43 protein-coding genes and 3 pseudogenes (1 of these 46 running past the window's edge) are annotated in these 57,671 nt (G+C 73.6%); 21 read left to right on the forward strand and 25 right to left on the reverse strand.

Annotation, left to right across the window (positions count from 1 at the left end):
- Window positions 1-91: 91 nt before the first annotated feature.
- From ACIQ87_RS29580 to ACIQ87_RS29610, 7 genes are all read right to left on the reverse strand, one after another.
- Window positions 92-1,291, reverse strand: coding sequence for an alpha/beta hydrolase family protein (locus ACIQ87_RS29580; RefSeq protein ID WP_402412373.1), 1,200 nt, complete (start codon window positions 1,289-1,291; stop codon window positions 92-94).
- Between the two features lie 131 nt (window positions 1,292-1,422).
- Window positions 1,423-1,587, reverse strand: a complete 165-nt coding sequence (locus ACIQ87_RS29585) for a hypothetical protein (protein WP_402412376.1) — start codon at window positions 1,585-1,587, stop codon at window positions 1,423-1,425.
- Window positions 1,588-1,891: 304 nt separating this feature from the next.
- Window positions 1,892-2,179, reverse strand: coding sequence for a hypothetical protein (locus tag ACIQ87_RS29590; protein ID WP_402412379.1), 288 nt, complete (start codon window positions 2,177-2,179; stop codon window positions 1,892-1,894).
- Between the two features lie 149 nt (window positions 2,180-2,328).
- Window positions 2,329-3,024, reverse strand: coding sequence for a hypothetical protein (locus ACIQ87_RS29595; protein ID WP_402412382.1), 696 nt, complete (start codon window positions 3,022-3,024; stop codon window positions 2,329-2,331).
- Entirely contained in the window at window positions 3,024-3,671 is a 648-nt protein-coding gene (locus tag ACIQ87_RS29600; protein WP_402412384.1) for a SigE family RNA polymerase sigma factor, read from the reverse strand. The genes ACIQ87_RS29595 and ACIQ87_RS29600 overlap by 1 nt, the downstream gene beginning before the upstream one ends.
- A gap of 166 nt (window positions 3,672-3,837) precedes the next feature.
- Entirely contained in the window at window positions 3,838-5,061 is a 1,224-nt protein-coding gene (locus ACIQ87_RS29605; RefSeq protein ID WP_402412387.1) for a glycosyltransferase, read from the reverse strand.
- A gap of 32 nt (window positions 5,062-5,093) precedes the next feature.
- A complete protein-coding gene (locus tag ACIQ87_RS29610) occupies window positions 5,094-7,547 on the reverse strand; it encodes an ATP-binding protein (RefSeq protein ID WP_402412390.1) in 2,454 nt (817 codons plus the stop codon).
- A gap of 112 nt (window positions 7,548-7,659) precedes the next feature.
- On the opposite strand from ACIQ87_RS29610, the gene ACIQ87_RS29615 reads away from it, so the two are divergent.
- Complete coding sequence (locus ACIQ87_RS29615) at window positions 7,660-8,565, forward strand: hypothetical protein (protein WP_402412393.1); 906 nt, start codon at window positions 7,660-7,662, stop codon at window positions 8,563-8,565.
- A 33-nt stretch (window positions 8,566-8,598) separates the two neighbouring features.
- Here the strand turns inward: ACIQ87_RS29615 and ACIQ87_RS29620 are convergent, their stop codons facing one another.
- The 4 genes from ACIQ87_RS29620 to ACIQ87_RS29635 all read right to left on the reverse strand — a co-directional run bounded on the left by ACIQ87_RS29620 (window position 8,599) and on the right by ACIQ87_RS29635 (window position 15,706).
- Window positions 8,599-9,573 carry a BtrH N-terminal domain-containing protein gene (locus tag ACIQ87_RS29620; RefSeq protein ID WP_402412395.1) on the reverse strand — a complete coding sequence of 325 codons (975 nt, stop codon included), beginning with the start codon at window positions 9,571-9,573 and terminating at the stop codon, window positions 8,599-8,601.
- The gene (locus ACIQ87_RS29625) at window positions 9,570-10,427 is read right to left on the reverse strand and encodes a MerR family transcriptional regulator (RefSeq protein WP_402412397.1); all 858 of its coding nucleotides are present in this window, start codon (window positions 10,425-10,427) and stop codon (window positions 9,570-9,572) included. Before ACIQ87_RS29625 ends, ACIQ87_RS29620 begins: the two co-directional genes overlap by 4 nt.
- Window positions 10,428-10,492: 65 nt before the next feature.
- A complete protein-coding gene (locus ACIQ87_RS29630; protein ID WP_402412400.1) occupies window positions 10,493-11,011 on the reverse strand; it encodes a hypothetical protein in 519 nt (172 codons plus the stop codon).
- Window positions 11,012-11,176: 165 nt separating this feature from the next.
- Complete coding sequence (locus ACIQ87_RS29635; RefSeq protein ID WP_402412402.1) at window positions 11,177-15,706, reverse strand: LamG domain-containing protein; 4,530 nt, start codon at window positions 15,704-15,706, stop codon at window positions 11,177-11,179.
- A gap of 683 nt (window positions 15,707-16,389) precedes the next feature.
- Here ACIQ87_RS29635 and ACIQ87_RS29640 point away from each other — a divergent pair.
- Window positions 16,390-17,673 carry a glycine-rich protein gene (locus ACIQ87_RS29640; protein ID WP_402412405.1) on the forward strand — a complete coding sequence of 428 codons (1,284 nt, stop codon included), beginning with the start codon at window positions 16,390-16,392 and terminating at the stop codon, window positions 17,671-17,673.
- 76 nt (window positions 17,674-17,749) lie between these two features.
- On the opposite strand, the gene ACIQ87_RS29645 is transcribed toward ACIQ87_RS29640, so the two are convergent.
- The gene (locus ACIQ87_RS29645; RefSeq protein WP_402412408.1) at window positions 17,750-18,316 is read right to left on the reverse strand and encodes a GNAT family N-acetyltransferase; all 567 of its coding nucleotides are present in this window, start codon (window positions 18,314-18,316) and stop codon (window positions 17,750-17,752) included.
- A gap of 218 nt (window positions 18,317-18,534) precedes the next feature.
- Between ACIQ87_RS29645 and ACIQ87_RS29650 the strand changes: the two genes are divergently transcribed.
- The 4 genes from ACIQ87_RS29650 to ACIQ87_RS29665 all read left to right on the forward strand — a co-directional run bounded on the left by ACIQ87_RS29650 (window position 18,535) and on the right by ACIQ87_RS29665 (window position 25,084).
- Window positions 18,535-19,479 (forward strand): hypothetical protein, encoded by a 945-nt coding sequence (locus ACIQ87_RS29650; protein WP_402412411.1) that lies wholly within the window; start codon window positions 18,535-18,537, stop codon window positions 19,477-19,479.
- A gap of 97 nt (window positions 19,480-19,576) precedes the next feature.
- On the forward strand, window positions 19,577-23,464 hold the full coding sequence (locus ACIQ87_RS29655; protein WP_402412414.1) for an ATP-binding protein: 3,888 nt from the start codon (window positions 19,577-19,579) through the stop codon (window positions 23,462-23,464).
- A 197-nt stretch (window positions 23,465-23,661) separates the two neighbouring features.
- Window positions 23,662-24,540, forward strand: a complete 879-nt coding sequence (locus ACIQ87_RS29660) for a universal stress protein (RefSeq protein WP_402412417.1) — start codon at window positions 23,662-23,664, stop codon at window positions 24,538-24,540.
- 70 nt (window positions 24,541-24,610) lie between these two features.
- Complete coding sequence (locus tag ACIQ87_RS29665) at window positions 24,611-25,084, forward strand: nucleoside deaminase (protein WP_402412420.1); 474 nt, start codon at window positions 24,611-24,613, stop codon at window positions 25,082-25,084.
- Between the two features lie 48 nt (window positions 25,085-25,132).
- Here ACIQ87_RS29665 and ACIQ87_RS29670 read toward each other — a convergent pair whose 3' ends face one another.
- From ACIQ87_RS29670 to ACIQ87_RS29680, 3 genes are read right to left on the reverse strand one after another with little or no spacing between them, the layout of a single operon-like run.
- Entirely contained in the window at window positions 25,133-25,426 is a 294-nt protein-coding gene (locus ACIQ87_RS29670) for a hypothetical protein (RefSeq protein ID WP_402412423.1), read from the reverse strand.
- Window positions 25,381-26,874, reverse strand: coding sequence for a hypothetical protein (locus ACIQ87_RS29675; RefSeq protein WP_402412426.1), 1,494 nt, complete (start codon window positions 26,872-26,874; stop codon window positions 25,381-25,383). The genes ACIQ87_RS29670 and ACIQ87_RS29675 overlap by 46 nt, the downstream gene beginning before the upstream one ends.
- A 10-nt stretch (window positions 26,875-26,884) precedes the next feature.
- The gene (locus tag ACIQ87_RS29680) at window positions 26,885-28,099 is read right to left on the reverse strand and encodes a ComEC/Rec2 family competence protein (protein WP_402412428.1); all 1,215 of its coding nucleotides are present in this window, start codon (window positions 28,097-28,099) and stop codon (window positions 26,885-26,887) included.
- Between the two features lie 318 nt (window positions 28,100-28,417).
- On the opposite strand from ACIQ87_RS29680, the gene ACIQ87_RS29685 reads away from it, so the two are divergent.
- Window positions 28,418-29,407 (forward strand): YncE family protein, encoded by a 990-nt coding sequence (locus tag ACIQ87_RS29685; protein ID WP_402412431.1) that lies wholly within the window; start codon window positions 28,418-28,420, stop codon window positions 29,405-29,407.
- Between the two features lie 103 nt (window positions 29,408-29,510).
- Complete coding sequence (locus ACIQ87_RS29690) at window positions 29,511-30,716, forward strand: hypothetical protein (protein WP_402412433.1); 1,206 nt, start codon at window positions 29,511-29,513, stop codon at window positions 30,714-30,716.
- A gap of 82 nt (window positions 30,717-30,798) precedes the next feature.
- Here ACIQ87_RS29690 and ACIQ87_RS29695 read toward each other — a convergent pair whose 3' ends face one another.
- The gene (locus ACIQ87_RS29695; RefSeq protein ID WP_402412612.1) at window positions 30,799-32,328 is read right to left on the reverse strand and encodes an FAD-dependent oxidoreductase; all 1,530 of its coding nucleotides are present in this window, start codon (window positions 32,326-32,328) and stop codon (window positions 30,799-30,801) included.
- Window positions 32,329-32,517: 189 nt separating this feature from the next.
- A pseudogene (locus tag ACIQ87_RS29700) lies at window positions 32,518-33,603 on the reverse strand (alpha/beta hydrolase); the annotation flags it as partial.
- Between the two features lie 253 nt (window positions 33,604-33,856).
- On the opposite strand from ACIQ87_RS29700, the gene ACIQ87_RS29705 reads away from it, so the two are divergent.
- From ACIQ87_RS29705 to ACIQ87_RS29720, 4 genes are all read left to right on the forward strand, one after another.
- Window positions 33,857-34,291 carry a hypothetical protein gene (locus ACIQ87_RS29705; protein ID WP_402412436.1) on the forward strand — a complete coding sequence of 145 codons (435 nt, stop codon included), beginning with the start codon at window positions 33,857-33,859 and terminating at the stop codon, window positions 34,289-34,291.
- Window positions 34,288-36,516, forward strand: a complete 2,229-nt coding sequence (locus ACIQ87_RS29710) for an NACHT domain-containing protein (protein ID WP_402412439.1) — start codon at window positions 34,288-34,290, stop codon at window positions 36,514-36,516. The genes ACIQ87_RS29705 and ACIQ87_RS29710 overlap by 4 nt, the downstream gene beginning before the upstream one ends.
- A 173-nt stretch (window positions 36,517-36,689) precedes the next feature.
- The gene (locus ACIQ87_RS29715) at window positions 36,690-37,310 is read left to right on the forward strand and encodes a DoxX family protein (protein ID WP_402412442.1); all 621 of its coding nucleotides are present in this window, start codon (window positions 36,690-36,692) and stop codon (window positions 37,308-37,310) included.
- Between the two features lie 144 nt (window positions 37,311-37,454).
- Window positions 37,455-38,903, forward strand: coding sequence for an alkaline phosphatase family protein (locus ACIQ87_RS29720; RefSeq protein WP_402412444.1), 1,449 nt, complete (start codon window positions 37,455-37,457; stop codon window positions 38,901-38,903).
- A gap of 212 nt (window positions 38,904-39,115) precedes the next feature.
- On the opposite strand, the gene thpR is transcribed toward ACIQ87_RS29720, so the two are convergent.
- Window positions 39,116-39,736: an RNA 2',3'-cyclic phosphodiesterase gene (gene thpR, locus ACIQ87_RS29725; protein ID WP_402412447.1), complete on the reverse strand. Its 621-nt coding sequence runs from the start codon at window positions 39,734-39,736 to the stop codon at window positions 39,116-39,118.
- 206 nt (window positions 39,737-39,942) lie between these two features.
- A complete protein-coding gene (locus ACIQ87_RS29730) occupies window positions 39,943-40,206 on the reverse strand; it encodes a dsRBD fold-containing protein (protein ID WP_402412450.1) in 264 nt (87 codons plus the stop codon).
- A gap of 264 nt (window positions 40,207-40,470) precedes the next feature.
- Between ACIQ87_RS29730 and ACIQ87_RS29735 the strand changes: the two are divergent.
- Together ACIQ87_RS29735 and ACIQ87_RS29740 are read left to right on the forward strand one after the other, a co-directional pair.
- A pseudogene (locus tag ACIQ87_RS29735) lies at window positions 40,471-41,310 on the forward strand (DMT family transporter); the annotation flags it as partial.
- 280 nt (window positions 41,311-41,590) lie between these two features.
- Window positions 41,591-41,752 (forward strand): annotated as a pseudogene (locus ACIQ87_RS29740) (DUF6629 family protein); the annotation flags it as partial.
- Between the two features lie 56 nt (window positions 41,753-41,808).
- Here the strand turns inward: ACIQ87_RS29740 and ACIQ87_RS29745 are convergent.
- Complete coding sequence (locus ACIQ87_RS29745) at window positions 41,809-43,188, reverse strand: MFS transporter (protein WP_402412453.1); 1,380 nt, start codon at window positions 43,186-43,188, stop codon at window positions 41,809-41,811.
- Window positions 43,185-43,805, reverse strand: a complete 621-nt coding sequence (locus tag ACIQ87_RS29750) for a helix-turn-helix domain-containing protein (protein WP_402412456.1) — start codon at window positions 43,803-43,805, stop codon at window positions 43,185-43,187. Before ACIQ87_RS29750 ends, ACIQ87_RS29745 begins: the two co-directional genes overlap by 4 nt.
- Before the next feature lie 293 nt (window positions 43,806-44,098).
- Here ACIQ87_RS29750 and ACIQ87_RS29755 point away from each other — a divergent pair, with 293 nt between their 5' ends.
- Window positions 44,099-44,821, forward strand: coding sequence for a sensor histidine kinase (locus ACIQ87_RS29755; protein ID WP_402412459.1), 723 nt, complete (start codon window positions 44,099-44,101; stop codon window positions 44,819-44,821).
- A 190-nt stretch (window positions 44,822-45,011) separates the two neighbouring features.
- A complete protein-coding gene (gene polX / locus ACIQ87_RS29760) occupies window positions 45,012-46,742 on the forward strand; it encodes a DNA polymerase/3'-5' exonuclease PolX (protein WP_402412462.1) in 1,731 nt (576 codons plus the stop codon).
- A gap of 161 nt (window positions 46,743-46,903) precedes the next feature.
- On the opposite strand, the gene ACIQ87_RS29765 is transcribed toward polX, so the two are convergent.
- Together ACIQ87_RS29765 and ACIQ87_RS29770 are read right to left on the reverse strand one after the other, a co-directional pair.
- Window positions 46,904-47,782: a carbohydrate kinase family protein gene (locus ACIQ87_RS29765; protein WP_402412465.1), complete on the reverse strand. Its 879-nt coding sequence runs from the start codon at window positions 47,780-47,782 to the stop codon at window positions 46,904-46,906.
- Window positions 47,783-47,785: 3 nt separating this feature from the next.
- Entirely contained in the window at window positions 47,786-48,754 is a 969-nt protein-coding gene (locus tag ACIQ87_RS29770; protein ID WP_402412613.1) for a pseudouridine-5'-phosphate glycosidase, read from the reverse strand.
- A 343-nt stretch (window positions 48,755-49,097) separates the two neighbouring features.
- Between ACIQ87_RS29770 and ACIQ87_RS29775 the strand changes: the two genes are divergently transcribed.
- On the forward strand, window positions 49,098-50,762 hold the full coding sequence (locus tag ACIQ87_RS29775) for a peptide-N4-asparagine amidase (RefSeq protein WP_402412468.1): 1,665 nt from the start codon (window positions 49,098-49,100) through the stop codon (window positions 50,760-50,762).
- A 384-nt stretch (window positions 50,763-51,146) separates the two neighbouring features.
- Here the strand turns inward: ACIQ87_RS29775 and ACIQ87_RS29780 are convergent, their stop codons facing one another.
- Window positions 51,147-51,833: a response regulator gene (locus tag ACIQ87_RS29780; RefSeq protein WP_402412471.1), complete on the reverse strand. Its 687-nt coding sequence runs from the start codon at window positions 51,831-51,833 to the stop codon at window positions 51,147-51,149.
- A gap of 88 nt (window positions 51,834-51,921) precedes the next feature.
- On the opposite strand from ACIQ87_RS29780, the gene ACIQ87_RS29785 reads away from it, so the two are divergent.
- A complete protein-coding gene (locus tag ACIQ87_RS29785; protein ID WP_402412473.1) occupies window positions 51,922-53,505 on the forward strand; it encodes a purple acid phosphatase family protein in 1,584 nt (527 codons plus the stop codon).
- Window positions 53,506-53,647: 142 nt separating this feature from the next.
- Entirely contained in the window at window positions 53,648-54,538 is an 891-nt protein-coding gene (locus ACIQ87_RS29790) for a S1 family peptidase (protein ID WP_402412476.1), read from the forward strand.
- Between the two features lie 399 nt (window positions 54,539-54,937).
- Here ACIQ87_RS29790 and ACIQ87_RS29795 read toward each other — a convergent pair whose 3' ends face one another.
- Window positions 54,938-56,230 carry a sensor histidine kinase gene (locus tag ACIQ87_RS29795; protein ID WP_402412479.1) on the reverse strand — a complete coding sequence of 431 codons (1,293 nt, stop codon included), beginning with the start codon at window positions 56,228-56,230 and terminating at the stop codon, window positions 54,938-54,940.
- Between the two features lie 159 nt (window positions 56,231-56,389).
- Between ACIQ87_RS29795 and ACIQ87_RS29800 the strand changes: the two genes are divergently transcribed.
- Entirely contained in the window at window positions 56,390-56,959 is a 570-nt protein-coding gene (locus ACIQ87_RS29800; protein ID WP_402412482.1) for a hypothetical protein, read from the forward strand.
- Window positions 56,960-57,119: 160 nt separating this feature from the next.
- A protein-coding gene (locus ACIQ87_RS29805; RefSeq protein ID WP_402412486.1) for a (2Fe-2S)-binding protein crosses the window boundary here: on the forward strand, window positions 57,120-57,671 show its 5' portion. It continues 219 nt past the right edge of the window; only the first 552 of its 771 coding nucleotides appear in the window; it begins with the start codon at window positions 57,120-57,122; the stop codon falls past the right edge of the window.

Below are 57,671 nucleotides of genomic sequence, written 5' to 3' on the forward strand. Positions count from 1 at the left end.
ATGTCGCAATCCACACCTGGCCAGAAGGCCCTCACTCATTTCAAGATCACAGCGCCGTGACCCCTGTCACCAACCTCCGTGGTCAGTACACCTAGTGCTGGAAGAGTACTTCCGGATTGTTCGGCGAGGGGCCGTCCAGCAGCGGACTGTGGATCCCCTTCAGCGTCCGGCCGAAGAACGCCGTCACGTACTCACGCGTGATCACCACCCCGCGTTCCGGGGAGAGGGGCGGCGTCGGGAGCCCGGCCTCCTCCACCAGCAGGTCCAGGTCGCTGAAGCTGAAGTGGTCGGCGCCGGCGACCGCCAGCCACTTCTTGTAGCCGCCGAGGGCGGCCCAGGCCTGCCCCCAGTTGCCGCCACCACCGGCCGAGAGGTTGTCGGTCGTACCCAGCATGAGGAACGGCCGGTTGATCTGGCCGGGCATCGGGGCCGGGTGGAAGGAGCCGTCCATGTTCACTCCGGCCCGTACTCGCGGGTCGGCGATCATCGTGGCGGCGGCCGCCGCTCCGCCGATGGAGTGTCCGGCCATGCCGATCTCGTGCTTGTCGATGAGGTGTGCCAGGCGCCACGCGGTATTGCCATGCGTCAACTGGTCGATGACGAAGGACACGTCCAGCGCACGGCTGGCGGCGAGGGAGTCGAAGTCGAGCCCCGCCGGGCCATCGCAGATCGCGCACGGCGACGTCTGGCCGTTCGCCAGCGTCTCGCCGCTGTCCTCGTTGGTGTGGCCGACGAGCGCGACGACGTAGCCGTGACTGGCCAGGTCGGTCGCGAGCGAGGTGAGCGTCATGCGCGGGTTCTCGTACGCGGGTGAGAGGACCACCAGCGGATACTTGCCGCTCTGCGGCCGCGCGCCGCCGAAGGCGTGAGTGGTGACGCCGGAAAGGTTCTGCGGGGTGACGCCGGCGCTCGCCGGCAGCTTCCGGCGCTGGAGGACTCCGGCTGCCTCGCCGAGGGTCATGTAAGGGGCCGGGGTCCCGGTTCCGGGGACGGCCGGGTAGACCATCGTGACGGTCAGTTGGCGTGGGCCGGATGACGGCACCCACGGGTCGGGACGGCTCGTGTCGGTGAGGTGGATGACGTCCTCGCCGGCGGCGTAGGGGCCGGTCGGCGCGGGGAGCGCGCCCTGGAAGGACCGCGTGGGCGCGGCGGCAGCCGTGGCGGCGGTCGCGTGCACGGTGGACGGCGGGGTCGTGGCGGCGAGTCCGGTGCCGGTCGCGGCCACTGATGCGGCGAGACCCAGGATGGCGACAACGCCGATACGGCGCTTGCGGTTCGAGGTGGTGTTCACGGGCACGATCCTGCCCGGCCCCGCCCTGACGCTCGATCATGCGGGCTTCCGTCTTGAGGGTGGTACTGGCTACACCCTGAGATCGATGCCGTGTTCGGCCGGCCGCGACGACGACGACACGGGACGCCCCGTCAGCACGACCAGAACGGGTCCTCGTACCGGGGGAACACGTCGAGCCGCCCATCCGGCAGGGTCGGCTCGGGCACGTAGGTGCCGAAGGGGTCGCGGTCACGGATGACCGGGATGGGGCCGACGGTGGCCTGGACGGTGATGTTGCCGGCGGCTCCGAAGATCACGCACACGCCGTACCCGCCCGGTGTGGCGGCGAACATGGCGGGCTGACGGGGGTTGACGCCGGTGATCCGGTATCCCCGGGCCTTCCAGCCGCGTTCGGTGATCCCCAGCAGCGCGCCGTACCGGGAAGGGGCGACCCGGGCAGGGAACCGCCGCCGGGGCCGAGGAGTCCGGTGCCGATCTGGACGCCCGCGGCGTCGTTGGCCGAACTGACGGCCGGCTCGGACGCGTTGGCGGCGCGGACCGACCGCCCGAGTCCCGCCGCGCGGCGGGGCACCGCGCGGCGGGGCGGGCCGACGCTTCGGCCTATCGCGCGGCAAGGCGGCGGCCGAGGTCCTCCAGGTAAGGGGCGCCGTAGGCGTCCGTGAGGTCGTCGAGGTCGATCATCGGCGGGATGTCGATGACGGGCTGACGCTCGACGAGGAAGGCCACCGTCTCGTGGACGATCCTGGTCTCGTCCGCGCCGGTGACCTGCGGCAGGTCGAGGACACCGTCGGTGACCCGGATCCGGGTCTCGGCCTCGACGGCGCCCTCACGGACCCGAACCAGGTGCTCGTGGTCACCCAGGGGCTCGACCTGGATCTCGACTCCCATGGCAGTCTCCGCCTTTCAGTTCCGCTCAGTTCCGCGTGGTCCGGGCCGGGAGGCCGTGAAGCCGGGAGGCCGTGAAGCCGTGGGATCGCGGCTACGTGGATGCTAACCTCCCGTCGGCACGGCGCTGGTGCGGGCTGCTCGTGCCGGGTTCAGAGCGAGACCGTCTTGCTCGCCAGCACGCTCCCCTGGGCGTCGTACGCGGCGATCCTGATGCTCTGGGGCGGGCCCGCCTCCCGGACATGGGGAGTCGCGTCGCCGGGCCCCCAGAGGTAGCCGGTGGCGTAGCCCGGGTCGCCGGGGAGCGAGGCGACGGTGGCCCAGTACGACCGGCCGCCCACCTCGACGGCCATCCGGGCCACCTGACCGGGCCCGTGGTAGACGAGGTTGTACAGGGCCTCCTGGTACTGCGGGGGGTTCCCGTAGTACTGCATGGCGATCTCGGTCGCGCCCCCCGCCCAGGAGTAGCCGCCGCACCCGGGACGGCTTCCGTACGCGGGGGCGTCGTGGATGCAGACCTCCTGGTCCTTCAGCTGCATCCACCAGTCCTGGCGGCCCAACGGCAGCTGTTGGCCGGGCTCCACCACCACGGCCTCGGGAGCCGGCCCCTCCGGCAACCGCGGAGCCTGCGAGGCCGGCCCGACGGCCGGGCCCCCGTGCTGCGCGGACAGCACCGTGGCCGTGCCGGCCACCACGGCGAGCGCGGCCACCACCGCCGACGCACCCATCGCCACCCGGCGCCGCTGGCGGCGCACGTGGACCCGCACGGGCCCGGCGGACCAGTCCGCCACCGCGACCCGGGCCGCCTCTTCCCGCAGGGCGCCGCGCACCATGTCCTCGGTGTCCATCACCTGTTGCCTCCGTTCGTGCCGTCGGTCGTCGAGTCGGTGTCCACCGCGTGCAGGGCCTGTGGGGCGTACGGGGTGAGCGCCGGGTGGTCGCGCAGTTTCGCCAGGCCCCGGCTGGCCTGGCTCTTCACGTTGCCCTGCGAGCAGCCGAGCACGTCGGCGACCTGGCGCTCGCTCATGTCCTCCCAGTAGCGCAGGACGACCACGGCCCGCTGGCGCTGCGGCAGTTCGGCCAGCGCCTGGAGCAGCACCGAGCGCTCCTCGACCTCGCGGTGGCCGCCGCCCGCGGTGGACGCCCGGTCGGGCAGGACGGGCACCAGCAGTTGCCTGACCCGGCGCCGCCGGTGACGGCTCAGGTTGTTGTTCACCAGGGCCCGGTGGACGTAGGCGTCCGGCTCGTCCAGGCGGCTGATCCGGGACCAGTTCCTGAAGACCTTCGCGAACGTCGCCTGCACCACGTCCTCGGCCTCGTGGTGGTCGCCCGTGAGCAGGTAGGCGGTGCGCACCAGCCGCCGCCAGCGCGTGGCGGCGAACGCCTCGAAGTCGGGCTCCCGCGGGCCGGGGCCGTCGGCGGACGCCGGTGCCGTGACGGACAGGGGCCGGTCCTCCGGCGGGATGTGTGGGATGTGCAGTGTGCTCGCGGTCATCCGATTCCTCTTCGCGTCCACGCGACGGCCCGACCGGACCACCGCTCTGCCCTACTCACCCCCGCACCGCGGAAGGGGTTGCACGACTCGGGCGACGAGAACGGCCCACGAGCACGGGCGGCGGGAACGGGCGGCGGGAACGGGCGGCGAGAACGGGCGGCGGGGCTCAGCGGCCGGGGCCGTCGGCGATCCGGGCGACGTGGGAGAGGACGGCACCGGCGCCGTCCTCGGCCGCCATGAGCCCGGCGACGGCGGCCGCGCGGCGGCGGACCGGCTCGGCCAGGGCGGCCGTGATCGCGGCGGCGAGGCGTTCGGCGGTGAGGTCCGCGAACGGCACGGGCTCCGGGGCGACCCCCAGCCGGTGCAGCCGCGCCGCCCAGAACGGCTGGTCGGCCATCACGGGCACCGGGACGGCGGGGACTCCGGCGCGCAGCCCGGCGCCGGTGGTGCCCGCTCCGGCGTGGTGGACGACGGCAGCCGTACGGGGGAACAGCCAGTCATGGGGCACGTCGCCGACGGAGAGGACGCCGTCACCCGCCGCCCTCAGCCCGGCCCAGCCCGCCTGGACCACCGCGCGCACCCCCGCCTGCCGCACCGCCGCCGTCACCAGCTCACCGAGCCGCTCCCCCTCCCCCGGTGCCATGCTGCCGAAGCCGATGAACACCGGCGCCGGACCGGCCCGGAGGAAGTCGACCAGTTCGGCCGGGGGCTGCCAGCCGAGCGGCCGGGCGGGCCACCAGAAGCCCGCGACCTCGACCGGGGCCGGCCAGTCCGCCGGGCGCGGCAGCAGCACGGGGCTGTAGCCGTGGACGACCGGACGGGTGTGCCCGAGCGGTTCCGGCGAGGTGGTGCGGGGCAGGCCGAGGCGCTCGCGCAGCCGGGCAACGGCGCCCGAGAACAGCCGCTCCGCGCTCCGCAGCCGCTCCTGGCCGGCGGCGAGGTTGCCCTCCGGCCCCAGGTCCCCGCCGCCGGCGGGGCCGGGCAGCGGGAACCGACTGGTGGCGAAGGCGGGCGTGAGGTACGTGCCGAGGACGGGCACGCCGTGGGCCTCCCCGGCCGTCAGACTGAACGGCGACGGGGCGAAGGCGGTGAGCAGCAGGTCGGCCCCGCCGGCCACGGCATCCGCCACGCCGTCGGCGAGCCCGTCCACGAACGCGGCCGTCACCGCGCGGACCTCCTCCGGGGACGTCGCCCGGGCCCTGTCACGGATGAGCCCCTCCGGGTCCCCCGGGAGCGGTCGGTGCTCCAGGCCGCAGGACTCGACCAGCGTCGCGAAGGTCGGATGGGCGACCACGGCGACCCGGTGCCCGGCCTCCACCAGGCGTCGGCCCAGGCCCGTGAACGGTGCGACGTCCCCGCGGGAACCGGTCGTGACGATCAGGATGCGCATGGCGTGATTCTCCACGGTGGGCCGGTGCCCGGTCAGGGCTCGGGGCGTCGGTCCGCCGGCGCCCGGTCCGTGGGCCCAGGCCGCCGACTCCCGGCGGGTTCGTCGCGTTGCTCGTACGTCCACACCGCCAGCTGGGTGCGCGAGGCGAACCCCAGCTTGTCCAGGATGCGTTCGACGTGGTTCTCCGCGGTGCGCTGCGCGATCGTCAGGCGCGCCGCGATGTCCTTGTTGGTGAGGCCTTCGGCGACCAGTTCCGCGATCTGGCTCTCGCGCCGCGTCAGTCCCGGCACCCCGGCCGCGTCGTCCAGGACGTAGGCCATCGCCTCGTCCACGGTGGCGCGCGCGCCGCGGCGGAACTCCCGGTCGAAGGCGGCGGCGGGCAGCGCCTCCCGCGCCGCGGCGGCGAAGCGCAGGTGCCGGACGCGCATGAACGGCGCCGCGCCGAGCCGCCCGCCCAGCGACTCCCACAGCAGGTGCAGCACGCCCAGGAGCCTGGCCGTGCGCCGCGGGTCGTCCCGGGTGCTCCACGCGATGACCTCCACGCACATGGCCACGTCCCACCAGTCCTGGAACGGGCGCAGCCGGGCGATGGCCGCCCTGGCGTGCGTGATCGCGTCGGCGGGCGCGTCGGCGCGCAGGGCCAGCAGGGCGCGGGCGAGCAGGGCCATGCCGCGCAGCCATGACTCGTCGTGCGCGCGGGCGGCCTCCTCGACCTCCCGGCACGCCTCGTCGGCCACGGCGGCCTCGCCTCCGTAGGCGTTCGCGATGGCGGACTTGACCCGGCATTCCAGGGCCGCGTCGAGGCTGCCGAGCGCGCGGAACTCGCTGTGCGCCCGCGCGAACAGCTCGGCGGCGTTCGCGAAGTCCTCGCGCCAGACGGCGAGGATCCCGTGGTGGTGCCGCACCCAGGCCGACTCCCGCCGGTGTCCGCCCCGGCCGGCCGCCGCCTCGCAGGCGGCGAGGGCGCGGCGGACCTCGTCCTCCGGGTCGCCCCGCAGGATGCGCAGGTAGGTGTCGGTGACCAGGGCCTGTACGCGGACGGCGGCGTCCGGGCCGGCGGCATCGCCGTCGTCGCCGTGGGCGCGGTCGGCGGCGAGCAGCTGTGACAGCCAGTGGCACCCCTCGGGCAGCAGGCCCGCGGTGATCCAGTAGTGCCGGGGCGACACGGCCAGGGCCAGGCCGGCCCGCGCCTGCCCGGGCCGCTCCAGGCAGAACTCCAGGGCCGCGCGCAGGTTCGGGTGGTCCAGGCGCAGCCGCGTGAACCAGTCGACCTGCCGGGGCCCGAACCACTCCCGCCCGGCTCGTGCGGTCAGCTCGGCGTACCGGTCCCGGTGGCGGCCGCGCAGCGCGTCGAGCGTGCCGGAGGCGGCCAGCCGCTCGTGCCCGTACTCCCGGACCGTCTCCAGCATGTGGTAGCGCGAACGCCCGTTCACCTGACGGCAGTTGACGATCGACCTGGCCACCAGGCCGTCCAGGGCGTCGAGCAGGGCGGCGGGCGGCAGTTCGGCGTCCGTGCAGACCTGTTCGAGGCCTTCCAGGTCGAAGCCGCCGCGGAACACCGAGGCCCGCGCCCAGAGCAGCCGTTCGCGCGCCGTGCACAGGTCGTGGCTCCAGTCGATCAGCGCGCGCAGGGTGCGCTGCCGGTCGGTGGCGACGCTGCTCCCCCCGGTGAGCAGCGCGAACCGGTCCGTGAGCCGCTCCAGGATCTCCTGCGGTGTCAGGCTCCGGATGCGGGCCGCGGCCAGCTCGATCGCGAAGGGCAGCCCGTCCAGGCGGCGTACGAGCTCGGCGACGGCGGCGGCGTCGCGCCTGGTCAGGGTGAACCCGGGCAGCACGGCGGCGGCCCGGTCGGTGAACAGCGCGACGGCCGGGTTGCCGCTCAGGGCGCGCAGGCCGTTGCCCGCGCCCACGTCCGCGCCCGCGCCCCCGTCCGCGCCCGCGCCCCCGTCCGCGCCTGCGCCCATGCCCGGGTCCGGCACCGGCAGCGGCTCGACGGGGAAGACCTGTTCGCCCGCGATGCCGAGCGGCTGCCGGCTGGTCGCCAGGACACGCAGTCCGGGCGCGGCCCGCAGCAGCGTGTCGGTGAGCCGGGCGCACGCGTCGAGCAGGTGCTCGCAGTTGTCCAGGACCAGCAGGGCGCGCCGCTCGCGCAGCCGGGCGGCGAGGACGGCCGCCGCATCGGCGCCGGGGCGGCCCGGGTTCGCCGCGTCGAGGGTGCCGAGGACGCTCGGTGCGAGCAGCTCCGGGTCCCGCAGGTCGGCGAGTTCGGCGACGTACACGCCGTCGGGGAAGGCGGAGCGCGCCGCGCCCGCCGCCACGCGCAGCGCCAGCCGGGTCTTGCCCACGCCACCGGTTCCGCTCAGCGTGACCAGGCGCGCGCCGGAGAGCAGTCGGGCGATCCGGGCGATCTCCGCCCGCCGCCCGATCAGCGGTGTCAGTGCGACGTCGAGGCCGGCGAACGTCCCGGTGGCTGCCCCCGTTTCCATGGGTCGCCATCTTACGGACGCACGGGAATTGAGTAGTTCTCCCGTTGACCCGTCGCGCGAACCCGTCCGAGACTCGACAACCGCGGTATCGGGCGATCGAGTGAGGTGTGCGTTGTCAACAGGCACGGCGGCGGGGTCGGAGCGGACCGGGCGGCTGGGGCAGCGGGTGTGGACCTACCAGGGAGGCTACGCGCGCAGGCCCCTGAGCGCGTTCTTCATGCTCCTCATCGTGTTCATCGTGATGTGCACCCTCGTCGGCAAGTACTACGACGAGGACTCCTCGTTCCGCCTCGCGTTCCGGGCGGTGGTCGTGGCGGACGTGCTGTGCCTCGCCCTGTGCGTGCGGCACGCCAGGATCCGGATCCGGGAGTACGAGCACGGCTTCGAGCTGCGCCGGCCGGGGCGCCGCACGCTGCGGTACGCGTGGCAGGAGATCGCGTCCGTCGAGTCGACCCGGGTGTCCGTCCACATCAACTTCGCGCACTCGCACGACGTGCTCAAGACCGTGATCCGGCCGTACACGGGCGGCCGGATCCGGGTCAGGGGCCTGGACTACATCAAGGTCCGCGAGGAGTGCGGCTTCTGGAGGATGATCTCCAGGCCGAACCCCGAGACCGGCGGACGTTTCGTCTCGGCGGCGGCGCAGGCCGTCGGCCAGGCCCGTGCGCAACGCCTCGTCGACGAGCTCGGCGCGGGCGGCTCGTTCCACTGGGGCGCCCTGACCTTCACCGCCGAGGGGATGACGCTCGCCCCCTTCACCGGGCCGGTGGCCTGGTCCCGGATCGCCGTCGTCTCCGCGAACCCGGGCAGCGGCGTCCGGCTCGACGTTCAGGGGTTGGCCGCGCACGTCGGCAGCCGGGCCCTGTCGGCGCGCGCGACGAAGAAGGGCTACCGCACCGACGGGGACCGGCTGGAGGTGTTCGTGCCCGTCCGCCGCCCCGGCTCGGACTACGCGGCGCTGAGCATCCTGCTCGCCTACGGCGCCGCTCTGCACAGCGGGCGGGACGAAGGACGGTAGGGCCGCAGGACGGCGCGACGGCAGGGCCCGGCCTCAGCCGCCCAGGCGGGCCAGCCGCCCCATCGCCTCGCGCTCGATCCGCGCCAGCTCGCCCAGCAGCCCGCCGGCCCGCTCCAGCGGCGCCGCGTCCCCCGACTCTCCCGCCGCGCCGATCAGCCGGGCCGCCTCCGTCCAACCCGCCGCGGCCTCGGCGTACCCGTCACGGGCGGCCCGCACCCGGGCGTCGTCGAGCAGTTCGGCGGACTCGGCGAGGAAGTCCCGGTACAGGTTGCGGAACAGCGCGCCGCCCGTCCCGGCCAGCTCCATCATCCGGGCGGCCTGCGGCAGTTGGTCGCCGGGCCGGTCCGCCCTGGTCAGCCAGCCCGGCACCAGGGCGGCGGCCTTGGCGATGCCGCGGTGGCCGAGGTTGGCGATCGGCGGATGCAGGAACGCCGTCGCGCAGTCGGCCATGGCCGGGGCCAGCAGGGCCCGCACGTCCGGGAGTTCGCCGTTCCGGGCGAGCGTGAAGGAGCGGTGGCGGGCCGTCATCGGTCCGCGTTCGGCGCGCGCCGCCGCGAGCGAGGCCAGACTGGTGGTGACCGCGCCGCCCTGCTGCGCGGTGTCCACCAGGTGGGCGTCTTTCGCGTCGTAGCCGCGCATCGCGACCACGTGCCCGCCGAAGTGCACCCGGGAGGTGAAGTACTCCAGGTGGTGGCTGTCCAGTTGGAGCCCGACCGGGCGTCCGGCGTCCAGCTCCTCCGCCACGTTGCGCCAGGCCCGCCCGGCGGAGGCGGTCTCCCGGACGTCCAGCCGCAGCCCGAGCCGGGCCGCCAGGGCACGGGTCAGCTCGAAGGGCTTCACCCGGCCGCCGAGGAACGGGAAGTCCATCCCCTTGGCGTCCCAGTAGACGAACGACAGCCCGGCCCCGAGCCCGAACAGCATCGGCTCGGACAGCTCGACGCCCTCGTGGCGCAGCAGCACGTCCAGCGCCGTCGTCTCGCAGTGCAGGCCACCCCACGGCTCGGTCATGCCGCCTCCTCCGTCCGCTCCTCGGCGACCCGGACCACCAGCCGGGTCGTCCACTCCTCCGCCGGGGCCTCCCCCGGTCCGACCAGGTACGCCTCCCGCGCCGGTGCCAGCGGCCACAGTCCGCGCTCGTGCACGGCGGCCAGCAACGCGTGGTAGGCGAGCGGCAGTTGGGAGTACGGGCCGTGGTGGACCGTCTCCACCACCGGCCCGCCGGGCAGCAGCTCGCACTCCAGCCCGTCGGCCCCGCCACCCTTCTTCGCCACGCCTGGCGCGCCTGGCACGTCTGTCACGTCCGTTTCGGCGCCGACCGCGATGCGCATGCCGTCGCCGAGGTCCAGCGGGAACAGGCCCCACAGCGGGGGCCGCCAGGGCGTGCCGCGCAGGCCCGCCAGCAGCCGTCCGACGCACCCGCCGGTCCGCTCCCCCAGCTCGCCCGGCCCGGCCACCGCCCGTACGACGACGAGCCGCCGCTCCGGCTCCCGCCCGAGGACGATCTCGTACCCGGGCAGTCCGCCGCCGGCGGCAAGGCGGTCCAGCAGCTCCAGTCGGGCCCGGTCCCGGACGATCCGCTCGGCGACCCGGTCGCGTTCGGCGCCCAGCAGTCGGGCCCGGTCCGGCTCGGAGGCCGCCAGCGTCGCGGCGATCACCGCGAGCGGCACGTCGAGTTCGCGCAGCAGCGCGACGGTGAGCGCGTCGCGGGCCTGCCCGGGGGCGTAGTAGCGGTAGCCGGTGGCGGGGTCGACCCTGGCCGGGGGCAGCAGGCCGGTGTCGTCGTAGTGGCGGAGCTGTTTCACGCTCAGCCGGCAGAGGCGGGCGAAGCGCCCGATGGTGAGGAAGTCGTCCTGGTCTCGCACGGGCCCATCGTGGACCCTCCCGCCATGGGAGGGTCCACCCCGGGCGCGCCGGACGCCGCGCGGCGTCAGCGGCCGAAGCCGTCCTCCGGGGTGCCGGGCGCCGGCGGGTGGCAGAGGTGGCCGGATTCGGTGGCGTGGACGCTGTAGAGCAGTTGGTCATCGGCCGTGAAGGTGAAGGCGACACTCACTCCGGGGAGTTCGGCGGCCTGGGTGGCGAAGGCGAACTCGCGGTCCGAGCGGTGCAGTTCCCGCCATTCGAGGCCGGCTCCGGCGAACGCGTCGGCCAGCCGGTCGAATCGGACGCCGGTCGGAAAGGTGCGGAATTCCCCCGGTGGGCCGGCCGGAATCCGGACCGATTCGTACCAGGTGCGCAGTGAAAGGCGGTTGACGATCCGGCACTGACAGGATTCGAAGGTGACGTCACCGTAGCCGAACCAGTGCGGCCAGCGTCGCCTCTGGTTGATCCGGCCGGATTTCTCGAACGGTCCGAGCCGTTCGACGATGTCGGCCAGACCATCCAGCGGTCGGATTCCGCCGAGCCTCGCGGCCGATCCGAATTCCGTCAACACCCGGAGAAATTCCATGTGTTCATGATGGCACAGCGAAGTGGCGGGAAAAATCGGATGCGGTGCGGCCCGCCCCGGAGGGAAGGCCGCACCGCACCCTGATCAACACGCTCCGATCAACACGCTCCGATCGACACGCTCCGATCGACACGCTCTGATCAGCGCGTCCTGATCACCGCACCGTCAGCCCATCCGCTCCAGCGCGTCGATCAGGAACTTCAGTTCCAGCGCGCGGTTGGTGGAGCAGCTCCAGCCGCCGCCCCAGGTGCCGGGCTGATTGCCCGGGGTGTTGAAGATGCGCATGGCGTCCCTCGCCACCGACTTGATCTCCTCCCGCAGCGACTTGTCGGACTTGATGATGTCGATCACGGCGTCGATCTCCGCCTGGGTGGCGTCCCGCGGCGCGGGCCGCCCGACGATGCCCCGGATGCTGCCCTTCTCGTCGGGGCGCAGGGCCACCTCGGCGCCGTTCAGCAGGTTGATGTGCGAACCCTTGGCGCAGAAGTCGTCATGCAGCACCGCTGCCCGCTTGATGCCGCAGAACCTCTTCTTCCCCGCGGCGAGCCGCAGGCTGCCGGCCGGTGCGCCCTCGGGCCTGAGGAACGCGGCGGAGACCACGCCCGAGGCACCCTCGGCGGCCAGCTCCAGCGTGCACTCGCCCTCGGCGGCCTTCCTGGCGTCCTCGATCACCTTGCGCAGGCGGTCGATGGCCCGCTTGGCCGCCACGGACTCCTCGAAGAACTTCCCGATGCCCTCGCCGATCCGGATGACCGCCTTGCTGACGGCCGGGAGCTTGCCGACCACGGCCACCAGGCTCGCCACGTTGAGCGCCGTCCACAGGCAGCCCTCGACGTCCCCCTCGGTGAAGCACTTCTTGGCGTCGGTGACCCCGAGCACGTCGAGCAGGATCTCCCCGCCGTTCTCCTTCACCCAGTCGAGGACGTCCTTGGCGGCGTCCGCCTTGGCCTTGCGGAACTCGTCGACGCAGCTCTGACCGCACTGGGCCAGCAGCAGCTGCTCGTCGTTCCCGCTGAGGTCCGGGCCGGTGTCGGCCGGTCCGGCCGTCACCTGGGCGGCCCGGGCCGCCTGCGCCGCCTGCTCGTCCTTGCGCTGCTGCTCCTCGGCCCGCTGGGCCGACTGGTCGGCCTGCTGGGCCGCGCCCTGGGCGTTGGCCGCGGCCTTCTCGGCCTCGGTCGCCGCCTTGTCCGCCTGCTCGGCGGTGGCACGGGCCCTGGCGGCGTCGGCCTCCGCCGCGGTCGCGGTGTTGCGCGCGGTGGCGGCGTCCTGCTCGGCCGCCGTGGCCGCGGCCCGGGCGGCGCCGGCCTCGTTCGCGGCGTCGGTCGAGGCGGCCGCCGCGGCGAACGCGTCGACGTGGGCCTGCTCGTCGTACTTCGCGGTGTTGGTCTCGGCGACCTTCGCCGCCGCGGCCTCGTTCGCCGCCTGGGCTGCCGAGGCGCGCGCCTGCTGCAGCGAGGCGAGCGCCCTGGTGGTGTCGGCCGCCGCGTTCGCGCTGGCCTGGGCGGCCGCCTTGGCGTCGCTGCCGGCCTTGGCCGCCAGCGCGGCCGCGGTGGCGGCGGCCTTCGCCGCCTCGTCCGCACGGGCCTGGGCGGCGTCGTTCTGCTGCTGGGCCAGGGTCTTGCCGCTCTGGCCGACCAGTACGGCCAGAGCGGCCGCGGAGTCGGTCTCCCGGTACGGCGTGCCGAGCGCGATCGCCTGGTTCCCTGCCGTGATCGCCGCGGCCGCGGTGTCCCGGGCGGCGAGCGCGGAGAGCGAGGCCGCGTGGGCCCGGCCGGCGGCGCGGGCGCTGTCGGCGGCGGCCTGGGCCGCCTGCAACTGGGCCGCCTTCTGCGCCAGTTCGGCCTTGAGTGCGGCGGCAGCGGCCACCTTCACCTGCTCGGCCGCGTTCTTGACGTTCTGCGCGGCCTGCTCGGAGGCGGCGATCGCGTCCGCCGCGGCGGCGTGCGCGGTGGAGGCGGCCGCGCTGGTGACGGCCACGTCGGCCTGGGCCGCGTCCGAGGCGGCCTGGGCCCGCTGGGCCGCGCCGGTCGCCTCGGTGGCCGCCGCCCGGGCGGCGATCGCGCTGCGGCCGGCCTCGTCGGCCGCGGCCCGGGCGCCGCCGGCCGCGCTCGTGGCCTGGGCGGCGGCGGCCTTCGCCTGGTCCGCCGCCTGTCGGCTCTCCTTGGCGTCGGCGCTGCCGACGGCCGCGTCGGCGGCGGCCTCCAGGGCCTTCTGCCGGGCGGTGGCGGCGTCCTTGCGGGCCTCCGCCGCCGCGGCGGCGTCCCGGGCGAGGTAGGCCTGGGCCTCCGCCGTCTTCGCGGCACTCTCCTTGTCCGCCGCGGTCTTCCCTGCGCTCTCGGCGGCACTCAGCGCGGTCGCAGCGGCGGCCCGCTTCCGGGTCGCTTCGGCCTCGGCGGCGGCCGCCTTGGCCCGCTCACTGTCGGCCTTCTGCCGTGCGGCCGCCGCGTTGGCGCGCTCCTGCTCGGCGACGGCCCGCTTGGCGTGCGCGTCGTCGGCGGCCGCCTTGGCGTCCCGCTCGGCCTGCTGCGCCTGCTCCCGGTCGGCCTTGGCCCGGGCTGCGGCCTGGGCCGCCTGGTCGGCCTGGGCCGCGGCAGCGGCGGCGGCAGCCTTGGCCTGGTCCGCGGCCTCCTGGGCGACGGCGCGCTGGAACTCGGCCTGGGTGGCGTGGGTCTGGGTGTCGGCCAGGGCGTAGAGCGCGGCGCTGTCGGCCTGGCCGGCGGCGACCGCGTTCAGGGTGGTCTCGATCGCCTTGGACGCCGTCTGCGCGGCCGCCGCCGATGCCTTGGTGACCTGCGCCGACTGCAGCGCGTGGGTCAGTCCGCGGCCGTACGGGGTGCCGCCGGACTCGGCGATCTTCCCGGCCTCGGTCTGCGCGGCGGTCGCCCGGTCGGCCTGCGCCTTGGCGGAGGCCGCGGCCTGTCGGGCGATCGCCAGCTGGGCGCTGATCGCGTTCCGGGCGTTCGCCATCGCCGCGGTGGCGTTGGCGAAGGTCTGCGGCTTCGGATAGTTGGGGTCGTTCGACGACTTGCCCTGCCAGTACTTCTGGAAGACCAGCATCCGGCTGACGATGAACGCCTGGCCCTGGGCCTCCACCATCGCGCTGGTGGCGGTCCGCAGGTCCTGGTAGGCCGTCAGGTCGGCGGAGACGATGTCGCCGCGCTGCTTGGCCTGGTCACCCAGCTCGGCCTGCCACTCGGCGCTGGCGGTGGCCACCACCTCGTTCAGGATGTGCTGCGGGTCGAGCGGGTCGCTCGCGTCGCAGCCGGCCCACTGGGCCTTGAGGTCCTCGACCTCGGTGCGGAACTCCACCGAGTCCTTCGCCGGGGCGACCGTGGGCAGACCGCCGAGCCGGATGAAGCGGGCGATCTGGTAGGCCGACAGGCGCTTGAGGACGTCCTCGTTGACGAAGAACCCGTACCAGCTCGGCCCGCCGTTGTTCCCGGCCGCCGCCCGGCGCTCCTGGTAGATCGCGATCGCCCGGTCCAGGGCGGCCTGGGAGGGCTTCGGCGGGCCCGTCGGGTCGACGAGCTTGCCGTCGCCCAGGAAGGCCCAGATCGGAGCGCCGTAGCCGGGCTTGTTCAGGAAGGACATGTAGTCGGGGCCGGAGACCGCGAACGGCTTGGTGATGTCCGTCCAGGCGCCCTCGCGGGCCAGCTCGGCGTCCTGGATCGCGCGCTGGTCGCGCTGGTCGTCCACCGAGGCGGCCGCGATCGGCCCGTACCCCCACCCGCTGTTCGCCGCGTTGCGGACGTCGGCGACCGTGCCGGCCAGGGCCTTGGCGGTCAGCGCCTTGACCTTGGGTCCGCCCGCGTGCAGCGCGACAGCCAGCGAGCAGCGGTCCTCGCGGACCACGCTGTCGGCGATCGCCACGTTCGACGCCTCGACGTCCGACAGCGCGCGCTGCCAGATCCGGACGTCGGCGATCCGCCCGGGGAGGTGGTCGCCCGGCTGGCCGGCCCACATCCCGCGGCCGATGTTCAGCTCGCCGGTGGCCTTCCAGGTGACGGTGTGCGGGGTGGTGGCGACCTTGACGCCGTTGACGTACAGCCGGATCACGCCGGCCGCGGCGTCGTACTCGCCGGTGAGGTGGGTCCAGCCGCTCTTCTCGGTCAGTGCGACGGTGCCGTCCGCGGTGTCCCAGCCGACGGTCTCCGAGTCGCCCCGCGGCATGCCGAACAGCGGCTTGCCGTCCGGGTTCACCTTCAGGTAGAAGCCGGAGACCCGGCTGCCGCCCTCGGTGACCACCGAGTACGAGGCGTCCGGCTTCTTGTCGAGCTGCACCCAGGCGGAGACCGTGAAGGACTGGTCGGTCGGCACGGTGAGCGGGACGGAGTCGTACTGGTTGGTGCCGTCCAGCCGGAGCGAGCGGACGGTGTGGCCGGGGATCCCCCAGATGACCTCGTTGTCGGTCCCGGGCCCGGCGTGCGCGCCGTTGTGGTGGACGGCGCGCGGGCCGCCGTCGATGAGGTTCGGCGCGGTCTTCTCGTCGCTCCACTCGTAGTCGTAGTGGGCGACCTCGCCGTTGACCGCGAAGGCGGGCGCCGCGGGCACGTCGGCCGGGGCGGCGGGGCGGTCGGGCGCCGCGTGCGCCGCGGAGGTCACCAGGGACATCGCCGTGGCGATCGCGGTGATGCTCAGGACCCTGGCCACGGCGCGGCGCGCCCGGCGTGAGCGGATCGGTAATCTGGTCTGCATGGGAGTGGCTGTTCTCCTGGATGGTGGCCGCAAGATGAGCCGCCCGGCGTCCGGACGGGAGCACCAGGAGCGCGCGCTGCCTCGGGACGGCGCGATCGTGCGGGCCGACGCCCGGTCAGCTCACGGGCCGAGCACGGCCCCTGCTGATCCGTCGCCCGCACCGCACCGTTCGCGTCGTCCGCGTCGGTTCGCGCGTGAGTGGTCGATCGCCGGCCGACGCGTCGACGCACGCGGGCAGGCCGAAACACCTGCCGCGTGGTCCCCCCCGGTTCCTGCGGTTCTTCCCCCCGGAAGCCGGCCGCCCCGCCGGTGAGGGCCGAGGGCGGCTCGGCCATCCCGCAACTGATGACCGCTCAGATCGTTCCACTCGCATACGACGCATCGATACCGCCGATCGACGGGGCGCCGCCCCCGCCGATCGGCGGGGCCGCAGAACCGCCCGCTGCGACCCGGGCGGCCTCGGACACGTCACAGGCGCCATGGCTCGGGGTCGGATGTCCCCTCGTCCTCCCCGCGGCTGCGGGGAGGACGGCACCGGGTGACCCGGATCGCACACCGCCGGGGTGAATCGACGGTGTGTCAGATCGGCTGCGGTCCGGGGCTCGAGCGCTCTGATCCACAGTGTCGGAGGGCAGGCGCCCCCTGCCGCAAGATCCCCTCCTTCCCCCTTCCGGGAGCAGATCGTGAAGTTCTCACCGCCGGCCGCCGCCGGTCAGCCGAACGCGACGGCCATCAGGCCCCGTACCGGTTCGGCCGGTCGCAGCGGACCCGCGCTGGCCGCCGTGGCCGGCATGCTCTGTGTCGCCGGCCTCGCCCCGGTGGCGCTGTCCGGGACCGCCCACGCGCAGGGCTCCTGCACGGTCTCGGGCCCCACCACCACCTGTACGTTCGCCTTCACCGGCGCCGAGCAGACGTTCACCGTCCCGGCCGGCGTCACCCAGGTCGACGTCACGGCGATCGGCGCGGCCGGCGGCCTGGAGGGTGTCAACAACACGCCCGGCGGCCGTGGCGCGCAGGTCGCGGGCACGCTCACCGGACTGTCCGCGGGTCAGACCCTCTACGTCGAGGTCGGCGGCACCCCCACGCTCGACACCTCCGCCTGCTACGTGTTCTCGCCGTGCCTCGGCGGCTTCAACGGCGGTGGCACGACCCGCTTCGGCGGCGGCGGAGGCGGGGCCTCCGACGTCCGCACCCAGCCCCGCACCACTCCCCTCACCACCACCGACTCCCGCCTCCTCGTGGCCGCGGGCGGCGGTGGGGCCGGCGAGGTCTTCAGCTCCTCGTGCCCGGGAAGCCAGGGCGGGGACGCCGGTCAGGCGGGCGCGAACGGAACGTGCAACGGGGGAACGGGCGGCGGGGCGGGCACGGCCACCCAGGGCGGGGCCGGCGGCGTGGCCACCGGCGGCACGAACGGCGCGCCCGGCACGCTCGGCACCGGCGGCAACGGTGGTGCCGGCACGGGCGGAGCGGGCGGCGGGGGCTACTACGGTGGCGGCGGCGGTGCCAGCCTCAACGGCCTGACCACTCCGTTCGGGAGCGCGGGCGGTGGCGGCGGCGGGTCGTCCCTCGTCCCCGCCGGCGGCACCGGCCCCACGGTGACCAGCACCGCCGCGAGCGTGACCATCAGCTACACCACTCCGGGCAAGCCGGTGAACACGCGCCTGATCGCGCTGCCCCAGAACTCCCGGCTCGGCCGGCCGGTGGTGCTCGACGACCTGGTCTGCCCGGCCGGCACGGGCGCCACGACCCCGCCCACCGGCACCGTGACGTTCACCGACACCACGACCGGCACCGCCCTGGGCACGGCCCGCCTGGTCCTCAACGTCGGGAACTGCGCCGCCGCGGGGCGCGTCGTCTTCTTCCGGACCACCGGCGCGCACGTCATCACGGCCGTCTACAGCGGTGACACCGTCTACCAGGGCAACAGCGGGAACCCCGAGACCATCACGGTGACGGTGACCCCCTGAGGACGCCGCGGGGAGCGTCGGTTCCGGCTCGGGCCGGAACCTACGCTCCCCGCGCGAGGCGCCTCTTGACCGCCGGTCAGGCCTGCTCGGCCTTCCACTCCCGGGCGAGCGTCGCGTAGACGTACTCACTGCCCCAGCGCCCGCCGTCGAGGTCGTTCTCGACGAGGTGCGCCTCCCTGCGCATGCCGAGGCGCTCACAGACCCGCATCGACCCGGTGTTGAGCACGTCGAGGCGGGCGTAGAGCCGGTGGGCGTCCAGCTCGGCGAAGGCCAGCTCGGCCACCGCGCGCGCCGCCTCGGTCGCGTAACCCCGGCCGGTGTACGCCGGGTTGAAGCTCCAGCCGATCTCGACCTGGCGGGCCGCCGCGCTCGCGAGCTTCATCACGATCTCGCCGACGACCTTCGCCTCGCCGTCCGGGCAGACGGCGACCGCCAGGTCGTCGCCGTCCTCGGACCACGCGGTGCCGGCCGCCCGCCGCTTCAGGCTCTGCACGCACTGCTCCCGGGTGAGCGGCGGCCGGTAGAGGTAGCGGGCGACCTCGGGCAGGCTCTGGAAGGCGTGCAGGTCGTCGAGGTCATCCGGCGTGAACGGACGCAGCAGGAGCCGTTCGGTGCTGACGGGCAGCAGCGAGAGCACAGTCATCGATCGTTTCCTCCCCGGGAAATGCCCGCCAGCCTAACCGGCCGGACCGCGACGCCCCACCGAATAACGGCCGTCGCGCCGCCGTGGTCCGCCCTGGTCCGCCCTGGTCCGCCCTGGTCCGCCGAACCTGAGTACCCGTACTCAGGCCGTCCCCGGCGGCCGTGCGACAGAATCGGCCGCCGGAGCGAGATCGCGGAGGGGACGGCGGGAGCGTGGGCATGCCCTGGGGGACGTCGCGGCGGATCGGCGGGATCGCCTGGTGGCGGGCGGTCGTGGGATCCCGGACGGCCAGGTCGGCGCTGGTGGGGGCCGGGCTCGGCGCGGTGGCGCTCCTGCTCGCCGCACTGCCGTGGCAGCGCCTCCTCCCGTGCGATCCGCAGCAGGGCTGGAGCTGCCTGGGGTGGGCGCTGCTGCTCGCCCCGGTGGCAGCCGTCCTCGCCTTCCTGACGAGCTGGCTGGCACTGCGGCTGGCGGACGTCCGGCCGGCCTGGCGGGTGGCCGCCGCGGCCGTCGTCCTCTCCTGGCTGCAGTTCGAGCTCGAGAACCGGGCCGGAGCCCGGAGCCTGCCGGACGGACTGCTGCCACTCGCCGAGGCGGTGCTGTTCGCGGTCGCGGCCGCCCTGACCGCGCCCGGGCCGCTGCTGCGGCGGCGCCGGGTCGTGCTGCTGGTCGTCCTCGCCCTGCTCTGGCCGCTCTCGGCGCTCGTCGGGAACCACCGCGCGGACGAGCGCGCCCGGAACGAACTCGCCGACGTGGGCGTGCCGTTGTACGCACCCGATGTCGCCGGCTACCGCGTGCGGACTCCGCTGACCAGCAAGCCCGGCTCGTGGTTCGGCTTCCTCCTGCTGCCCGACCGGCCGGGCGTCGACCCCGACGACCTGAACCGCTGGGCCATCCGGGTGACCGTGGAGCCCGTGACGTCCGCCTTCAGACCGCCCGTCTGCGATGCGACGAGCCTCGGCAGCACGGTCAGAGCCGAAGGCTGCGAACAGGTCTCGCCGGACACCTGGCGCAGGGCCAATCCCTACGTCGTCTTCTACTTCGTCCGCCGCGACGACCACCTGATCGTCATGTCGGCGGACGGGAAGGAGAACACCGAAGCCGATCTGCGCAAGCTGGCGTCGACGCTGTCCGTCCGAACCCCCGACTACTTCCTCCACTGAGCCGCCCACGCTCCCGGTGGTCTCCGGGGCCGGCACGGGCCGCTGTTCACCCGTACCACGGCCACCCGCCCCGTCCACCTAAGCTGTCCCCCACGCGGTGACCGGGGAGGGACAGCGGGTGGACCAGTACAACGTCACGAACACCATCGACGGGGGGACCCAGAGCACGGTCGTCCAGGTCGGCCACGTCGATTCGATGACGGTCCAGACAGCCTCCGCCCCGGCCAAACCCGCCCCGTCGAGCGACCCGTGGGTCCGCGCCGTCCTGGACTCCGGGATCTGGGCCCACACGGCGCAGCGCGATGCCGGTCCCCATCGGTGGCACGCGGCCCGGCTGGCCGAGCGGCTGGCCGCCGTCCGGGGCGGTGCCGAGCGGCGCACCGCCGGAGACCCGTGGGCGGACCCCGGGTTCGCGACGCGGTTCGCGGACCGCGTGGAGTGGCTGCTCGGTGAGCCCGACGGTGTGCTCGACCTCTACCCGGCCGAGGCCGGGCTGCTCGTCCTGCTGCCCTACCTCTACCAGACCCACCAGCTCCTGCTCCTGTCCTCCCGGCTCGACGCCGACCCCACCGACCTGCGGCCGCGGCGCGGAGCGACCGGATGGCGCGCCGGCTACCAGGCCTTCCTGGCCGGTCACGACCTGCTGGTGAACCGGGCCGAACTGCGCCCGCAGGCCGCGGCGGCGACCGGGTGGTGGCTGTACCGCCGCTGGCTCGCGCAGGACGACAAGGGGATGACGGCCCTGGTCGACCTCGACGCCGAACTCACGGCGGAGAGCGGCCCGTTGACCGAGGCGGTGGGCATCCGGCGCCTGGCCAGGCTCCTCGCGGGCCTGCGGATCGGCGCCGACATCTGCAACCCCGAGCACCTCGGCCGGCTCGAAGCCGACGAACTCCTGCCCGGCCCCGGCCGCCAGCGCATCCGCGAGCGGCGGGCCGGCCTGCTGCTGGCCGTCGCGTACGGCGCCGCGATCGAACCCGCCGTGCTCCCCGACACGGTGGTCGAGCACATCGGGGTCCCGAACCCGGTCGACCTCGACGGGCTGCGGCGGACCCTGACGGCGACGGCGTGGGGCGGCTCCCCCGAGCTGCCGGTCCTCAAGGCGGTCTGCGAGCACGAGGCCGTCGTGGAGGCCCTGCGCGAGCACGCGGCGCGTCTGGACGGGCTGCTCCTCGCCGTCGGGCGCGCCGTGCCCGACCGGATCGCCCAGCCCATGCCGCCCCTGCCCACGCGGATCTCCGCCGACGGCGTCGTCCCGGCGCAGGGGACCTTCACCAGCGGCGCGCGGTTCCGGCTCGACGACCGCCGGGTGCGCGGCCTGCTGACCGGCACCCAGCTCTACAAGGACCGCGACCTCGCCGTACGCGAGCTCTACCAGAACGCCCTGGACGCCTGCCGCTACCGCAGGGCCAGGACGCAGTACCTGGAGCGCTCCGGCCGGCCCTTCCACCCCTACGAGGGCCGGATCGACTTCGTCCAGGGCGTCGACGAGGACGGCCGCGAGTACCTGGAGTGCACCGACGACGGCATCGGCATGGGCGAGGCGGAACTGCGCGGCGTGTTCTCCAACGCCGGCGCCCGCTTCGCCGAACAGCCCGACTTCCTGCTGGAGCGGGCGCAGTGGGAACGCGTCGAACCCCCGGTGCGGCTCCACCCCAACAGCCGGTTCGGCATCGGCGTCCTGTCGTACTTCATGCTCGCGGACGAGATCCGGGTGGAGTCCTGCCGCATGGGGCTCGACGGCATGCCAGGGCCACTGGTCGAGGCGCACATCCTCGGGCCCAACCACCTGTTCCGGATCGTCGAGAAGGAGGAGCACGGCAGCAGGCCCGGCACCCGGGTGCGGCTCTACCTGCGGGAGCGGCTCCGCTCCTGGTCCGGGCTGGACGCCCTCGCCAAGGTGCTGTGCATCGCCGAGTTCCCGACGGCGGCGCGGCACGGCGGGCGGAGAGGGGAGTGGAAGCCGGGGGTGTTCGGACCGTCGGGGACCGGACCGACGGACGACACGATGCACGACCACCTGGTGGAATGGGCCGACAGTCCCGAGGGCGCGCAGGTGATCTGGTGCAGGGACGGCGGCCAACTGCTGGTGGACGGCCTTCGGATCGAACCGCGCGAGCGCACCGGGGTGCTGTCAGGCGGCCGGGGCGCCATGGTGAACCTGTGCGGGGACTACGCCCCGAGACACCTCAGTACTGACCGCCTCACGGTGCTCGAGGACGTGTCCCCCCGCGTCGAGGAACTGCTGGCGGGCGCGGCACCCGCCCTGGTGGCGAGCGGAGCGAAGTTCGTCACCCCGACGTGGCTGCGGAACGTCACCGAGGCCAGCCCGCGGACGGCTGATCTGGTGGCGGAGGCGATGTACGAGTCGGGAGCCGGCTTCGGTGAGCACGGGCGACCGACGGCTCTCGCTTCGGCCGGTTGGTTCCCGCTGGACCAGGCGATCCACAACGGCCTCCTGACAGCCAACAACCGCACGCCGCGACCGACGGCGTCGTCCTTCCATTCGCTTCCTGACCACATCCTGCTCTGGCGGACGCTGGCCCACGGACGCACCGATCTGCTGCGTCAACTCGTCGAACTGGTACCGGAACTGGCTGAACCACGCCAGGTGGCCACGGCCTGGCCGTCGGACCTGGAGGTGCTCACCGCAAATCGTGGTTTCGGTGAGACCATCCGGTCGGACGTGTTCACGGCCGCTCGACGGCTCGGCTACGCTCCGGCCGGCCCGGCGGAACGGCGGAGACTCTTCGGAGTGGACGACCTCGTCGTCGCCGAGACGGACGACCCGGATGATCGGGACGGTTCGGGCCTCTGGCTCGACGACCGGCACGGTCGCCGCCGCTCGTTCAAAACGGTCGGTGACCTGCTGGAGGTCGCCGCGGCGCTCGGAGTGAGCGCCGCACAAGCGGCGGCGCGGCTGCGGGAGTACGGCATAACCGTCGTGCCCGGGGATCTGCCGGAAGGCTCCCCTGACGAGGTGGACCTCCAACTGCTCTACCAGGACGGCGAGATCGGTGAATACAGGCAGATCTGGGACGACGGATCCGTGCCACCCGGCCACGTTGCCCAAGCCGCTCTGCGGACCGGACTGAGCCCCCTGGAGATACGGCGTCGACTCGAACGCTACGGCCTGGCAGTAGAACCGTTCGCGTTCCCCGAGCGGCTGGACCAGACGTATCTCGACTGGCTCAGTCGGGACCACGACGGGAGGTGGCCGTGGGTGAGTGCCGACGGGCCCCTTTCCCCCTGGCAGCTGATGTCCGCCCAGGAATGGTCGGGCCTGTCCGCCGACGACGTCCGAGCCGAGTACGAGCACCTCGGATTCACCCTGCCGCCACAGCCGACCTGCCGGGAGTCACTGGACGACTTCGACCTGCTGGCCGGTGAGTGGGAGGTCGACTGGTCGCCCTTCCGGACGGACCGTGCCCCGACCTTCCACCAGCTCATGGAAGTGGCCGAGAACCTGGGGCTCAGCCTGCGGGTACTGACCAGCCGGCTGGCCGCGTACGGGGTGCGAACGGGCATGGTCCTGCCACAGCGCCAGACCGAACTCGACCGCGAGCTGTTCCGCTACGAGGACATGGCCCAGAGCGTCTCGGACGAACTGCACGATGTCTGGTGGTTCTGGCTGAGCCCGGACGACGAGATCCCGTTCTACCTGCTGGTCCTGGCCGCCAGGGACCTGGGCCGACGTCCCAGGGAACTGGCGACCCGGCTGCGCTCCTACGGCCTGCGCGTGTCCCGCGACGACCTCCCGCCCGGCCTCACCCAGGGGGCGGCGCTGCGCCTGCTGACGGCCGACGATCTGGTGATGCCGGGCCCGAAGGACCCGCCGATGCGGCTCGTCCAACTCGTCCGCATCGCCCGGTGCGTCGACCTGCCCGTGGAGGAGACCGCCCGGCACCTGCGCGACCTCGGCGTCCACGTCGGTGACCTCGCGGCCACCGTGCGGGCGGCTCTGGCACGGGTACCGCTCGCCTGACCGGCCAGGACGCCCCCGGCGTGGCACCGCAGGCCCTGCACCGGGGACCGGCCGGACCCTGCCGAAGTCGGCGTTCGGTGGTGCCATGGAAGTACGGAAGGTACGGGCGGCCGGGTCCACGGGCCCGTCCCCGTACCGAGCCGGTCGAATACCGAGAGTCACCGACGGCGACGCCTCACCGGCCGAGGAGGACCACCATGACGTCCGCAAGCTCCGACAACCCCGGCGGTCCCGTCGTCCTCGGCGTCGACGCCCACGACACCGGCTCGATGGCCGCCGCCTGGGCCGCCGACGAGGCGGCCCGCAAGGGCCTGCCGCTGCGGCTGGTGCACGCCGTGCCCTCGCTGTACCGCGAGTTCCGGCCGTTCGACGAGGGCCGCTACCACAAGGCCCTGCGCGAGCGGGCCGACCGGGCGCTCGACCGGGCCGCCGCCGTCGCCCGGGAGCGCCATCCCGGGCTGGCCGTGACCTCCACCGTGACCGAGGACGTCCCGGCGCCCGCGCTGTGCCGGGAGTCCCGCCGGGCCTCGCTCGTCGTCCTCGGCTCCCGGCGGCTGAGCCGGGTGGAGGAGGCGCTGAGCACGTACTCGGTGGCCGTGCCTGTCAGCGCCCAGGCGCACTGCCCGGTGGTCGTGGTCCGCGACCCCGAGCACACCACCCAGGACCCGCCGTACGTGGTGCTCGGCGTGGACGGCAGCCCGTCCTCGGAACCCGCCGTCGACTTCGCCTTCGCGTACGCGGACGAGCGCCGGGCCGCACTGCGCGTCCTGTGGGTCTGGCAGCGCCCACTGGTCGGCAGCGCGGACGAGCCCGCCACCGAGCAGCTGCTGCACCGCCTGCTCTTCGAATCCACGGCGGGACGCCACGAGCACCACCCGGACGTGACCGTGACCCACGAGGTCGTGCACGGCCACCCGGTCGAGGAGCTGGCCCGCGCCGCCGAGCACGCCCTCGCCGTGGTCGTCGGCCGGCGCGGCAACGGCGGTTTCACCGGCATGCGCCTCGGCTCCGTGCCCCACGGCCTGCTCCGCCGCGCCCACTGCCCGGTCGTCACCGTGCCCGCTCACCCGCAGTGAGCGCGGATCGGCCGCGTCCTGCGTTCGGCCCGCGCTCGCCCCGCCCCTTCCGCCCCCGAGGAGTCCGCCAGTGACCGACCACACCCGCACCCACCTGCTCACGGCCATCGACCTCGCGGCCTCCGCCCGCGCCCACGGCAACCACCCCTTCGGCGCGCTGCTGACCGACCCGTCCGGAGGCGTCCTGCTCACGGCCGAGAACACCGTGCTGACGGACCACGACGTCACCGCCCACGCGGAGACCAACCTGGTCCGGCAGGCCTGCCGCACCCTTGCCCCGCACCTGCTCAACGGGACCGTCCTGTACAGCAGCACCGAGCCCTGCGCGATGTGCGCCGGGGCGATCTACTGGAGCGGCATCCGGCAGGTCGTCTACGCGCTCTCCGCCACCGACCTGAACTCCATCGCCGGGGTGGACCCGGACGAACCGGTGCTCGACCTGCCCTGCCGCCAGGTCTTCGCCGCCGGCGGCGGCACCGTGGAGGTCTCCGGCCCGCACCTCTACGAGGAGGCCTCCGCCGTGCACACCGGGTACTGGGGCTGACCGACGACCGGGCAGGAGGCCGGACCCGACGGGGCGCGCCCGGCCGGATCAGCCGGGCAGGGAGGCGAACGCCACGCTCGCGGACTTCGTCTCCGCGAGTACGAGCAGGTGCTTCGACGCCGTGTCGTAGCGCAGGCCGAGCGAGGTGAGGGTGGGCAGCACCTCCTGGGGGACGTCCTGGAGGAGGTCGAGCTCCAGCGCGTCCGCGAGTTCGCGGACCGTGATGCCCGGGGTGCCCTTCCAGCGGGCGGTGATCACGCGGCCGGTCGGATCCTTGGCGTAGTCGACGGTGAAGGTCAGGAGGCGTTCGGTGCCGTCGGCCAGTGGTACGGCCAGCCGCATCTCCCGGTGACGGCGGTGCTGCCCTTGGTCCGGTCGGCGATGACGGACACGACGAGGGACAGGGCGGTGCTGCCGACGTCGACACCGGTGGCACAGGCGAAGGTGAAGTGGCCACGGGTGTCGAAGGCCACGGCGAGTTCCTCGACGGTCAGGCTCCTGAGCTGCTCGGGCGGGGTGATGCCCAGGTGCTTCAGGATGTCGGCGGGCCGGAGCCCGACCGCGTGGGCGGCGAAGGCCCACCCGGTGGCGGAGGACCACGTGCCCGTGACGTCCAGCACCCCGGTGCCGAGCCGCCATTCGGCGGTGACTCCGGCGTACGTGAGCCCCACCTGGTGCGAGACGGTGAGGGTGACCGCGGCGAGTTCGACGCCGTCGGTGACCTTCCAGACCTCGGTGAGCGCGAGGTCGAGTCCGTAGCCCCGGTTGTTGGCGCCGGTCGCGAGCTCGGCCCACAGTTCGAGCTCGCCGACGGTCAGCGTCTTCGGGACGGGGATGCCGGAGAAGCGGTCCGCCACCAGTTTCCCGAGGTCGAGGGGCTCGGTGAGGACGCCTCTCAACGAGCGCTCCGGCAGGCTCACCTCGACCTCGACCGCCACGCCGCCGGGGAGCTCGACCCGGCCGTCCAGGGTGGTCAGCAGCTGGGGGTGGGAGAAGGGGTCCAGCACGGCGAAGTCCGCCCGCAGGCCCTTCACGGTGACCCCCTCCACCGGTTTCCACTCCCGGCCCAGGACCACCGTCGGCCGGATCGCCAGGATCCGGTCCTTGCCGCCTCCCCCGGAGGTGCCGCCGTCGACGACGCAGCCGATCGTCAGGGCGGTGAGCGCCGGGCCCGTGCCGGGCGCGAGGTCGGAGGGCAGGTCGAATCCGCCCTTGGCCAGCGAGGCGAAGGAGCGGAGGGAGTCGAGCCCGGTGAGGGCCACCGGATCGAACGCGGCCTGGAACAGCCAGATGTTCCCCTTGGCCGGCGGATACCCCCACACGTAGGGCTTGGGGTGGGCCTTGGAGTCGGGGAAGTCGAGCTCGGCTCCCGCTCCGACCAGCGCCTGCGGTGTCCTGTCCACTCCCGGTTCGACGCCGAGCACCAGGTGGAGGGTGCCGAGGCCGAAGCGTTCGAGCGGGACCAGGCCCCTGCGCACCTCCTTCGGGAGTCCCGTCCCGCCCCCGGGAAGGGCGGCGTCGATCCGCACGCCGACCACCGTGGCGCCTGCCGGGTCGGTCAGGAAGCGGACCGTCGACGGTGCCGTGCTCCCGCCGGACAGCGACAGGGGACCGGTGACCGTGAGCCCTTCGACCCGGACGGGGTCCAGCTGTAGCGCGCCGTCCTTCAGATGGCTCTTGAACAGGCCGGCGGCCGGGGCCAGTCGGAGGTACTCGGGCTGCATGAGCAACGAGCCCTTCTTCGCCGCGGCGGTCAGGGTCTCGGTCAGGCTCTTCACTGACAGGGGCATCTCGGGCCTCCTACTGGTACGAGATCTCGTACGCGCCGGGACTGTACGAGCCGTCCGGCGCCCGGTCGATCCACAGGATCCAGTCCCGGCCGGTCCATTCGGCCGTGGCCTTGCCGCCGGTGTCGAACCGGCGTCCGCCGAAGGTGCTGAAGACACCCTTTCCGGTCGCGTCCTTGTTGGCGAAGTCGGACAGAGCCACGACGTTGTTCTGGTAGGTGTAGTCCCAGTGCCTCTTGAGCGGTTTCTTCTGCGAGGTGACCTTCGGCTCCGGAATGTTGTGCCTGGTCCTGACGTCCTCCCAGTTCTTCAACAGCTCCCCGTTGAAGTCGCTGTCCGTGCAGGTCGCACTCTTTCCTCTGAAGAGGACCCTTCCGGTGCTGACGAAGAGCCCATCAGGGGTGACGTAGTCCAGCCAGTCCTTGCACGTCGAGGTCTTGCTGCCGTGGTGACCGACCTTGAGCCACAGATTCTTCTCCCGCTTCAGGAACCCGTCCGCACGGTCGTAATCGATCAGGTATTTCTCGTTCTTCTCGAGGGCGTCGGCCATCAGGAGAACCTTCTGCCGCTTTCCGTTGCCGTCGGGCGCGCCGGTGAGAACGAAAACAAGGCTGTTCAAGTTGGAGATCGTCTTCGCGGCGTTCTCGTAATCACAATAGAGATACGCCGAGGTGTTCACCAGATAGAGATTCGGCCGGTCGGCGACCTTCGGAAAGAGCGCCTCCGGCCGGTCGTCGATCGGCCGCCTTTCGGGGTGCTTCTCCACACCGTGACCGGCGGAACTCTTCAGACTGCCCGGCTCCATGAGCAGCTTCTCCATGAAACGGAAGGAGCTCCGACCCTCCAGGTAGTCCTTGTGGCCCATCGAGTACAACACGTTCTTCAGCGTGTATCTCAGCTTGTTCGTGCCGGGGTCGAGCAGGACGTCCCTGAGAAGATTGAAGTGATCCTCGTCAGGATGGCTGACGATCAGATAATCAAGGACGCCGGGATTCTTCAACCCTTTCAGGCAGTCGTCGATCTCCCGCCGCAAGTGCTCCGTCATGCGCTCCCTGGCGGTACCCGTCGCCGACGCTCCAGCCGACGCCCGAGGTGCCACCTCGCCGCCCGCCTTGGATCCGCAGTCCAGCAGGACGGCCGCGTGCGCCTGGGACGCATGCGGCTCATAAAATGTGATCAGCGTGCAGTCACCCTGGCCCACGTTCAAGAACATCACCTTGGCCGGCACACCGCTCCTTTCGCATCAGATTCGTGCACGAAAGACATTCTGCTCCTTGCGTTCGCACGCCACCCCGGACATTGACAGCCCTCGTCTATCCGACCGGACCGGGAAATTCAAGTCACGTCCGCCGCCCGGGTGACATCACCCGGGCGAACACCGGTGGCGTGCGGCCGATACGGCCCCCGTCGGCTACAAAGCGGTGGGGTCCACAGAAGCAAACAGTTCGTATCGGATCAGCCTGGGCCATCGGCCTGGGCTATCGGCCACGCCCCCCTCAAGCGTCCGCTCGCGGACGTCTACGCCTCCGGCCTGGGGATGCAACCCGTGCGCTTCCGCACCCCCATCGACCTGAGCACCGACGCACTCCCCGGCACGTCACCGATCACGGCGAAGGGCACCGTCATCAAGGGCTCCGCCCTGAGGGCCACGGGAGACAGGTCGAGCTGGAGCATCTCGGGCGACGGCAGGCACGGCTTCCTCGTCAACGACACCAGGATCGTCGCGGTCGACCTGACCGAGATCACCGGCGACGACCCGGTGATCCGGACGAAGACCATGGACAGGACCCTGTGGGACTGCGCGCTCAGCCGTGACGGCGAGCACCTGTGGACGGGCGGCTTCGAGACCAGGAAGCGGCAGAAGATGCTGCACCGGGTCGACGTCGGCAAGGTGGACTCCCAGGACCTCACGGTCACCTCGTACGACGTCTCCGGCGCGGTGTTCGGAGTCGCCCTGTCAGCCAAGGGCGACAAGGTCTACCCGGGCGTGCTCACCGAGACCAACAGCCTCCAGGTGCCGGTGACGAACACCCTCGACGGCTCCCTCATCAACACGCTGTCCGGGGACAACGGGTTCGGCAAGCCCCTCGTGGCCGTCAGCGTGGACGGCGGCACGGTCGCACTCGTGGTCGGCGACGGCGGCGGCTCGGTCAAGGCGTTCAAGGGGCAGGACGCTCCCAGGACGATCCCGGTGGGCAACCAGGTGTACGGCCTGGCCGTGACACCGGACGGCACGCTGTTGTGCGCGGTGGCCGCCAAGGACACGTACTCCGCGGCCGTCGTCGACCTGACCACGGCCAACGGTGAGGTCCGGCACATCGAACTGCCCGGCATCCGCTACCCCCGCGGCGTGGCCATCGACCCCAACGGCCGCTACGCCTACGTGGCCGGATACGTCTCCTCGGACTCCGGCAGCACGGCGCGGCTCTGGGTCATCGACCTCACCGCGGCCGAGCACTGCGCCTCCGTCGAGGCCGACTGGGGACCGACCGAGACCGAGATCGACGACGTCGAGATCGCCTGGCGCTGGGAATAGCCGGACCACGCCGAGCCGGACCACGCCGAGCCGGACCACGCCGAGCCGGACCACGCCGAGCCGGACCACGCTGAGCCGGACCACGCTGAGAGGGCCCGCCCCCATGACCGACGACCAGCCGCTCCTCGCCTACGCGGCGCCCACCACGCCCTCACCCCTCCCGGTCTCCGTCGCGGGATCCGAACCCGCCAAGGGAAGCCTGACCGTCACGGTCACCAACACCTCGGCCGCGGAACTCACCTGCAACTCCATCACCCTGGAGCTCTCCCTGGGAGAGGAGGCCGGCGACTTCACCCCGGTCCACCGGGCGGGTGGCATCAAGATCGAGCACTCTCCCGGCTGGGCCGTCGAATGGGCGGAGGACGAGCCGGGCCTCGCCACGGCGAGCCCCAACGACCAGGGCTCCGCCACCGTCCGGCCCGGCAGTCCACCGCTGTCCTTCGAGCTGTCCAACATCGCGGTGAACACCAGGGAAGGGGACGCGAGACTCTCGGTCGAAGAGGACCTCGAAGACGAGGAGAGCGGCGACAGCCATACCGCAAGCATCGTCCTGTACTGCACGAAGGGGCCGTCAGGGCTGACCCTCACCGACTTCCGGCCCCTCAGGCAGGTCGTGCCCACCACCGAGGACGCCGAGGTGGTCTGGCAGTTCACGCCCACCACCGGCAGCACGGTGGAACTGGAGTACTTCGACGCCGGGACCGGCAAGCCGAAGACGGTGGACGTCACCGGCAGCCGCAACCACAGGGTCCGGCTGTACCAGGACACCGTCTTCGCCCTGCACGCCTACACCGGCGACAGGGACGCCCCCACGTTCGACTACCGGCTCTTCACCTTCGTGACCGTCTCCGAACCGTACCTGACCACCAAGGACCTGACGGTGGGCGGCGCCCTCTCCCTCCTCGGCCGGCGGCAGACGCACCCGACGCAGGAGGAACTCGCGCCGCCGCCCACGACCGCCACCGTCAGGACGCGGAAGAGGTTCCGCGCGCGGACGGACGGGCTGCTCACCGGCTCGCTACGGACGTTCTACAAACACACCAACGCCAAGCTGACGGTGACCGTGGAGCCTCCGGACGCCCCCGACACCGAGCCGCACATCGCCCAGATCCACTCCGCCGGCACGGTGGACAAGCGCGTGTACGCCCCGGGACCCAACCTGGCCGTGCCGGTACCGAAGGGCAGCACGGTGACGGTCAGGTGGGACCTGGTCAAGTCCGGCAAGTTCACCGGGCCGGAGAACACCTTCCTCTTCGCCACGGACCTGCGGTGGCACCCCTTCGGGACCGGTGACCTGGTACCGCTCTGACCTTCTGACCTGCGGCACGAGTCCTGCCCGCCCTCACCCGGACGGACCGCCGATGCTGCGGGCCCCCGCCCGGCGGGCGGGGTCAGCCGAGGTCGAAGGTGTTCGGCAGGCCGAGGCGGTAGCGGGCCTCGTCGACCAGCTTGAGCGGTTCCAGCTCCGGGGGCCGGAACAGGCCCCGGATCCGGCAGCGTTCGGCGGTCGAACCGTCAGCGTCCAGCAGGGCGTTGACGGCGCGGCGGGCGGACTCGTTGGCGCCCTCCATGGTGGCCAGGTCGACCTCGGTGCGGACGTAGTCGCCGGCCAGGAAGAAGTTGCCCACGGCGGTCGTGGCGGAGGGCCGGCGGTAGAGGGTTCCGGCGGGGTGGACGAGCAGTTGCTCGCGGTTGGCCGGCGCCGGCCCGCCCAGACCGGTCACGGCCGGGTCGAGGAACCACGAGTGCACGTCCGCGTCCGCCGGCCACCCGGCACCGGGCCGGTCGAAGGCCCGCCGGCACTGTTCCCAGACCTCGCGGGCCACCTCCTCGCGGCTGCACTCCTTGGCGGTGCGGCCGTAGAGGATCCCGGGCCGGTCCCACTCCGAGACGCAGACCGACAGGCAGTCACGCACCGTTCCGTCGCCGTAGGCGGCCGCGAAGTCCCGGTCCCAGAACTGCGCCTGGCCGACCGCGGTGAGCGACCACGGGGAGTCCAGGCAGACGGCGTGGCCGTGCACCAGCCGCACCGGACGGCGCAGGTAGAACTGGATGCCCGTCATCCAGTCCGTGCCGATCGCGTCACAGCGCGCCAACTGCGGATCGGCGGCGCGCAGTCGCGGACCCCAGGTGGCGCGGGCGTGCTCGACCGGCAGCGCGCTGAGGTAGTGGTCGGCCCGTACGGTCCCGGGCGTGCCGCCGCCGGCCGGTGCCACCCGGACCCCGGTGATCCGGCCCTCGGCGTACAGCACCTCCAGGACCTCGGTCCCGGTGCGGAAGTCGACGCCCAGCGAGGTGAGATGGGCCACCCACGGGTCGATCCAGGCCTCGCTGGTGGGGCCGTTCAGCACCCGGTCGGGCTGTCCGTCGCCCCCACGCCCCAGCAGGCCGTTCAACAGGAAGGCCTCGACGACGGTGCGGGCCACCGTACGGGTACTGGCCTGCTCGGCCCGGGTCGCGACCAGGTCCCGGGTCAGACCGACCCCGAGCAGGCGCTGGTAGTCGTGGGACATCCGCCCGGCCCCGATGAAGTCCCACCACGGCACCCGCTCCCACTGCTGCTCGCGGCGCAGGTCGCAGCTGGTCAGGTGGACCAGGAGCCGGTCCACGAAGTAGGCCAGCTCGTCGGCGGGCAGGTGCAGCACCTCGTCCAGCGCGCCGGCCAGGATCCGCCGCAGGGTGTCCGGGGCGAGATCGCCCAGGTCGAGCGGCCGGGTGAGGGACTGGAACGGGAGCAGCAGGCCCGCCACGCTCCGCCCCGAGCCGCCGCGGGCGCCGGTGCCCGCGGCGCGCGGGAGCGCGGCGGCACCGGCCGCTTGCCCGACAGCCATGGCGCTGCCCAGCGCGGCGGCTCCGGCGAGGAACTGGCGGCGCGTCCGCCCGTTCGCCGCGGCCTCCGGCAGGCCTTCCGTCAACCCCATGATGCGCGCACCTCCACTCCCTGGCCGCACCGGACGGCGGGTGCGGCCCCCGGTGTGCAACGACCGGAACCGGCGCCGGTCACCCGTCACCGGTCCCGGTGCGGGCCGCGTGGCCACCAGGGCGACCTCCTCCGCGTAGGCGAAGGCCGGGTCCGAGGTGTGGTCGCCGATGCCGCTGGTGTGGTCGAGCAGTTGGGGGACCCGGAGGTCCTGCTCCCAGCAGCCGCCGTTGTGGCCGCCGTCGCACTGGCCGCCCCAGGTGGAACCGTCCCCGTAGTCGACGTAGTGGTAGGGCATGCCCAGGGCGTCCATGGCGTCCTTGACGTGCTTGGCCGCGCCTTCGAGCCAGAACTCCGGTTGGGTGACCACGCCGCGCCCGTTGCCGACGTAGACGGAGACCCCGACTCCGGCGAGCCGGTCCATGTGCCGGGACGGGTCGACCTCGTTCCACCGCCAGTCCGCGTTGAGCACCGGGTAGGGCGAGCCGAACAGGGCGTCGCTGTCCACGGCGGGCTTGTACGGGGAGTTCGCGGGGTCGCAGGAACCCGAGGACAGGCCGCAGATCACGCCCTGCCCGTCGACGAGGGAGGCGACCACGGCCAGCCGCAGGTCCATGGAGTCGATCGAGAGGTCGATGTCTCCGGACAGGGAGGCGGTCTGGCCGAACAGTTCGGGGTGGTCCTGGGCGTAGTGGAAGGCCCCGAACCCGCCCATGGAGACCCCGGCGACGGCCCTGGCCTTTCTGGTGGCGACGGTCCGCAGGTTGGCGTCGACGAACGGGATCACCTGGCCGAGGTGGAAGTTCTCCCAGTTCTGGGCTCCGGCCGGGGTGTTCTGGTCCCGCCAGTTGGCGTACCAGCCGCGGGCGCCGCCGTCCGGGATGACGGTGATCATCGCGTTCGAGGTGGTCAGCGCCGGGTAGGTCTGGTTGAGGGGGTTGTCGGGCGAACCGTGCAGGAAGTACAGCACCGGGTAGCGCCTGGCCGGGTCGTCGTAGTAGCCGCGCGGCAGGATGATCTTGAGGTGGTGCCTGCCCGCGACCTCGGGCGTGGTCACGGTGAGGTGGAAGTCGGTGGGCCCGCCCACGGCGGGGGCGACCTGGGTCAGGCCGAACCCGTCCGCCATCGGCGGCGGCGCGCCGATGCCGATGGCGACCCTCGCCACACCCACCACCGTACCGGCCGAACCCGTCGCCGTACCCGCCGTCGCGGCCATGGCCAGGGCGGCGGCCACCAGGGCCACCGCCGGCCGCCACCGACCCGCTGTCCTCGTCACGATGTACCCCTCCTGAGCCGGCCAACCGAAGTCACCGGACGACCGTGGCAGCGGTCGATGACATCCCGATGACACCTACCGCCCGATTCCTCCGGTTCGCTTCGATCAACTGACGCATCGTCATACATACGTCTGGGCAAGGAGATCCCGGCAATTCCAGACAGGGATTACGGTTCGGGATTCCCGCCACGCGGCCGTCGCAGCGGAGCTAGGGTCGGTACACCGACGAAACGCGTCCCGCAGAGGAGCGAACATGGTGGGCATGGAGCTGGCGGTCGGATTCCTCTTCGCATGGGCGGTGCGCAAGGCGAAGCGGGTGGCGGGCCGGGTGGACACGGAGGTCGACCAGGCGCTGGACGCCGGGATGGACCGCCTGCACGAGGTGGTGGCGGTCCGCCTGGGCACCGACCCGGCCCTGGAGCGGATGATCGAGGAAGCCGATTCCGGCCTGCCGGAGCCGACCGACCGTACCCGGCAGCGGCTGCGGCTGGCCCTGGAGGAGGCGGCCGAGAACGACACCGGGTTCGCCGGAACGCTGCGGGAGGCCGTGGCGGAGGTCCAGGCCGCCGAGGCCGCCGCCGGTCCGGCCCACGGCGGGAACACGATGACCGGCAACACCTTCCACGGGCCGACCGCGATCGCGGTCGGTGACCACAGCCGCCAGGAGAACCACTTCGGGTCCTCATGACCGCTGCGGAGCCGGGCAACGGACCGGGCATCGTCTTCTACGGCCCGACCGCGATCCTGTCGGGCGCCAACAGCGTCCAGAACAACTACTTCACCCTGCGCTTCCCCGACCGGCTGGAGACGGCGGCGCAGCAGCTGGGGAACGTGGTGCTGGCGCAGTGGCGGCAGGAGGCCGCCCTGCGCGGCCTCCACGGTCCGGCGCCGATCCCCGTCCGATGGCGTGCGAGGCCCGGTGGGGAGTTCGGCGACCACCCCGACCTGACGACGGGTCCCGCCGACCTCGTCGATCCCGCCGATTCCGTCGCTCCCGTCGCTCCCGTCGAGGGAAGCGCCGCGGACCTGGCTTCCTTCGCCGGCGCGTTCCTGCGCCTGCCGCGGCGCAGGCTGGTCGTGCTGGGCGGGCCCGGCAGCGGCAAGACGACCCTGGCCGTGCTGCTGGTGGTCGAACTGCTGCAGCGGATGCGCGAGGGCGAGCCGGTCCCCGTCCTGCTGTCGCTCGCCTCCTGGCGGCCCCGGGTGGACCACCTGGCCGACTGGCTGGACCGGCAGCTGCTGCGCGAGTACCCCTACCTGAGCCTCGAGACGGTCCGGCTCCTGCGCCTCGGCCGGCGCATCCTGCCCGTGCTCGACGGCCTGGACGAACTGCCCACCGGCGAACAGTCGGTGGCCCTGGACAAGCTCAACGCCCTCGAGGACGGATCCCCCCTGGTCCTGACCTGCCGGACCGAGGACTACGCCGCGGCGATCGGCTCCACCGAGGTGCTCCGCTCGGCCGCCGTGGTCGAGGCCGAACCGCTGACCGCCGAGGAGGCCTCGCGGTACCTGCTCAGGAGCGCCACGCCCCAGCACCAGACCCGCTGGCGCCCGCTCGCGGACGCGCTGACCGCGGACCCGTCCTGCCCCGCGGCCGAGGTCCTGACGGTTCCGCTGATGCTGTGGCTGTGCCGCACCGCCTACCAGCGCCCGGCACCGGACCGACAGCCCGGAGACCTCGCCGACCGGTGCCGCTTCCCCACCCCCGAGGCGATCGAGAGCCACCTGCTGGACTCGCTGGTCCCGTCGGTGTACCCCTCCGGTCCGCTCCCTCCGCCCCAACCCGGCCGCAGGACTTCGGCCAGGTGGTCGCGGGAGGAGCGGAACCGGGATCCGGAACGGGTGTCCCGCTGGCTCGGCTTCCTCGCCCGGCACCTCGAACGGAGCGGCCGTCCCGACCTCGCGTGGTGGGAACTGGACGGCGCCATGCGGCTGGTGCCGCGCATGCTCCTGACCGGGCTCCTGACCGGGGCCTGTGTCGCCCTCGTCATCGGCACCCTGGACGGGGCGGCCGTCGCCTTCCACGACACCGGGCCCGGGCCCGCGCGCGACCTCACGACCAGGTTCGCGGACGGGTTCACCATCGCGGTGCTGGACGGACTGATCAACGGTCTTCCGGCCGTCCTGGTCTCCACCCTCGCGCACGGGATCGCCTTCGTGCTCCGAGACGGGGCCCTGCAGCCGTCGCGCGTCCGGATACGACTCGTCGGAAGGACGGCGGGAGCGGGTGCCAGGTCCGGCCCCGAGATCCTCGCGCGTGCCGGGATCGGGCTCGTGGCAGGGCTGGTGGGCGGGGCCGGGGTCGGCCTCCTGCAGGGGATCGGCAGAGCCCTGACCTCGGGGGACGCGGCGTGGTACCGAGTCGCACCGGTGTACGCCGCGTTCTTCGGTGCCGTGTTCGCCCTCGCGGCCGCACTCACCGGGGCGCTGATGGCCTGGGTCGAATCCCCCGTCACCATCGCGTCCGCCCCCGGCCCCCGCGACCTGCTGGACATGAACCGCAGGACCGTGCTCCTGCAGTGGCTCATGATCGCGCCGGTGTTCGGATGCCTGGTCGGGGTCGGCAGCCGGCCCCTCCTCGCCCTCGTCCACAACTCCCTCTGGGGCATCCGGCTGATCTGGGACGCCGGGTACGCGCTCAGGATCGGAGTCCTCTCGGCGTTCGCGATCGGGCTCGGCACCATGCTCAGCCTGACCGCGTGGGGCCAGTGGACCGTCCTCGCGCGGACCTGGCTGCCCCTGACCGGACGGCTCCCGCTGGCGGCGATGACGTTCCTCGACGACGCCCACGAGCGGGGCGTCCTGCGCAAGGTCGGCGCGGTCTACCAGTTCCGCCACGCCCGGCTCCGACAGCACTTCGCCCGGACACCGGTCCGGCACAGCCAAGCGTCAGAGCACCATCGGACGATCTGACGAACCTATCCATCGCGCCGACCGGGCGCTAAGCTGCGGGCTTCCGAGCCGGCACCTGACGGGCCGTGCCCCGGTTGGCACTTCGGGCCACCCCTCACCCGGATCCGGCCAACCACGGCGCATCCCGTCCTCTTCGGGGCCGGGGACGTTGAAGGGATCCGAAGGAGGGGCGGATGGAGTCGTATCCCGCACGGGTGGTGCGGTCCGGCAGACGCAGGGCCGACGTCTTCTCCCGCGGCTACCGGCGGGTGGCCCCCGTCGTACTGCGGGCCAGCGTCGGGCTGGTGTACCTCTGGTTCGGGATGCTCAAGTTCATCCCGGGAGCCAGTCCCGCCGAGGACCTCGCCACCCGCTGCATGAGCCTGCTGACCTTCGACCTGGTACCGCCCGGCGTCTCGCGGCCGCTGCTGGCGGTCATGGAGGTCGCCATCGGGGCCGGCCTGGTCACCGGGCTGCTGCTCCGCGTCGTCCTGGCCGTGTTCTTCGTGCACATGGCCGGGGTGTTCGCGACGCTCGTCCTGCTGCCGAACGACGTGTGGGTGCACGGCGTCCCGCCCGTCCCGACGCTCGAGGGGCAGTACATCCTCAAGAACGTCGTGCTGATCGCGGCCTGCCTGACCGTCGCCACCCGGGGAGCGGAGAGGGCGCGGTCCGGCCCGGCCTTCCGCCGGGCGCCCGAGCCGGCCCCGCACGACGACGGCCGGCTCGCCGCCGTCACGCCCGCGGCCGACGCGGCTCCCGGCCCCCGCGCGTCCGCCGTCGACCGCCTGACCCTCTCACGGCCCGGCGTGTAGGGCCGACACGCTCGACGGGTGACCGACGTGCCCTCGGCCGTTCATCCGTCACCTCCGCCGCGCCGAAGTTCCCGGAGAAGGCGAAAGGCGGTCCGGTGCGCTGGCATCCCGTATGCGCGCCGGCATGACGGAGAGGGCGGACCGATGTCCGGAATGACCCGACGGAGGCTGCTGGGATCGGCGGCCGGTGTGCTGGGGGCGGCAGCGGCGGCGAGCCTGCTGCCACCGAGTGTCCAGCGGGCGGTGGCGGCGGGGGTGCCGAGGGCCGGTTCGCTGCGGGACGTCGAGCACGTGGTCCTGCTGATGCAGGAGAACCGGTCCTTCGACCACTACTTCGGCACGCTGGCCGGCGTCCGCGGCTTCGCGGACCCGCACGCGCTGCGGCTGGAGAACGGGCGCTCGGTGTTCCACCAGCCCGACAGCGAAAACCCGGACGGCTACCTGCTGCCGTTCCACCTGGACACCCGCACCACGAGCGCGCAGGCGATCCCGTCCACCAGCCACGCCTGGTCGGTGCAGCACCAGGCGTGGAACGGCGGGAAGATGGACCGGTGGCTGCCCGCGCACCGGGCCGCCGACGGCGTCAACGGCCCGTACGTGATGGGGTACTACACCCGGGAGGACATCCCCTTCCAGTTCGCCCTGGCCGAGTCGTTCACCATCTGCGACAACTACTTCTGCTCGGTCCAGGGACCGACCTGGCCCAACCGGCTGTACTGGATGACGGGCTCGATCGGCGCCGACGGCGGCCAGGGCGGCCCCGTCATCAAGAACTCGGCACCCGAGCCGCTGACCTGGAAGACCTACCCCGAACAGCTGGAGGCGGCCGGCGTCAGCTGGCAGGTCTACCAGGAGGCCGACAACTACGGCACCAACGTGCTCTCGCTCTTCAGGAGCTTTCAGCGGGCCGCGCCCGGCAGCGCCCTGCACCACAAGGGCATGACGGCCCGGCCCGCCGGCAGCTTCGAGGACGACGCGCGCAACGACCGGCTGCCGACCGTCTCCTGGATCCTGCCGACCAGCCACCAGTCCGAGCACCCGGACTACCTGCCGGCCGCCGGTGCCGACTACGTCGCGTCCAAGATCGAGGCGGTCGCGTCGAACCCCGAGGTCTGGGCGAAGACGGTGTTCATCCTCGACTACGACGAGAACGACGGCCTGTTCGACCACGTGCCGCCGCCGGTGCCCCCGGCCGGGACCCCGGGCGAGTTCGTCGACGGCCTGCCGATCGGCGGCGGCTTCCGGGTGCCGTGCATCATCGTCTCGCCCTGGACGGTGGGCGGCTGGGTCGCCGGTGAGGCCTTCGACCACACGTCGGTGCTGCGGTTCCTGGAGCGGATCACCGGGGTCCGGTCGGCCACCGTCACCGACTGGCGCCGCCGCACCTTCGGGGACCTCACCTCGGCCTTCCAGTTCGACCGCGGCGTGCGCCGGGCCCCGGCGCTGCCCGCGACCGCCAAGCAACTCGAGCTGGCCGAGTACGAGGTGGCGCACTGTCCGGCGCCCGCCCTGCCGGGCGCGGGCCAGCAGTTCCCCGTCCAGGAACCCGGCTACCGTCCGCACGTGCCCCACGGGCCCCACGGGCCCCGGTAGCGCTCGACCGCCTTCGGCCCGGGTTCAGGTCCGGGTCCGGATTCGGGTCCGGATTCGGGTCCGGATTCGGGTCCAGGGCATCTCGGTCCTCTCCCACCGTGATGACGACGACGTCGGGCCCCCGACCAGTGGGGCCCGGACGGGTAGGAGTTCGTGATCCGACGTCGGCGGACTCCGGACGGCTCCCCGCCATGCGGGTATCGGCCGGCCGGCTACGAGTCGGTGAGGGCGCCGTCGCTCCCGGCCTGGACGACGCTGGTGCCGAAGCGCCACGCATCGATGTCGCGATAGCGGATCGGCCCGGGGCCACGGCCGATGTTGCTGCCGACCAGGTGGAGACGTTCGGTCCACCACGGCCGGCCCACGAACCCGGTGAGCCCGGCCGCGGCCTGCGGAACGCTGACGGCGTCGTCGCGGCGGGAGCGTGCCAGCGTCAGATGGGGGCGCAGCGGCCGCTCCCTGAACTCGATTCCGCAGGACCTGACCAGGTCCCGGACGTCGGCGGCGAGCAGGTGCAGCTGCTCCAGGTCTCCGTCGATCCCGCTCCACAGCAGTCGCTGGTCGAAGTGGCCGCCGCCGCGCAGCCGCAGGTTCAGGGCGGGACGCGACGCGGCCGCACCCGCCAGCGCCGATCGCAGCGGCGGCACCGCCGTCGACGGCAGTTCGCCGAGGAAGGCCAGGGTGATGTGCCAGTCCTCGATCCGGTTCCACCGCAGTCGCGGGTACCCGGCGTAGGCGGGTTGCAGGGCCCGGGCCAGCTCGTCCTTGGCGTCGTCGGGCGGGGCCAGTGCGATGAAGACGCGCAGGGTCGAGGGTTCGGGGTGATCGTCCACGAGGGGGGAGGGTAGCCGAGGGCGGGTCGCCCGTGCTCGCCGCTGCCGGACGGGGCCCAGGCCGGGCCCGACGAGCCGGGCCGAGCTGGTCCCGGCCGGCCGTGCTTCGGCTGGAGGACGGCCCGTCGGCCCGGACGACGTCCTGCGCGGTCCCGGGCGACGCCGGTAGGCCGCCGCCCGGGCGATGGTGGGCTCGGTAGATCAGCTCAGTAGATCAGGTAGCCCGGACGGTGCCCTTCGTCGTCGATCTCCCCGGTGGCCTGGGTCCGCAGTTTGTGGGCCAGTGACTCCAGGGCCCGGGAGGCCGCGACCTCCTCGCCGATCCTGGCCAGCGGACGGTCGTCCGCGCTCTTCGTGGACTCGCCGTGCGCGCTCAGGCCGGGCGCCCTCGCGCCGGTCAGCCTGGCGTCGCACGTCGTGTGCACGCCGTCTTCGTCGAAGCTCAGCTCCACGTCCCACTGGTTGTGCATGCCACACCTCCTGGTGGCGGCCCCCGTCGCGCTGTCCGGACCGGCACGGACGGAGACCCGCGGCGGCCGCTCCCACCAGCGTGCGCCTGCCCGGCCGATGGCGGCAAGCGCTGCCGGGAGCGCCCGGCGCCCGCCGCGCCGTGGTGTCGCGCGACCGGCCCGGGCACCGGCCCGGCGGTACGCTGACGGGAGCGGCCGCGACGCCCGACCCACCCCTCGGACTCGTCGGCGCGGCGCGGGCAGCGACAACCTGGTGGTCCCTCCGTGGCGGTCTTCCTCCTCGCTCTCAGTGCGGCCTGCTGTCTGGGGCTGGGCTTCGTCCTCCAGCAGCACGCGGCGCAGCAGGCCCCGCGTTCCGATCTGCTGCGCTGGCGGCTGCTGCTCGACCTGATGCGGATGCCGCAGTGGCTGCTCGGCACCGGGTTCATGGTCAGTGGGCTGATCCTCTCCGCGCTCGCCCTCAACCAGGGCGAGGTGTCGCTGGTCGAGCCGCTGCTGGCCACCAATCTGATCTTCGCCATGGCCCTGGCCCGGGTCTTGACCCGTCAGACCCTGGGCCGCTCCGGCTGGGCCGGGGTGCTGCTGCTGGCCCTCGGGGTGACGGCCTTCATCGTGGCCGGGCAGCCGACGGGCGGCGGGCCGCCCGCCGGGGAGCTGCGGCACTGGCTGGTGGTCGGCACGGTGGTCGGGCTGGTCCTGCTGCTGGTCTCGCTGGCCCGGCGGCTGCCGCTGTTCGACGAGGCGACCCTGCTGGCGCTCGCCGCCGGACTGCTCTACGGCCTCCAGGACGCGCTGACCCGGACCACCACCCAGCGCCTCGACCACGAGGGCCTGGCCGCGGTGCTGCGCAGCTGGCAGCCGTACGCGGTGGTGGTGGCGGGGGTGGTCGGGCTGCTGCTGGTGCAGAGCGCCTTCGAGGCCGCGCCGCTGCGGATGTCCCTGCCGGCGCTGACCGCCGCCCAGCCGCTGGCCGGGATCGCCTGCGCGGTGGGCTTCCTCGGCGACCGGTTGCGGGTGACCCCGGCCGCGCTGGCCTGGCAGGCGGCCGGGATGCTGGCGATCGTGATCGGGGTGATCGTGATCGGCCGCCATCCGGCGATGCCCGGAACCGCCCGCGACACCCTGGAGAGCATCGGGGCGCTGCCGGAAGAACCGGAGAAGTCGGAGGAGACCAGGACGGAGGGAAAGGCGGAGGAAGCGGCGGAGGGAAAAGCGCCGGACGAGGCGCGGGGAGACGCGCGGGCAGACAGACGGGGAGACACGCGGGGAGACGCGCGGGGCGGGCCGGAGGAGAAACCGACCGGCGCTCCCCCGGAGAGCGGCCGCCCCGGGAGCAGCGGTTAGGCCGCGATGTGCTTGAGCGCGCGGGCGGACGCCGTGACCGGTGGGGTGGTCGCGGTCGCGGGGGTGGCGCGCCTGGTCCGTGCCCACCGGTGCGGGTGCTGTCGTCTGTGCTCTGCTCTGGCGCCTCGCCTTCGTCTCCACCTCGTGTGCCCTCGCCGCTCTTGCCAGCCTGGTGCTGCTCCACTGGGCGGGCCGTCGCCCGGCGGACGCTTCCGCCCCTGCCGCCGGCCGGGCCCGTCAGCCGCGCCGACGGGCGGCTTACGCGCTGTGCACCGGTTCCGGCTCGGCCGCCGCACCGCCCGCGTTGCCCGCACCGTCCGCGCTGCCCACCTCGCCCGCGCCACCCGCATGCCCGCGGAGGCGGTCCATCTCGCGCCACTCGGGGCGCAGCCCGGCCAGCGTGGTGGTGGCGAAGTACAGGGCTCCGCTCGCGAGCAGGCTGGGTATCAGCCCGACCATGGCGACCGCCGCACCGGCGACCAGCCCGCCGAGCGGGATGCCGGCCCAGGCGAGGGAATCGCCGAGGGCGTGGACGCGGCCCAGCAGGTGGCGGGGCACCCGCTCGAAGAGCACCGCGCCGAGGATCGGGTTGAGGAAGCCCGCGCCGAAGCCGCCGATCGCGAAGACCGCGAGCACCAGCCACATCGGCGCGCCAAAGGCGAGCACCAGGAAGCGCGGTGCACCGCACAGCAGGAACCCGGCGAAGAAGACCGTCCGGCGGGGCAGCCGGGAGGCGACCGCGGCCGCTATCAGGCTGCCGACGACCGCGGTGGCACCCATGACGGCCGCCACCAGGCCGATGGCGGCCGGGCCGTTGCCCGACTCCCGCGCCCAGACCGGGACGAGAACGGTGGTGAATCCGGCGTCGATCAGGTTGGTGATGCCGACCATCACGGTGACGGTGAGCAGCAGCGGCTCCGAGCGCAGGAAGGTGAAGCCCTCGCGGAACATCCGCCAGTAGCCCGCGGGCTGTTCCCCCTCGGACGGGTCGGCGGCCGCGGCGGGCACCGCCGAGCGCCCCATGCCGCGTGGGAGCGCGACCGCGATGATCAGCGACCCGAGCGCGAAGGTGCCCGCGTTGACCGCCAGCCCGGCGAGCGGGCCGACGAGGGCGACCAGCCCGCCGCCGACCGCCGGGCCGACGGTGGAGGCCAGCCGCTCGGTGACGCCCGACAGGCCGGTGGCGCGCTCCATCGGCACCCGGGCTCGGTCGGCCGCCTCCGGGACCATGACGGACTTGGCCAAGTCCCCCGGGCCACGCATCGCCCCGATCACCGCGACCATCACCAGCAGCACCCAGAACGGGAGCAGCCCCTGTGCGTGCAGCAGCGGGACCAGCCCGGCCGCGACCGCGCTGACCGCGTCCGTCGTCCAGGACACCGCCCGCGGCCCGAGCCGGTCCACCAAGGGACCGGTCAGTGCCTTGACCGCCACGTACGGCGCCATCTCGGCGAAGGCGACCAGGCCCGTCATGGTGGCGCTGCCGGTGGTGGCCAGGACGAACCAGGGCAGGGCGATCGCCGAGACGCGGGTGCCCGTCACCGAGACGACCGAGGCGGCCAGCACCCCGGCGAGCGGCCGGAAGCTGCGCCCGGGCCCGTCGACGGCGGTTCTCGCGGTGGTGGTGGTGCTCGTCATGTGGTTTCCCCCTCGTCGGCGTCGTCGCGCACGTCCGGCAGGACGTGGACGACGACGGACACCTGTTCCGATCCCTCCGGGACCGGCCCCTCGGCGCCCACCCAGCGGTAGCGCCGTATCACCTCGCTCAACTCGCCGGACAGCTGCTCGGCCTCGGCGGGCGTCAACTGCAGCACCAGATCGCTCAGGTTCACCGCCTTGCGCCAGGCCCGCGGCATCGCCTCGAAGGCGTCCAGCGTGCGCTGGGCCGCCAGGCTGTGCGCGGCCAGCACGGACCGCAGGTACCCGGCGGCCTCGCCCAGTTGCTCGTCCGCCATGTCGTCCACCGTCCAGACCGTGAGCCGGTGGGCCGAACGCCACCAGCGCTCGCGGGCGTTGCCGCGCCCCTCGTCCTCCTCGACGAAGCCCGCGGCGGCGAGCTGGCGCAGGTGGTAGCTCGTCGCGCCGGAGTTGATCCCCAACTCCGCGGCGAGCCGCGTCGCCGTGGAGGGGCCGTACTTGCGCAGCAGCCCCACCACTCGCAGACGTACGGGATGTGCCATCGCCCGCATGCTCTCCGCGGTGAGGGCGACGGCGCGCTGGTCGTCGCTGTGCTTCCAGCCGTGCTCTTCGGTCATGACAGGAGACTAGAACCGCAAAGAGTTCTTTGCAAAGGGTTTTTTGCGAAGAACTCTTTGCGGTTCGACTCCGTGCGGTCCGTCGAACGGGACCGCGCCCGGGCTCCGGCCCCGCCGGTCGGCGGGTGCCCGGTCGGCCGCTCGGCGGGGGCCTGGGGACGGACCGCGGACCGGAGCGGGATTGTCACCCGGGCGGCCGAGGGCGCAGGCTGGCAGGAAGGGCCCGGAGGTCGGCCCACCGCGGTCGGCCGCGGATCGGATGACGGCCGCCGGGGAGCACGAGGGGCAGGGCGATGGCACGCGGGAGGCTCTGGGGCTACGTCGCGTCGGGGGCCCGGGCGCTCGGCGCGCTCGGCGGCACCGTCGGGGCCGTCGGGGCGGGCGGCACCGGACGCCGGGGAGGGCCCGGACGGGTGGGCGCACGGGCGAGGGCCGAGGCCGAGGAGGGTCCCGGCCCGTACTCGCGGGGCGCGCCGGCCGCGCCCAGGGCGCTCAGCCGCACGGAGCTGGAGCGGCTGCGGTGGACCGGCCGACAGGAGGGCTGCGAGCCGATGGCCCGGCACGTCCAGGTGGCCGAGGTGCTCCGCCGGGTGGTGCGCGGCGGCGACCGGGCGGCGGCCGTGACGGTGCGGGTGGCGCCCGGACTCCCGGTGGTGGCCGGGGACGCCCGCCGGCTGGAGGCCGCCCTCGCCGGGCTGGTCGACCACGCGATCCGGCGCAGCCCGCCGGGCGGCCGGGTGCTGGTCCGGGCCGACGTGGCGGGCGGCACCTCCGTGCCGCGGGCACCCGGCAGGACGGCGGAGACCCGCGGCCGGGTGGAGATCCGGGTCTCCGACCAGGGCACCCACGAGCCCTCCGAGGCACGCGAGTGGCTGATCGGGAGCGGGCGGACGGACGGCCCGGTGGGGCCCGCCCTGCGGAGCCTGGTGGTGGCCTCGGGTGCCCGGCTCGCGGTGGAGCCCACCCCCGGCGGCGGGCTCACCGTCATCCTGCTGCTGACCGTCGCGTACGACTGACCCGAGGACGACCGACGACCGCGGCCCCCCGTACGGCCCTCCCCGGGAGACCGCCCCGGGAGACCGGCCCCGGGCGGCCCGCCCCATACGACCCGCGGAGTACCCCCGCCCACCTCCGCTCCACCCGACGGAGCACACACCCGGAGGAGCACACCCGGCAGGCCCACGCCGCCGAACCTAGACTTGCCCCATGCCCCGGCTCAACGACCAGGTCAGGGAGCTGCTCCAGGAGTACGCCGACCTGATCAACATCACCGGCGGGGACGCCTTCCGGGCCCGCGCCTACGAGAAGGCCGCCCGCGCGGTCGGCGGCCACCCCGAGGACCTGGCCGGCCTGGACGTCAAGGGCCTGCAGCAGATCCCGGGAGTCGGCAAGTCCACCGCGGAGAAGATCGCCGAGTACCTCGCCACCGGGACCGTCGCCGCCCTGGAGGCGCTGCGCGCCGAGATCCCGCCCGGCGTACGGGAGATGATGGCCGTCCCCAGCGTGGGGCCGAAGCGCGCCCTGGCCCTCTACCGCGACCTGGGGATCGCCTCGGTGGACGAACTCGCCGCGGCCGCCCGCGCCGAGAAGCTCGCCGACCTGCCCGGCTTCGGCGAGCGCAGCGGCGAGAAGATCCTGCACGGCATCGATCTGATGCGGCAGTCCGGCGGCCGCACCCTGCTGGACACCGCCACCGAGCTGGCCGAGCAGCTGGTCGCCGCGCTCTCCGCCGTCCCCGGCTGCACCCGCTGCGCGTACGCCGGCTCGCTGCGCCGGATGCGCGAGACGGTGGGCGACATCGACGTGCTCGCGACCGCCGAGGACTCCGCCCCGCTGATGGCCGCGCTCACCGAACTCCCGTACGTCGCCGAGGTGATCGGCAGCGGGAGCACCAAGACCTCGGTCCGTACCACCCAGGGCGTACAGGTGGATCTGCGGGTCGTACCGGAGGAGGACTGGGGAGCGGCGCTGGTCTACTTCACCGGCTCGAAGGCTCACAACATCAAGCTGCGCACGATGGCCGTCCGGGCCGGGCTGAAGCTCTCCGAGTACGGGCTGTTCGAGGTGGACGGCGGCGCCAAGGTGGTCTCGGAGACCGAGGACGAGGTCTACGCGGCGCTCGGCCTGCCGTGGATCCCGCCGCCGCTGCGCGAGGACCGGGGCGAGATCGAGGCCGCGCTGGACGGCGGACTCCCGGACCTGGTCCAGGAGTCCGACCTGCGCGGCGACCTGCACACCCACACCGACCTGACCGACGGGCTGGCCACCCTGGAGGAGATGATCGACACCGCCGCCGCCCGCGGCTACTCCTACTTCGCCGTCACCGACCACGCCCCGGACCTGGTGATGCAGCGGATGACGGACGAGAAGATGCTCGCCCAGCGCGAGCAGCTGCGGCAACTCGCCGACCGGCACAAGAAGTTGCGACTACTGCACGGCACCGAGCTGAACATCGGCCCGGACGGCGGGGTGGACTGGCCGCCCGGGTTCCTGGCCGGCTTCGACGTCTGCGTGGCCTCCGTGCACTCGCACTTCGCCCTGGACCGGGCCGCCCAGACCCGTCGGCTGATCCGCGCCTGCGAGAACCCGTACGTGCACGTCATCGGCCACCTCACCACCCGCCGGATCGGCCGACGCGGGCCGATCGACGTCGACCTGGACGCGGTGTTCGAGGCCGCCGCGCGCACCGGCACCGCGATCGAGATCAACAGCTCCCCGCAACGGCTCGACCTGCGCGACGAGGACGTCCTGCGGGCCAGGCGGCACGGCGTGCGCTTCGCCGTCGACAGCGACGCGCACGCCACCGGCCACCTCGCCTACCCGCGCTACGGCATCGGCACGGCGCAGCGCGGCTGGCTCACCGCCGAGGACGTGATCAACACCTGGACCTGGCAGAAGCTGAAGCACTTCCTCCGCAAGGACGCGGTGCCCAAGTAGCTCCGGGGCCCTGAGACTTACCGGGCCCAGGCAGCTCCGGGCCCCAGGCAGCTCCGAGCCCGAGCGGCCCCGGGCCCGAGCGACCCCGAGCCCGAGCGGCCCCGGGCCCGAGCGACCCCGGGCCCCACCGCGGCCGCGCTCAGCGGAAGCCCGCCGAAACGTCACTCCCCGCCCCAGGAAGCCCCGGGCGAGGCCAGCACCCGGGCCGCGCTGCGGTGCCCGAGCCCAACCGCGCGCGCGAGGTCCCCGGTGTCCAGGAAGCCGGCCAGGAACCCCGCCGCGAAGGCGTCCCCAGCCCCCGTGAGGTCGCGCACCTCGGCGACCGGCGGCACCGGCACCACGAGCGGCGGCTCACCGGGCACGTCGACGACGGTCGGCCCGGCGCCCGCCTTGGTGACGACCGTGGTGGCCGCCAGCCGGGCGCGCTCCGGCCCGGGCAGACCGCCCACCAGCAGCCCGAGGAACTCCGACTCGGAGCGGTCAGCGAACACGAAGGTCGGCGCCAACCCCGCCAGCAGCGCGAGGAACCGCTCCCGGCCGAACCTCTCCAGCATGCCGGTCGAGGAGGCGTCCACCGAGGTGGTGCCGCCCGCCCGCCGGACCCTCACGAGCGCGTCCACGGCCGTGCCGCCGACCGGTTCGCCGTCGAAGGAGTAGGCCGGCACGTGCAGGTGGGTCAGTCCGGTCAGCCACGCGTCCGGGACCCGCTCCAGCAGTGTGGCGGCGCCCCGGTCGGGCAGCATGGTCCGCTCGCCGTCCTGGTCGATCAGCACCACCACGCTGCCGGTCCGGCCACGCCGGGAGACCCGTACGTCGACGCCGTGGCCTGCCAGTTCGGCGACGACGCCGTCCCCGACCGCGTCCGCGCCGACGCAGCCGAGGAAGCGCGCCGGGTGCTGCCCGGCGGCGAAGCGGGCGACGTTGGCCGCGCTGCCACCGCGCCGGCGGAACACCCGGGCGCCGGAGTCGGTGCCGTGCCGCAGCGGGCCGTCGGCCCAGACCACGATGTCCTCGACGAGGTCACCGAGCACCCCCAGCACGGCTCAGGCCCCGGTCTCGGCGGCGACGGCCGAAGCGGCGCCACCCGCGCTGTCGGCCACGCCACCGGCAGCACCACCCGCGGCCAGCGCGGTCGCGATCTCCCCGCCGAGCCGGACGTTGCCCCGGTACACCTCGACGTTGACCTCCAGGCTGCGCCCGCCGGTGTCCCGCCGGATGAAGTCGAGCAGGAACGGCGTGGAGGCGTTGCCGGTGACGCCCTGCCGCTCGGCCTCGGCCCGGGCTCGCGTCAGGATGCCGTCCAGTTCCTCCGGCGGCAGCTGCTTGGCCGGGTCGACCGGGTTGGCGATCAGAACGGCCTGCGGCAGGGCGAGCCGGTCGCGGGCCTCGATGACCCTGGCGGCCTGCTCGGGCGACTCCACACTGAAGTTGATCTCGTGGCCGGAGTCGGTGACGTAGAAGCCGGGGTACTTGCGGGTGCGGTAGCCGATGACCGGGACGTTGTGGGTCTCGAAGCGCTCCAGGGTGGCCCGGATGTCGAGGATGGACTTCACGCCCGCGCTGATCACGGTGACCGGGGTGGCGGCCAGGGTGGTGATGTCGGCCGACTCGTCGAAGCTCTCCGAGGCGCCGAAGTGCACGCCGCCCAGGCCGCCGGTGGCGAAGACCCGGATGCCGGCGCGGTGGGCGAGGAAGGCGGTGGCGGCGACGGTGGTGCCGCCGTGCCGACCGAGCGCGGCGACCACCGGGAGGTCGCGCAGGCTCACCTTGTCCAGGCCGTCGGTGGCGGACAGTTCGGTGATCTGCTCGGTGCTCAGCCCGACCGTGGGCACCCCGGCGTGCACCCCGATCGTGGCCGGGACGACACCCGCCGCCCGCAGCCGCTCCTCCGCCTCCAGCGCGACGGCCAGGTTGCGCGGCCTCGGCAGGCCGTGGGTGAAGATGGTCGACTCCAGGGCGACCACCGGCCGGCCGTCGGCGAGCGCCCGGGCGACCTCCTCGGACACCTCGATGGCGGAAGCAGCGGAAGCGGCAGGCGCAGCGGGAACGGCAGGCACAGCGGGAACGGCGGGAGCGGCGGGGCGAAGTCCGGTCATGATGCGAACTCTCTGTGAGGGTGCCACTACGACGGAGCAGGATGCCGCTCAGCGTATGGACGGTTCGTGCCGGCAGCCAGGGTGCGTCCCCGGGGTCGCACTCGCCGGCCTCGGCGAAGCGGGCCGCCCCGCCGCCGGAGACGCGGCGACGGACGGACGCCCTCCCTTGACGCTGGCATGCCACCCCCGGAAGGATTCCCGGATCATCCGACCGGCCCGCGGCACCCGTCCGCGGGCCGCCCGACCCCGGGAACCCGCCTTGGCCCTGCGCCCGTTGCTCCGCCGCGCCGCCGGTCTGGTCGGCGCCGCCGTCCTCACCCTGGCCGGCACCCTCACCGCCGCCGCTCCGGCCCATGCCGACTTCGGCACCGACTACCACGACCCGGTCACCGCCACCAAGCCGCTCACCCGCCCCGACACCCGCGCCTGCACCGTCGAGGTGATGCACGAGCGCGAGTTCCGCAACGGGTACGGCAACCCGCCGGACACCCCGTACGACACCACCCTCACCCCGCCCGCCGACTGCGCGGGCCCCTGGTCGGCGGTGGTCCTGGACCTCCACGGGCAGGTCGCCGGGCGGCAGTTCGACCGCATCTTCAGCGTCCGCGTCGGCGGCGTCCAGGTGCTGCTCTCCTCCACCCCGGAGCCGTCCAAGGACGGCATCGCCTGGAACGTCGAGCACGACGTCACCCGCTACGCCCCGCTCCTCGCGGGCGGCCCGCAGGACTTCTCCTTCGATCTCGCCAACGTCACCGACGCCACCTACACCGGCGTCTTCACGATCAGCGCGAGCCTGACCTTCTACACCACGGACGACCACTGGCCGGCCGCCCGCACCGCCGACCGGCTGCTCACCACCGGCCCGTTCGGGCTCACCCAGGCCGCACCCACCGCCGGACGGGACCTCACCTTCCCGCAGAACCTCGAACGCCTCACCGCCGAGGTCTACGCCCGAGGCGGCGGCGCCTGCGAGGAGTTCGCGTACGCCTCCGCACCGGACGCCTTCGCCGCCGCCAACCCGGGCACCGGCATCTGCGGCAAGGGCCCGTTCCGCGAGCTGCGGCTCACCGTGGACGGCCGGATGGCCGGAGCCGTCTGGCCGTACCCGGTGATCTACACCGGCGGGTGGGACCCGCTGCTCTGGCGGCCCGTGCCCGGCGTCTTCGCCTTCGACCTGCCCGCCTACCGGCTCGACCTCACCCCGTACGTCGGGCTGCTGCTGGACGGCCGGCCGCACACCGTGGGCATCACCGTGAACGCCGCCGAGGCGCAGAACAACGACGTCTGGACCGGACAGGTCAACCTCTTCGCCGAGACGGACCACGGCGCCGCCCGCACCACCGGACAGCTCACCGACCACCGGGTCGCCCCGGAGGCCACCGTCGCCACCGACCTCGCCGACCACGGCGGCGGCAGCGGCGACTGGACGGTCACCGCCGCCCGGAACGACCTCGCCCGGGGCTGGGTGCAGACCTCGCACGGCCGGATCACCACCGAGGTCCGCGACGAACTCGCCTTCCGCTCCACCCAGCGGCTGCGCGACGGCGGCAACGACCTGACGCTGCGCAACGGCACCGACCTCACCCGCACCACCGCCACCTGGGGCGGCGGCCCGCGCCGCACCACGACCGTGCACGAGGGCGAACCGCTGGACGTCTCCTACCGGGTGAGCCGGGACGCGGCCGGCAACACCGACCAGAGCACCGCCATGGAACTCGGCTACCACCGCGAGGCCACCGCGGCGACCGGCGGCCACGTCACCGAGCGCTCCACCGTCGACCACACCCTGCGCCCCACCGCCGTGCGGCACGACGGGGACCGCACCGTCCGGACCGGCAGCAGCACCGAGGAGTACCGCAGCACCGGGCCCGAGGGGCCGTACCAGCGGACGCTGAGCTTCGTGGACGGCTGGCCGCGCACCTGAACCCACGTACCTGACACCCCGCACACCTGCAACCCGCGCACCTGAAGCCCGACTGTCCGACTGTCCGACTGCCCGGGTTGCGAAAATTGCCCGGATTCGTGCCGTACACCCCTGGTGCACGGCGCGTGGGAGGCGCATGATGGGAGATGGACCTGTGAGGCAGCTGAAATAGTTCGACCGCAGGAGGCAGTGGCGACAGATCGAGACGGATCAGGGTCTGCCGCTGGGCACTACCTCGGTCGACGATCGAACTACCGGCCGGAGGACACCACGTCCGGAGGCCACCCCAGTCTCACAGGTTCCACGCGTCCACGGAGCATCCCCTCGGCCCCGTGGACGCGTTCCTGTCTCTTCCCTCCCGCGGCCGCCGCCGCCCCGAGGCTCTCACCGCGCCGCCCAGCCCATCTCCCAGGCGTGCACCGCGATCCCGACCCGGTTCGCCACCCCGAGCTTGCGCTGGATGCTGGCGACGTGGGTCTTCACCGTGCCCGGTGAGATGAACAGTTCCGCGGCGATGTCCGCGTTGGTGCGGCCCGCCGCGACGTGCCCGGCGATCTCCACCTCCCGCTCGGTCAGCGGCACCACCGGCGCCGCCTGACGGCGGTCCGGGCGGCGCGGCACCGTCACGTGCCGCAGCAGCCGGACGGTGACCGACGGGCTGATCAGGCTCTCCCCGTCCGCCGCCGCCCGTACCGCCTCGGCCAGCAGGGACGGGCCGGAACGCTTCAGCAGGAAGCCGGACGCCCCGTGCCGCAGGGCCGGGTACACGTACTCGTCCAGGTCGAAGGTGGTCAGCACCACCACCCGCACCGGCTCCGCCACCCCCGGACCGGCCAGCCGCCGGGTCAGTTCCAACCCGTCCATCCGCGGCATCCGGATGTCCACCAGCGCGACGTCCGGCCGCAGTTCGGCCGCCAGCTCCAGCGCGGCCAGCCCGTCCGCCGCCTCGCCCACCACCTCGATGTCCGGCTGGGCCGTCAGGATCCTCCGCACACCGCGCCGGACGGCCTCCTGGTCGTCCGCGATCAGGGTGCGGATCACCCGCCGGTCCTCGCCGTTCGCACTCGTCACGCCCAGCAGTGTGGCGTACGGGTGAGCGGCGGGAAAGTTCACGCGGTGGACCGGGCGCGGTTCACCTTCGTCCGGTGGGCTGGCCGCCATGAACGAATCCAGTGGGCGCCTCTCCGTCAGCCGCCGCGGCCTCCTGGCCGGTGCGACCGGCGTCGGCCTCGGCGGCGCCGTGTCCCTCTCCAGCCTCTCGGCCACCCCCGCCGCCGCCTCCCCGGTGCTGTGGCAGCGGCCGGGCCGCTCCGGCGCGCCGCGCGTGTCCGGCCTGCACCTCCAGTTCGGCTCGGACGCCTCGCGCGAGGTGGTGGTCTCCTGGCACACCACCAGCTCGGTCGGCAACCCCCGCGTGATGTACGGGACTTCGAACAACGGCTTCGGCCGGACGGTCCAGGCCGCGACCCGCACCTACCGGGACGCCGCCTCCGGCACCGAGGTCCAGGTGCACCACGCCCGGCTGACCGGCCTGCGCGCCGACACGGACTACGTCTACGCCGCCGTCCACGACGGCACCACCCCCGAGCTCGGCACCGTCCGCACCGCCCCGCGCGGCCGCTCCGCCTTCACCTTCACCAGCTTCGGCGACCAGGGCACCCCCACCCTCGGCAGGAAGACCGCCAACGGCTACGTGAACGACAACCTCGGCAGCCCCGCCGCCGGCGACACCACCGCCGGGGTCGAGCGGATCGCCCCGCTGTTCCACCTGCTCAACGGCGACCTCTGCTATGCGAACATCGCCACCGACCGGGTCCGCACCTGGTCCGACTGGTTCGAGAACAACAGCCGTTCGGCCCGCCACCGCCCCTGGATGCCGGCGGCCGGCAACCACGAGAACGAGAAGGGCAACGGCCCGATCGGCTTCGGCGCCTACCAGGCGTACTTCGAGCTGCCGGACGCCCGCTCCGACGCCGAGACGGCCGGCCTCTGGTACTCGTTCACGGCCGGCTCGGTGCGCGTGATCAGCCTCAACAACGACGACGTGGCCTACCAGGACGGCGGCAACAGCTACGTCCACGGCTACTCCGGCGGCGCCCAGCAGCGCTGGCTGGAACGGGAGTTGATCGCGGCCAACGCCGACCCGGAGATCGACTGGATCGTGGTCTGCATGCACCAGGTGGTGATCTCCACCGCCGACAAGTTCAACGGCGCCGACCTCGGGATCCGCGAGTCCTGGGTGCCGCTGTTCGACAGGTACGGCGTGGACCTGGTGGTCTGCGGCCACGAGCACCACTACGAGCGCTCGCACCCGATCCGCGGCCAGCAGCCGACCGACACCCGCACGCCGATCCCGGTCTCCACCGACACCCGGACCATCGACACCACCAAGGGCACCGTCCACATGGTCATCGGCGGCGGCGGCACCTCCGCCCCGTCCAACCAGCTCTTCTTCAACCCGCCCAAGGCCCGGGTGATCACCGGCGTCGGCACCGTCGACCCGGCCACCGGCAAGCGCCCGCCCGTGTACGTGATCGAGGACGCCCCCTGGTCCGCCTTCCGGGACGCCGACAACCCGTACGGCTTCGCGTCCTTCGACGTCGACCCGGGCGGCCGAAACGGGCAGACCACCATCGGCGTCACCTACTACTCCGTCAGCGGCCCGTACGGGGACCTCGTCCCGGTCGACCGCTTCACCCTGACCCGCCCGCGCGGCACCCGCGGCGGCGGCCGGGGCCACTGAGGCCTGCCCGAAGAGGGGGGACAACCCCCCTCTTCGCCGACCTGCTGCCCCGACACGGCATCCACCTGCCGACGCCATGGTCCAGCCGATCTCGAACGTACAGGCTGAGCACATCCGAATCCCCGAACGGAAGGAACCGTCCGTGTTCAGCCCCAAGCCGTCCCGTCGCCGTGCCGTCCGCGCCGCAACCGTCGGGACTCTCGCCGCCGTCGCCTGCACCACCCTCATGGCGGGAAGTGCCGGGGCGATCGTCAACGGCGGTGACTCCTCCGAACGCTACCCCTTCATGGCGGTGATCCCGATGTCCGCTCCGGAGGCCGGCCTGCTCGACGGCAACTGCGGGGGGTCGCTGATCGACCGCCAGTGGGTGCTGACGGCGGCGCACTGCGTGACCGGCGCGATCGAACTCGACGGCACCGTCCGCATCGGCAGCGACCGGCGCAAGACCGGCGGAACCGTCCGGAAGATCGACCGGGCCTTCGTCCACCCCGGCTATGCGAACGGCGACAATCAGGGCCCCAACAAGAACGACCTCGCCCTGATCCGCCTCGACCGGCCCGTCTCCGAGCAACCCATCAAGATCGCGAAGGAGGCGGGCGGCCCGGGTACCCCGACCCGGCTCCTCGGCTTCGGCACCACCGTCGACGGCGAGTTCGACTTCCCCGACCACCTGCAGGAGCTGAACACCCGCCTGGGCGCCGAGTCCGAATGCGCACCCGGCTTCGCCGACCCGACCAGGCTGTGCACGGTCAGCCCCAAGCCCAAGGCCATGGCGTGCCACGGCGACTCCGGCGGCCCGCAGCTCCAGAAGGCCCGCAACGGACGGTGGGAGCTCGTCGGCGTCACCTCGGGCCCCGGCGTCCTGGGTGTGCCGTGCTCGACCGGCCCCGGGCTGTACACCAGCGCGCCCGCCTACGCGCACTGGATCAAGCAGACCATGAAGGCCAACAGCAGCCACTCGGTCAACGAAGCCGACACCGTGCTCGCCGACCGGATGGCGGACACCGGCGCCACGTCGGCCGAACTCCCGTGACACGCACGGCAGCTGACGCCACCACGGCAGTCGGCCGGCCGGCCCCGTCGCCGTTCGCACCAGGCCCCGCCCTCGTACGGGCCATCATGTGCCGGCCGGGCCCCTGGCCGACAGGCGCAGGGTGTACCTGACGGCACCCGTCGGGCCGGCGGAGACCGCCCGAAACGCGTCACCCCTGCGCCGTGCCCCTCCGCCGTCCACGGAAGCGGGGGGGGCCCCCGCCGGGCGGGCGCCCGTCCGCGGGCGCGGCCGGGGGCCCGCCCGGGGGCACGGGCCCCCCGCCCCCCCCCGCGGCCCGGGCGCCCCCCCCCAAACCCCCCACCCCCCGCCCGCGCCCCCCCCCCCCCCACGCGACCGCGCGCCCCCCGGGGGGGGGGCCCCCCCGCTTCCGTGCGCTCCTCAGCGTCCCGGCAGGGAGCAGCTGACCCGCCAGCCCGCGGGCGTGCCCGGGCCGGCGGTCAGCGTTCCCCCGTGGGCGGCGGCGCGGGCGGTGAGTCCGGCCAGGCCGGTGCCGCCGGCGCCGGGGCGGCGGCGCAGCAGCGGCTTGCGGGCGGGGCCGCCGCCGTCGGTGACGGTCAGCTCGACGCCACCGTCCTCGCCGAGCGCCACCCGGACGGTGACCTCGGTGGCCTGCGGGGCGTGCCGGCGGATGTTGGTGAGGGCCTCCAGGACGACGGCGTACGCGGTCGCCTCGGCCTCGGCGGAGAGCCGGCCGGCGGTACCGGGCGCCAGCTCGGCGGTGGCGCGCAGGCCGCCCGTGGTGCCGAAGCGGGCGACCAGCTCAGGGAGGTCGGCCAGACCCAGCCGGCGCGTGGTCGCCCCGCCGGTCCGCTCCTCCAGGTCCCCCCGTCCGGAGGCTCGGCCACCCCGGCCCTCCGGACCATCCCGGTCGTCCGGACCGTCCCGGTCGTCCGGACCGCTCGGCTCGCGCAGGGCGCCGACCATCTCGTCCATCGAGTCCAGCGCCCGCAGCCCGGCCTCCTCCAGGCGGCGCAGCAGTGCGGTGGTCTCCTCCGGCTCCTGGCCCGGGAGTTGGCCGGCCTGGGCCTCCAGCACGATGCCGGTGATCTCGTGGGCGACGAAGTCGTGCAGCCCCCGGGCCACTTCGAGGCGCTGCTCACGCCGGGCCCGCGCCACCGCCCGCTCCCGGCGGGCGTCCAGGACCCGCAGGTAGAGGGCCGCGCCCGCGACGCCGAGCACCGGTGGCAACGAGAGCAGCACCCCGCCCACCGCCCCGGCCACGCCGCCCTGCGGCACGCGCAGGGCGAACCGCAGCGGCAGCAGCACGGCCGCGAGCCCGAGCAGCCCGCTGACCGCCCAGACGGATCGGTCGGGCAGCCGGCGGACGGCCCGGAAGAGCAGCCCGAGCAGGGTGAGCCACTCGAAGGGCATCCAGAACGCGGGCAGCCGGTAGGGCCCCGGGTAGACCAGGTCGACCAGCAGCGAGGCGCCGGCCACCGCCCCGGCGGCCGTGCCGAGGGTGACCCGCCCGGTGGGCCACGGCAGCAGCGCCACCGCCGCGGCGAGCAGCGCCGTCAGGGCGAGCAGCGCGGCCGCGCCGCGGGCGTCCGCCTGCGCCAGCACGACGGGCGGCAGCAGGGCCAGCGCGGCGACGGCGGCGAGCCGCCGCCGGATCCGGGCCGACCGCGGCCAGGTGGGATCGGACCGGACGGAGGATGAGTCGGTGCGCACCCGGCCGAGCCTACGGGCAGCTCTCCCGGGGGAGGCGACCTCCTCCTCGGGGGGGAGCGGTCCGCCGTCAACTCCCCTCCGCAGCGGGAGGTCTGCGCGGCCGGGCGGGAGCATGCTCGGTGCCGTCGGAACAACCGCGCCGAAGGAGAACGAACCGCCATGAACCGCCGCCTCGCCACCGCCGCAGTCTCACTCCTCCTGCTGACCGCGACGGTCGCCACCGCCACACCGGCCGCCGTCGCCGCAGCACCGGCCCCCACCGCACAACCGGCCGCCGCGGCAGCCGACTTCGGGCCGGTCAGCGTGCGCGGCACCGGCAACACCGTCCTCACCGCCTCGTTCCACGGCTTCGAGGGCGACCCGGTGCAGATCTCGGTGGACGCCCGCGCCGCCACCAACACCGACCCGCGCAGCACCGCGGGCCACTTCCACGTCCGCCACGTGCGCACCGACGGCCGACTGGTCGCCGACTTCGAGGGCGACATCACCTGCCTGGCCGTCGGCGGCCGGGAGGCGATCGCCACCGGGGTGATCACCAAGGGCGAGGCTCCGTGGTTCCCGGGCCTGGAGCTGACCGGCCAGAAGGTCGCGCTCTCGATGGAGGACAACGGGCGGCGCGGGGACCGGATGGGCTGGGTCTGGGGCGTGTTCGGCCAGCCGGTGTCGGACTGCCAGGGCACGGTACCGTTCATCCGCACGACCAGTGGTGACTTCTCCGTGCGCAGCTGAGACCCGGCCGGCCGGGCCTGCCAGGGCCTCTTGGGCAACGAGCGGGGCTGCGCACCGCCGCGCGAACACCCGGAGACCTGGAGGCCCCGTTGTCCCTGAACCGTCCGACCATCCCGCCACTGGCGGGTGCGGGGTTCAACGACCGAACAGGGGACGGCCGTTGAACCCCGCACCGGACCGTCAGCCGCCCGACCACACCCGACTCGCGGCCGTCGGGCCGTACTTCGCGCTGGACACCTCGCCGGACGGGCGGCCGCCCGAGGGCTTCCGGCCACTGGCCGAGTTGTACGGCACCGGGCCCGACGCGCCCTTGGCGGCGCGGCTGCCGGTGGTGGCGCGGCGGCTCGGCACCGGCGAACCGCGGGTCGCCGCCTCGATCCTCCACCTGGGGCTGGCCGCCCGCTTCTGGTCGGTGGGGCTGGGCTCGGCCGTGCTGCTGGGGACGGTCCCGACGCTGGAGGACGCCTGGGTGCGGATCCCGGACCAGGGGCCGCTCGACCTGTGGATCCCGCCGGAGCCCGCCCGGCCTGGCGGCGGACCGATCGGCGGACCGACCGACGGACCGACCCCCGGGACGCTCGCCGACCGGCTCCACGAGGCCGTTCTGCTCGGCCAGTTGGAGCCGTTGGCGGCGGCCGTCCGGGCCTTCGCCCCGCTCTCCCCGCGGCTGCTGCTCGGCAACGCCGCGTCCGCGCTGGCCGGGACACTGCGG

It is taken from the genome of Kitasatospora sp. NPDC096204 (assembly GCF_044763205.1).
GTDB lineage: Bacteria > Actinomycetota > Actinomycetes > Streptomycetales > Streptomycetaceae > Kitasatospora.

Bases quoted from the DNA above. Each gene is read 5' to 3' on its own strand.
- ACIQ87_RS29600 (WP_402412384.1), bottom strand. From the start codon at position 3,671: ATGACCGCGAGCACACTGCACATCCCACACATCCCGCCGGAGGACCGG.
- ACIQ87_RS29645 (WP_402412408.1), bottom strand. From the start codon at position 18,316: ATGACTGTGCTCTCGCTGCTGCCCGTCAGCACCGAACGGCTCCTGCTG.
- ACIQ87_RS29710 (WP_402412439.1), top strand. From the start codon at position 34,288: ATGACCGCTGCGGAGCCGGGCAACGGACCGGGCATCGTCTTCTACGGC.
- ACIQ87_RS29800 (WP_402412482.1), top strand. From the start codon at position 56,390: ATGAACCGCCGCCTCGCCACCGCCGCAGTCTCACTCCTCCTGCTGACC.
- ACIQ87_RS29750 (WP_402412456.1), bottom strand. From the start codon at position 43,805: ATGACCGAAGAGCACGGCTGGAAGCACAGCGACGACCAGCGCGCCGTC.
- ACIQ87_RS29705 (WP_402412436.1), top strand. From the start codon at position 33,857: ATGGTGGGCATGGAGCTGGCGGTCGGATTCCTCTTCGCATGGGCGGTG.
- ACIQ87_RS29745 (WP_402412453.1), bottom strand. From the start codon at position 43,188: ATGACGAGCACCACCACCACCGCGAGAACCGCCGTCGACGGGCCCGGG.
- ACIQ87_RS29605 (WP_402412387.1), bottom strand. From the start codon at position 5,061: ATGCGCATCCTGATCGTCACGACCGGTTCCCGCGGGGACGTCGCACCG.
- ACIQ87_RS29610 (WP_402412390.1), bottom strand. From the start codon at position 7,547: ATGGAAACGGGGGCAGCCACCGGGACGTTCGCCGGCCTCGACGTCGCA.
- ACIQ87_RS29715 (WP_402412442.1), top strand. From the start codon at position 36,690: ATGGAGTCGTATCCCGCACGGGTGGTGCGGTCCGGCAGACGCAGGGCC.
- ACIQ87_RS29720 (WP_402412444.1), top strand. From the start codon at position 37,455: ATGTCCGGAATGACCCGACGGAGGCTGCTGGGATCGGCGGCCGGTGTG.
- ACIQ87_RS29635 (WP_402412402.1), bottom strand. From the start codon at position 15,706: ATGCAGACCAGATTACCGATCCGCTCACGCCGGGCGCGCCGCGCCGTG.
- ACIQ87_RS29730 (WP_402412450.1), bottom strand. From the start codon at position 40,206: ATGCACAACCAGTGGGACGTGGAGCTGAGCTTCGACGAAGACGGCGTG.
- ACIQ87_RS29590 (WP_402412379.1), bottom strand. From the start codon at position 2,179: ATGGGAGTCGAGATCCAGGTCGAGCCCCTGGGTGACCACGAGCACCTG.
- polX (WP_402412462.1), top strand. From the start codon at position 45,012: ATGCCCCGGCTCAACGACCAGGTCAGGGAGCTGCTCCAGGAGTACGCC.
- ACIQ87_RS29755 (WP_402412459.1), top strand. From the start codon at position 44,099: ATGGCACGCGGGAGGCTCTGGGGCTACGTCGCGTCGGGGGCCCGGGCG.
- ACIQ87_RS29785 (WP_402412473.1), top strand. From the start codon at position 51,922: ATGAACGAATCCAGTGGGCGCCTCTCCGTCAGCCGCCGCGGCCTCCTG.
- ACIQ87_RS29620 (WP_402412395.1), bottom strand. From the start codon at position 9,573: ATGACCGAGCCGTGGGGTGGCCTGCACTGCGAGACGACGGCGCTGGAC.
- ACIQ87_RS29660 (WP_402412417.1), top strand. From the start codon at position 23,662: ATGACGTCCGCAAGCTCCGACAACCCCGGCGGTCCCGTCGTCCTCGGC.
- ACIQ87_RS29695 (WP_402412612.1), bottom strand. From the start codon at position 32,328: ATGGGGTTGACGGAAGGCCTGCCGGAGGCCGCGGCGAACGGGCGGACG.
- ACIQ87_RS29670 (WP_402412423.1), bottom strand. From the start codon at position 25,426: ATGCGGCTGGCCGTACCACTGGCCGACGGCACCGAACGCCTCCTGACC.
- ACIQ87_RS29675 (WP_402412426.1), bottom strand. From the start codon at position 26,874: ATGCCCCTGTCAGTGAAGAGCCTGACCGAGACCCTGACCGCCGCGGCG.
- ACIQ87_RS29595 (WP_402412382.1), bottom strand. From the start codon at position 3,024: ATGGACACCGAGGACATGGTGCGCGGCGCCCTGCGGGAAGAGGCGGCC.
- ACIQ87_RS29650 (WP_402412411.1), top strand. From the start codon at position 18,535: ATGCCCTGGGGGACGTCGCGGCGGATCGGCGGGATCGCCTGGTGGCGG.
- ACIQ87_RS29690 (WP_402412433.1), top strand. From the start codon at position 29,511: ATGACCGACGACCAGCCGCTCCTCGCCTACGCGGCGCCCACCACGCCC.
- ACIQ87_RS29630 (WP_402412400.1), bottom strand. From the start codon at position 11,011: ATGGAATTTCTCCGGGTGTTGACGGAATTCGGATCGGCCGCGAGGCTC.